General features: G+C 40.4%; 47 protein-coding genes and 1 pseudogene (1 of these 48 running past the window's edge). 18 read left to right on the forward strand and 30 right to left on the reverse strand.

Going from position 1 to position 57,671, the window contains the following annotated elements; all coding sequences use genetic code 11:
* Positions 1-244 precede the first annotated feature (244 nt).
* Positions 245-1,696, reverse strand: coding sequence for a cobyrinate a,c-diamide synthase (locus HWQ58_RS22550; RefSeq protein WP_292867364.1), 1,452 nt, complete (start codon positions 1,694-1,696; stop codon positions 245-247).
* Between the two features lie 181 nt (positions 1,697-1,877).
* Between HWQ58_RS22550 and HWQ58_RS22555 the strand changes: the two genes are divergently transcribed.
* From HWQ58_RS22555 to HWQ58_RS22575, 5 genes and pseudogenes are all read left to right on the forward strand, one after another.
* The gene (locus HWQ58_RS22555; RefSeq protein WP_292867367.1) at positions 1,878-2,567 is read left to right on the forward strand and encodes a glutathione S-transferase; all 690 of its coding nucleotides are present in this window, start codon (positions 1,878-1,880) and stop codon (positions 2,565-2,567) included.
* Between the two features lie 49 nt (positions 2,568-2,616).
* Positions 2,617-2,838, forward strand: a pseudogene (locus HWQ58_RS22560) (IS4 family transposase); the annotation flags it as partial.
* Positions 2,839-3,326: 488 nt separating this feature from the next.
* The gene (locus HWQ58_RS22565) at positions 3,327-4,076 is read left to right on the forward strand and encodes a sterol desaturase family protein (RefSeq protein ID WP_292867370.1); all 750 of its coding nucleotides are present in this window, start codon (positions 3,327-3,329) and stop codon (positions 4,074-4,076) included.
* Complete coding sequence (locus tag HWQ58_RS22570) at positions 4,076-4,684, forward strand: DapH/DapD/GlmU-related protein (protein ID WP_292867373.1); 609 nt, start codon at positions 4,076-4,078, stop codon at positions 4,682-4,684. The genes HWQ58_RS22565 and HWQ58_RS22570 overlap by 1 nt, the downstream gene beginning before the upstream one ends.
* Complete coding sequence (locus HWQ58_RS22575) at positions 4,684-6,198, forward strand: GH3 auxin-responsive promoter family protein (protein ID WP_292867376.1); 1,515 nt, start codon at positions 4,684-4,686, stop codon at positions 6,196-6,198. Before HWQ58_RS22570 ends, HWQ58_RS22575 begins: the two co-directional genes overlap by 1 nt.
* 300 nt (positions 6,199-6,498) lie before the next feature.
* Here HWQ58_RS22575 and HWQ58_RS22580 read toward each other — a convergent pair whose 3' ends face one another.
* The 3 genes from HWQ58_RS22580 to HWQ58_RS22590 all read right to left on the reverse strand — a co-directional run bounded on the left by HWQ58_RS22580 (position 6,499) and on the right by HWQ58_RS22590 (position 8,986).
* A complete protein-coding gene (locus tag HWQ58_RS22580) occupies positions 6,499-6,846 on the reverse strand; it encodes a hypothetical protein (protein WP_292867379.1) in 348 nt (115 codons plus the stop codon).
* Positions 6,847-6,925: 79 nt separating this feature from the next.
* A complete protein-coding gene (locus tag HWQ58_RS22585) occupies positions 6,926-8,413 on the reverse strand; it encodes a CIA30 family protein (protein WP_292867382.1) in 1,488 nt (495 codons plus the stop codon).
* Positions 8,414-8,575: 162 nt separating this feature from the next.
* A complete protein-coding gene (locus HWQ58_RS22590; protein WP_366838446.1) occupies positions 8,576-8,986 on the reverse strand; it encodes a GNAT family N-acetyltransferase in 411 nt (136 codons plus the stop codon).
* Positions 8,987-9,251: 265 nt separating this feature from the next.
* On the opposite strand from HWQ58_RS22590, the gene HWQ58_RS22595 reads away from it, so the two are divergent.
* Complete coding sequence (locus HWQ58_RS22595) at positions 9,252-10,052, forward strand: RMD1 family protein (protein WP_292867385.1); 801 nt, start codon at positions 9,252-9,254, stop codon at positions 10,050-10,052.
* Positions 10,053-10,316: 264 nt separating this feature from the next.
* Here the strand turns inward: HWQ58_RS22595 and HWQ58_RS22600 are convergent, their stop codons facing one another.
* Positions 10,317-11,939, reverse strand: coding sequence for a tetratricopeptide repeat protein (locus HWQ58_RS22600; RefSeq protein ID WP_292867388.1), 1,623 nt, complete (start codon positions 11,937-11,939; stop codon positions 10,317-10,319).
* Positions 11,940-12,267: 328 nt separating this feature from the next.
* Here HWQ58_RS22600 and HWQ58_RS22605 point away from each other — a divergent pair, with 328 nt between their 5' ends.
* Positions 12,268-12,726 carry an endonuclease domain-containing protein gene (locus HWQ58_RS22605; RefSeq protein WP_292867392.1) on the forward strand — a complete coding sequence of 153 codons (459 nt, stop codon included), beginning with the start codon at positions 12,268-12,270 and terminating at the stop codon, positions 12,724-12,726.
* Between the two features lie 144 nt (positions 12,727-12,870).
* Here HWQ58_RS22605 and HWQ58_RS22610 read toward each other — a convergent pair whose 3' ends face one another.
* The 3 genes from HWQ58_RS22610 to HWQ58_RS22620 all read right to left on the reverse strand — a co-directional run bounded on the left by HWQ58_RS22610 (position 12,871) and on the right by HWQ58_RS22620 (position 14,582).
* Positions 12,871-13,221 (reverse strand): hypothetical protein, encoded by a 351-nt coding sequence (locus HWQ58_RS22610; RefSeq protein ID WP_366838449.1) that lies wholly within the window; start codon positions 13,219-13,221, stop codon positions 12,871-12,873.
* Complete coding sequence (locus HWQ58_RS22615; RefSeq protein ID WP_292867398.1) at positions 13,175-13,960, reverse strand: DUF4058 family protein; 786 nt, start codon at positions 13,958-13,960, stop codon at positions 13,175-13,177. The genes HWQ58_RS22610 and HWQ58_RS22615 overlap by 47 nt, the downstream gene beginning before the upstream one ends.
* Before the next feature lie 82 nt (positions 13,961-14,042).
* Entirely contained in the window at positions 14,043-14,582 is a 540-nt protein-coding gene (locus tag HWQ58_RS22620; RefSeq protein ID WP_292867400.1) for an SH3 domain-containing protein, read from the reverse strand.
* A gap of 352 nt (positions 14,583-14,934) precedes the next feature.
* On the opposite strand from HWQ58_RS22620, the gene HWQ58_RS22625 reads away from it, so the two are divergent.
* Positions 14,935-15,753 carry a TauD/TfdA family dioxygenase gene (locus HWQ58_RS22625; RefSeq protein ID WP_292867402.1) on the forward strand — a complete coding sequence of 273 codons (819 nt, stop codon included), beginning with the start codon at positions 14,935-14,937 and terminating at the stop codon, positions 15,751-15,753.
* A gap of 205 nt (positions 15,754-15,958) precedes the next feature.
* On the opposite strand, the gene HWQ58_RS22630 is transcribed toward HWQ58_RS22625, so the two are convergent.
* From HWQ58_RS22630 to HWQ58_RS22645, 4 genes are all read right to left on the reverse strand, one after another.
* The gene (locus HWQ58_RS22630; protein ID WP_292867404.1) at positions 15,959-17,467 is read right to left on the reverse strand and encodes a UbiD family decarboxylase; all 1,509 of its coding nucleotides are present in this window, start codon (positions 17,465-17,467) and stop codon (positions 15,959-15,961) included.
* A gap of 314 nt (positions 17,468-17,781) precedes the next feature.
* The gene (locus tag HWQ58_RS22635; protein ID WP_292867406.1) at positions 17,782-18,078 is read right to left on the reverse strand and encodes a hypothetical protein; all 297 of its coding nucleotides are present in this window, start codon (positions 18,076-18,078) and stop codon (positions 17,782-17,784) included.
* 183 nt (positions 18,079-18,261) lie between these two features.
* Positions 18,262-18,840, reverse strand: coding sequence for a Uma2 family endonuclease (locus HWQ58_RS22640; protein ID WP_292867408.1), 579 nt, complete (start codon positions 18,838-18,840; stop codon positions 18,262-18,264).
* A gap of 35 nt (positions 18,841-18,875) precedes the next feature.
* A complete protein-coding gene (locus HWQ58_RS22645; RefSeq protein WP_292867410.1) occupies positions 18,876-19,343 on the reverse strand; it encodes a VOC family protein in 468 nt (155 codons plus the stop codon).
* Between the two features lie 75 nt (positions 19,344-19,418).
* Between HWQ58_RS22645 and HWQ58_RS22650 the strand changes: the two genes are divergently transcribed.
* Positions 19,419-19,892, forward strand: coding sequence for a DUF4385 domain-containing protein (locus tag HWQ58_RS22650; protein WP_292867412.1), 474 nt, complete (start codon positions 19,419-19,421; stop codon positions 19,890-19,892).
* A gap of 434 nt (positions 19,893-20,326) precedes the next feature.
* Here HWQ58_RS22650 and HWQ58_RS22655 read toward each other — a convergent pair whose 3' ends face one another.
* The 4 genes from HWQ58_RS22655 to HWQ58_RS22670 form a co-directional block, all read right to left on the reverse strand.
* On the reverse strand, positions 20,327-24,631 hold the full coding sequence (locus tag HWQ58_RS22655; RefSeq protein WP_292867414.1) for a tetratricopeptide repeat protein: 4,305 nt from the start codon (positions 24,629-24,631) through the stop codon (positions 20,327-20,329).
* A gap of 58 nt (positions 24,632-24,689) precedes the next feature.
* Positions 24,690-25,709: an aldo/keto reductase gene (locus HWQ58_RS22660; protein WP_292867416.1), complete on the reverse strand. Its 1,020-nt coding sequence runs from the start codon at positions 25,707-25,709 to the stop codon at positions 24,690-24,692.
* A 111-nt stretch (positions 25,710-25,820) separates the two neighbouring features.
* Positions 25,821-26,156: a cytochrome c6 PetJ gene (gene petJ / locus HWQ58_RS22665; RefSeq protein ID WP_292867418.1), complete on the reverse strand. Its 336-nt coding sequence runs from the start codon at positions 26,154-26,156 to the stop codon at positions 25,821-25,823.
* Positions 26,157-26,211: 55 nt separating this feature from the next.
* On the reverse strand, positions 26,212-26,436 hold the full coding sequence (locus tag HWQ58_RS22670) for a hypothetical protein (protein ID WP_292867420.1): 225 nt from the start codon (positions 26,434-26,436) through the stop codon (positions 26,212-26,214).
* Positions 26,437-26,627: 191 nt separating this feature from the next.
* On the opposite strand from HWQ58_RS22670, the gene HWQ58_RS22675 reads away from it, so the two are divergent.
* Positions 26,628-27,428 carry a histidine kinase gene (locus HWQ58_RS22675; RefSeq protein ID WP_292867422.1) on the forward strand — a complete coding sequence of 267 codons (801 nt, stop codon included), beginning with the start codon at positions 26,628-26,630 and terminating at the stop codon, positions 27,426-27,428.
* A 294-nt stretch (positions 27,429-27,722) separates the two neighbouring features.
* Here HWQ58_RS22675 and HWQ58_RS22680 read toward each other — a convergent pair whose 3' ends face one another.
* The 4 genes from HWQ58_RS22680 to HWQ58_RS22695 form a co-directional block, all read right to left on the reverse strand.
* Positions 27,723-27,911: a YqaE/Pmp3 family membrane protein gene (locus HWQ58_RS22680; protein WP_292867424.1), complete on the reverse strand. Its 189-nt coding sequence runs from the start codon at positions 27,909-27,911 to the stop codon at positions 27,723-27,725.
* Between the two features lie 125 nt (positions 27,912-28,036).
* Entirely contained in the window at positions 28,037-28,438 is a 402-nt protein-coding gene (locus tag HWQ58_RS22685) for a phage holin family protein (protein ID WP_292867426.1), read from the reverse strand.
* 344 nt (positions 28,439-28,782) lie between these two features.
* The gene (locus HWQ58_RS22690) at positions 28,783-29,124 is read right to left on the reverse strand and encodes a 2Fe-2S iron-sulfur cluster-binding protein (protein ID WP_292867428.1); all 342 of its coding nucleotides are present in this window, start codon (positions 29,122-29,124) and stop codon (positions 28,783-28,785) included.
* Positions 29,125-29,137: 13 nt separating this feature from the next.
* A complete protein-coding gene (locus HWQ58_RS22695) occupies positions 29,138-31,297 on the reverse strand; it encodes a Tex family protein (protein WP_292867430.1) in 2,160 nt (719 codons plus the stop codon).
* Positions 31,298-31,833: 536 nt separating this feature from the next.
* On the opposite strand from HWQ58_RS22695, the gene HWQ58_RS22700 reads away from it, so the two are divergent.
* The gene (locus HWQ58_RS22700; RefSeq protein ID WP_104907227.1) at positions 31,834-32,052 is read left to right on the forward strand and encodes a hypothetical protein; all 219 of its coding nucleotides are present in this window, start codon (positions 31,834-31,836) and stop codon (positions 32,050-32,052) included.
* Between the two features lie 1,335 nt (positions 32,053-33,387).
* Here HWQ58_RS22700 and HWQ58_RS22705 read toward each other — a convergent pair.
* Positions 33,388-33,726: a hypothetical protein gene (locus tag HWQ58_RS22705; RefSeq protein WP_292867434.1), complete on the reverse strand. Its 339-nt coding sequence runs from the start codon at positions 33,724-33,726 to the stop codon at positions 33,388-33,390.
* A gap of 156 nt (positions 33,727-33,882) precedes the next feature.
* On the opposite strand from HWQ58_RS22705, the gene HWQ58_RS22710 reads away from it, so the two are divergent.
* The 4 genes from HWQ58_RS22710 (at position 33,883) to HWQ58_RS22725 (ending at position 36,911) form a co-directional block, all read left to right on the forward strand.
* Positions 33,883-34,266 carry an EamA family transporter gene (locus HWQ58_RS22710; RefSeq protein WP_292867613.1) on the forward strand — a complete coding sequence of 128 codons (384 nt, stop codon included), beginning with the start codon at positions 33,883-33,885 and terminating at the stop codon, positions 34,264-34,266.
* Between the two features lie 22 nt (positions 34,267-34,288).
* Positions 34,289-34,645 carry an EamA family transporter gene (locus tag HWQ58_RS22715; protein ID WP_292784161.1) on the forward strand — a complete coding sequence of 119 codons (357 nt, stop codon included), beginning with the start codon at positions 34,289-34,291 and terminating at the stop codon, positions 34,643-34,645.
* Positions 34,646-34,736: 91 nt separating this feature from the next.
* Positions 34,737-36,041: an NAD(P)/FAD-dependent oxidoreductase gene (locus tag HWQ58_RS22720; RefSeq protein WP_292867436.1), complete on the forward strand. Its 1,305-nt coding sequence runs from the start codon at positions 34,737-34,739 to the stop codon at positions 36,039-36,041.
* 45 nt (positions 36,042-36,086) lie between these two features.
* Positions 36,087-36,911, forward strand: coding sequence for a glycosyltransferase family 2 protein (locus HWQ58_RS22725; protein ID WP_292867438.1), 825 nt, complete (start codon positions 36,087-36,089; stop codon positions 36,909-36,911).
* Between the two features lie 267 nt (positions 36,912-37,178).
* On the opposite strand, the gene HWQ58_RS22730 is transcribed toward HWQ58_RS22725, so the two are convergent.
* On the reverse strand, positions 37,179-37,415 hold the full coding sequence (locus HWQ58_RS22730) for a hypothetical protein (protein WP_292867441.1): 237 nt from the start codon (positions 37,413-37,415) through the stop codon (positions 37,179-37,181).
* Between the two features lie 302 nt (positions 37,416-37,717).
* On the opposite strand from HWQ58_RS22730, the gene HWQ58_RS22735 reads away from it, so the two are divergent.
* Together HWQ58_RS22735 and HWQ58_RS22740 are read left to right on the forward strand one after the other, a co-directional pair.
* Positions 37,718-39,190, forward strand: a complete 1,473-nt coding sequence (locus HWQ58_RS22735) for a TldD/PmbA family protein (RefSeq protein ID WP_292867444.1) — start codon at positions 37,718-37,720, stop codon at positions 39,188-39,190.
* A 188-nt stretch (positions 39,191-39,378) separates the two neighbouring features.
* A complete protein-coding gene (locus tag HWQ58_RS22740) occupies positions 39,379-40,719 on the forward strand; it encodes a TldD/PmbA family protein (protein WP_292867447.1) in 1,341 nt (446 codons plus the stop codon).
* A gap of 70 nt (positions 40,720-40,789) precedes the next feature.
* Here the strand turns inward: HWQ58_RS22740 and HWQ58_RS22745 are convergent, their stop codons facing one another.
* From HWQ58_RS22745 to HWQ58_RS22780, 8 genes are all read right to left on the reverse strand, one after another.
* Positions 40,790-41,230: a pentapeptide repeat-containing protein gene (locus HWQ58_RS22745; RefSeq protein ID WP_292867450.1), complete on the reverse strand. Its 441-nt coding sequence runs from the start codon at positions 41,228-41,230 to the stop codon at positions 40,790-40,792.
* A gap of 171 nt (positions 41,231-41,401) precedes the next feature.
* Complete coding sequence (locus HWQ58_RS22750) at positions 41,402-42,436, reverse strand: aspartate carbamoyltransferase catalytic subunit (RefSeq protein ID WP_292867453.1); 1,035 nt, start codon at positions 42,434-42,436, stop codon at positions 41,402-41,404.
* 79 nt (positions 42,437-42,515) lie between these two features.
* Entirely contained in the window at positions 42,516-43,868 is a 1,353-nt protein-coding gene (mgtE, locus tag HWQ58_RS22755; protein WP_292867456.1) for a magnesium transporter, read from the reverse strand.
* A gap of 432 nt (positions 43,869-44,300) precedes the next feature.
* The gene (locus tag HWQ58_RS22760) at positions 44,301-45,422 is read right to left on the reverse strand and encodes a glycosyltransferase (RefSeq protein ID WP_292867459.1); all 1,122 of its coding nucleotides are present in this window, start codon (positions 45,420-45,422) and stop codon (positions 44,301-44,303) included.
* A 1,161-nt stretch (positions 45,423-46,583) separates the two neighbouring features.
* Complete coding sequence (locus tag HWQ58_RS22765) at positions 46,584-48,056, reverse strand: hypothetical protein (RefSeq protein ID WP_292867462.1); 1,473 nt, start codon at positions 48,054-48,056, stop codon at positions 46,584-46,586.
* On the reverse strand, positions 47,993-51,238 hold the full coding sequence (locus HWQ58_RS22770) for a DEAD/DEAH box helicase (protein WP_292867465.1): 3,246 nt from the start codon (positions 51,236-51,238) through the stop codon (positions 47,993-47,995). The genes HWQ58_RS22765 and HWQ58_RS22770 overlap by 64 nt, the downstream gene beginning before the upstream one ends.
* A 20-nt stretch (positions 51,239-51,258) precedes the next feature.
* A complete protein-coding gene (locus tag HWQ58_RS22775) occupies positions 51,259-52,545 on the reverse strand; it encodes a hypothetical protein (protein WP_292867467.1) in 1,287 nt (428 codons plus the stop codon).
* Between the two features lie 26 nt (positions 52,546-52,571).
* Positions 52,572-54,260 carry a hypothetical protein gene (locus HWQ58_RS22780; protein ID WP_292867470.1) on the reverse strand — a complete coding sequence of 563 codons (1,689 nt, stop codon included), beginning with the start codon at positions 54,258-54,260 and terminating at the stop codon, positions 52,572-52,574.
* A 519-nt stretch (positions 54,261-54,779) separates the two neighbouring features.
* Between HWQ58_RS22780 and HWQ58_RS22785 the strand changes: the two genes are divergently transcribed.
* Positions 54,780-57,671, forward strand: the 5' portion of a protein-coding gene (locus HWQ58_RS22785) for a glycoside hydrolase family 15 protein (protein WP_292867473.1). Its footprint extends 315 nt past the window's final position; 2,892 of the gene's 3,207 nt are visible here — the first part of the coding sequence; it begins with the start codon at positions 54,780-54,782; its stop codon lies off the right edge, out of view.

Consider the following 57,671-nt stretch of genomic DNA (forward strand, 5'->3'; position numbering starts at 1 on the left):
AACAATGCAAGCCAACGCATTAACAATGCAAGCCAACGCATTAACAATGCAAGCCGACGCATTAACAATGCAAGCCGACGCATTAACAATGCAAGCCGACGCATTGGTATTGCAGGGTATTGCCAAATTTAATTCGCTACAAATTGATGAAATGCTGTACTAACAGAATCTCTACACAGCGGTTACGATTAATAGAGTCTAAAACTTTTTTATTCATCTTACTGGGTTTGGCGTTGGCTTAAATCTATGTTCCTAAAGATGCTACTTTTAGACATTCTTTAAGAAACTGCTGGGGAATTTCTCTACTTTCTCCCCAATGCAGATGAACATAAGAAGCATAAATATTTGCAGGTAAACCCCATCCTTCGCATCCCATATTTTCTTCACAATCATAGCGAGAAGTTTCAAATAGGGGCTGAGTGGGAGTTAAGGTTAAATGGGAACGATGAAACTCATGTCCGTAAACAGTTGTATTTGCCTTAACTAACAAATTATCTTGCAAAGCTACTGCACGACGATAGCCCAAAGTTAAACGCCCACCCATCACAGCAGATGTTGGTAGCACTCCCGCCATCGACCAAGATTTACCCTCAAAATCGATAATTTGCTCACACAAATACATTAATCCTCCGCATTCGGCAACCGTAGGCATTCCTTGAAGTACTGCCGTTTTCACTGCATCACGAACGCTAGAATTTTCTGCTAGTTGCTGGGCAAAAACTTCCGGGAAACCACCACCAAAATACATTCCCTGGATATCTTTTGGTATACCAGCATCTTCTAAGGGACTCCAGAAAACTAATTCTGCACCAAGCTGTTGCAGTAAATCGAGATTGTCTTGGTAGTAAAAATTAAAAGCGCGATCGCGGGCTACTGCAATCCTAACTGGGAATGACGGAGATAAGGAGGATGAAGTAGAAGAAGAAAAGGGTTCTGATTTTAACAAAGGTAATAAATGTTGCCAGTCGAAGCAAGTATCTCCTAAATCGGCGAGGCGATCGATTAAAGCGTTGAGTTCGGGAAGTTCGGCTGTGGGTACTAAACCCAAGTGGCGATCGGGAATTGTGATGTTATCTTGACGGCGCAGTACGCCAAGAATAGGTAATTGTAAGGGTTCTAGGGAATCTTTGAGCAGAGAAAGATGGCGATCGCTGCCGACGCGATTTAATATTACCCCAGCTATTTTAATTCGGGGATCAAAAGATCGATAGCCGTGAGCGATCGCAGCTACAGAACCAGATAAACGACTGCAATCAATCACCAACACCACAGGCAAATCTAACAGCCGTGAGATGTGTGCTGTACTTGCAAAATCAGTTATTTGTCCTTTGTCATTTGTCCTTTGTCCTTTGTCCTTTGCAAATGACATAGGCGCTTCGCCTTCTTGCAGGGTATCACTAATGACTAATGACGAAATTCCATCAAACAACCCCATTACCCCTTCCACTAGGGCATATTCACTCAGCTGATTATGATGGGCAAAACATTGCTGAACGTAGGCTTCGGAAGTCAATACGGGGTCTAAATTGCGACAAGCACGACCAGTTACGTGTTGATGAAACATCGGATCGATGTAGTCTGGCCCTACCTTAAAAGATTGCACCAGGCGATCGCGACGGCGTAAAGATGCTAAAAGGGTGAGCGTGACTGTTGTCTTACCCACCCCACTACGTTCCCCAGCAATGACTAAAGCCATAAATGAAACAAATTAGGTTTTTATGTAGCAACTATTTCGATTCTTGGCTGTGTGTCTATCGTCACTTTTTGCAAAAGCAGATGCACCAGTTTCTCCAACCGACTAACTCAAACTTATACCAATTAGAAACAACAAAACCAGCCAATTAGGGGAGTTAGACTGAAAAAGTCTAATAGTATAGTTGGAAATTAGCCAGGAGTCAGATAACAATAAGCTACCAGAAGAGGAACGTTTTATGATAATTGTGCATCATCTTAACAACTCGCGATCGCAGCGTGTGCTGTGGCTGCTTGAAGAATTAGGTATCGAATACGAGATCAAATTGTATGAACGCGATGCCAAGACGATGATGGCACCGGAATCGCTGCGCCAAGTCCATCCCCTCGGCAAGTCACCAGTAATCACAGATGCAGATTTGACGATCGCTGAGTCGGGTGCAATTATCGAATACATAGTTGATCGCTACGGTAATGGTCGGCTAGTGCCAGCCTCCGGTACGCCAGAGCATCTGCGCTACAAGTATTGGCTGCATTACGCCGAAGGTTCTGCAATGCCACCGCTGGTGATGCGGCTGATCTTGAACAATTTCGGGGCAGGGGACAGCAGCGTGGTTAGCGGATTCGTCGCGCCCCAGATCAAACTTCACTTTGACTACATAGAAGACGAACTCCGTAAAAATACGTGGTTTACGGGCAATGAATTTACCGCCGCCGATATCCAAATGAGCTTTCCCCTAGAAGTAGTCGCTACGCTTCCCCAAGAGGTCGAGAACCGACCAAAGCTCAAAGAATTTGTCGAGCGCATTCATGAGCGACCTGCTTACAAACGCGCCCTGGAGCGTGGAGGCAAATACGACCTATCCTTTCAATAGACTTCTTGCAAAAGTTCCTAACACCCGGTAGGCGTAGCCCGTCGTAGACATCGCACCAACAATAGATGGTAAAACTCAATTGCAACAAAATCCTTATCTTGCTCAAACTCTTTCTTGGGCTACTTGGATTATGCAAGGGCTTGGTAGTTGGTCTGGTTATAAGTCTGTGAAACCTCCGGGAATTACTACTTTGATTCGCGGACTATATCAGTTTGAATCTACATTTTTTGGCTGGAAACTCGCTCTCGGACTACTTGTGTGTACACCGTAGGCTTGCAGGGAGGGGAGACAAAGTGTAGCTTTGGCGGGGTGGGGTTCTTCGGGTTTAATAACTAATCAAGCGGACATGATGTAACAAGACTTACGCAAAATATGGAAAAACGTAGACGCGCCAGCGGTGAAGCAGCACGGTCTTCGGGGTTTCCTTCATGAGTGACTGCTGAACCCGGAGGGCTTCCCGCAGGGTACCGCAAAGGCGCAAAGGACGCAAAGGAATAAGAGTTTCAGAGAGTTATTGCGTAAGTCCTATATAATTCATAATTAATCAATAGACCTCTTGCAAAAATCCTTGAATTATCCCTCCCCAACCCTCCCCGATGTATTGGGGAGGGGGCAAGATTTCAAGTTTCCCCCCAATATATTGGGGAGCCACTGCGTTGCGGAGGTTCCCTCCGTTGTAGCAAGTGGCGTGGGATTAAGGGGGGTCTATTCGACTTATGCAAGAGGTTTAATATTCAATATCAGTGTGAGTAATCATAAGTGGAAATACAAAATTTTTCACAACTAATAATTTTTGGTTCTTTTATCGGATTAGTCGCTTGGACTATTACCAATCAGGTTGGACAAACTCAACTTAAAGTTAAAAGTCGTGAAGATTGGTTGCTTGATGGTACAGGATTAACGATTCAAGGAATTTTGATTCCCTTACTGCAAGCTAGTTTAGTTTATTGGCTTTATCAATATTTACTACCCACTCAACAAGGATATTTAAAAGTATCATTCATTCCAACTTTTATGATCAGTTTTGTTGTGGTTGATTATTTATATTATTGGAATCATCGTTTATTACATACTAAATTGCTGTGGAAGGTTCATCAAGTCCATCATACTGTTACTCAGATGGATGTATTAGGAACTTCCCGGAATACACTCTGGACAAGTTTGTTAATTATTTATTTATGGATACACACTTTATTTTTGTATTTGTTAGCCGATCCCACAGGTTATGTACTTGGAGTAAGTCTAACTTCTGCCTTGGATTTATGGCGACATAGCCACTTAATAATTCCTGTAAATACCAAGCTTTATCAATTTTTGTCTCCTTGGTTAATCTTACCACAGGATCATGCTTGGCATCATTACCGTGAAATCCACAATCATAACTATGGGGCTAATCTGAAAATTTGGGATAAGTTACATGGAACATATTATGAAAGCAAAAATATGCCATCTATAATCGGAATTCCTAGCTCATTAAACTTGTTCCAAAAACTTTTTTTCCCATTTTAATGACAGTTATAAGTAATATTATTTTATTCTTTCCCACCTTTATATTATTGCTAACTGGAGCAGCAATAGTCTACCTTGCCTATTCACCCAACATCTTCAGCATTTTGGCGGTGTTCCTTTGTATTTATGGGCTACCAGTGCTAGTTTACCGCTTGCATGAATGGGTTTATCCTGTGCGGGAGGGTATTAGTTATCTACAAGGTAAAGAATATAGTCCCTGGTGGGGTAGTCATCAAATCCAGGTAATTTATATTGCAATTCCGGTGTTAGAAGCAGTGCTGCGACTGATTCCGGGGGTATTTTCCTGTTGGTTGCGATTGTGGGGTGCTAAAGTAGGGCGAGATGTTTACTGGACACCAGGTTTAGAAATTGCCGATCGCGGTTTATTAGAAATTGGCGATCGCGTCGTTATCGGGCATCGTGTCGGTATCTATTCTCACATCATTAAACCCCGCAAGCAAAATCTAATGTTGTATGTCAAAAAAGTCAAGATTGGCAGCAATGTTTTTGTCGGAGCCGGATCTCATCTTGCTCCTGGTGTAGTCATTGGCGATGGTTCTTATTTACCAGCAGCCACCAACCTTTATCCTAATCAAAAGGTGCAATAATGCGTCCGATTATTCAGCTTTTTGGGCAAATACTCGCACCAACAGCGAGGCGATTTCATCAAGCTTTGGATTACCCAGAGTTGATGCAGACATCTGTACAGAAGGAAATTTGCGATCGCCTAATTAAGAGTGAGTATGGTAAAACTTTAGGGATTCATTCTGTAGATGATTGGCAGCGTGTGCCAATTGTAGATTATGATGCACTCGAAACCTGGTTAAATCAAAAACAGCAGCAAATTTACCTTACACCAGAACCCATTTTGTTCTATGAAAAAACCTCTGGTAGTAGTGGGGCGGTAAAATGGATTCCTTATACTCAATCTTTGCGGCGATCGTTTAATCAAATGTTCTGTGTCTGGGCGCATGATTTGATTGTACATGGCCCAAAATTTTCCACAGGCAAGATTTATGCTTGTATCTCACCGCAATTAAATGTAGTGGATAGCCAAGCTTTACAAGATGATTTAGATTACTTAGATGGCTGGTTGCGTTGGTTTTTACGTCCTTGGTTAGTGATGCCAAATAAACTTAATCGGCTGCATGACGCCAACTTATTTAAACACCAACTAGCTTTGGCATTATTGCAGGCTGAAAAACTAGAAATTATTTCTATTTGGAGTCCTAGTTTTCTGCAAGTACATTTAAAATATATTCAAGAAAATCAGGATTTATTGCGAGGAGAATTACACAATCGAATTTCACATAATCGGCTGCAACTCTTCAGTGAAAGTAATATTCCCTGGATGCAACTCTGGCCAAATTTGAAGCTGATTTCTTGCTGGGATAGTGCGAATGCAGCAGATCAAGCTCAGGGATTGCGATCGCGATTTCCAGGTGTATTAGTTCAAGGGAAAGGACTACTAGCGACCGAAGCCCCAATGACGATTCCGTTGATTGTCGCTGGGGGATATGTGCCGATTCTCGATGAAGTGTTTTTCGAGTTCGAGGATGAGGCTGGTTCTCTGTATGGTTTACATGAACTCAGCATTGACAAGGAATACACAATAATTTTATCGCAGAAAGGAGGTTTGTATCGTTATCGGATTGGCGATCGCATCCGGGTAACTCATTACTATCGCCACACTCCCTGTTTAGAATTTCTCGGACGACATCAAGCTATTAGCGATTTAGTGGGCGAAAAGTTGCAAGAAACCTTTGTCAATAATGCTCTGACTCTCTTGAACTTGCAAGAAACTAATTTTAAAAGCTTGATACCGATTGCCGATCCTCCACACTATATTCTATTATTAGATTCAGCAAAAGAAACCCCAGAAATTATCGCTCAACAGCTGGATCTGGCTCTATCAGAATCATATCATTACAAGAGAGCGCGAACCATCGGTCAACTCGCACCACCACAAGTTTTAATCTCTAGTGAAATTCCTGAAATATTAGTTTCCCATCGTATCCGCACTGGAAGTGTCTGGGGAGATATTAAACATCCAATTCTGGCAACATCACCCATTAGCACTGAATTTTTACAAAAATTAAAGTTGAAAATTGCCCAAAAATAGCTTACCAAGTACTAGTATAATACGGCGTAAATAAACCACCCCTTCGGGTTCGGCAGTTCCTCATGGGGGGAACCCCCAAGACTGGACTGCCTCACCATTCCAAATCAATGAAACGCTTATGTTGTATTCATTTTTAATTTTTAATTTTTAATTCTGCCTTGCGGTACTAGTACGCCACGGCGTAAATAGAGCAACCATTTAAAATCCCTAAAAAGACCATTCAATAATACTTTTGACTTTTGACTTTTGATTTTTGACTTCCGCCTTGCGGCACTAGCCTTTTGAAATTTAATTAAATATTTAGCGTGATTCTAATTTAGCAACTCGCTCCTCTAATTTATTAACTTGTTGCTTTAATTCAATCACCAAAGTTGCAAGCCGATCGAACATCGGATCTTGCTGTGATAAGTTCCTTCTGGAACCAGTTGACTGTCGTGGGGTAAGTGTTGTTCTTGAGGATGGGGACTGGCGGGTTTTACCTAGCTGAGACTCTAGCTGATTTAACCGCAACTCAACACGATTCAAGTCCGCTTCCAGATTGTTGATGCGGGATTCTACTTGCTGTGATGAGGCAGTTTTAGAAAAAAAACTGCCCCAGATAATTGTTACTAAAATCCCGGCGATTACTAGCACCTTGATTTTTTTCATACCAATAGCTGACTTGTTAGAACAGTCTATCTAAGCAGACTTGATTGAGATAGTTACAGACTAAAAATCTGGAGATATTTCATCTTTTATCCGGTTGTAGGTTAGAAAATAAACTCTGCCAATCGATATAGTCGACAGTATTTTCTGCCTGTTTAACCTCAAATGTGACGTTAGATGCTTTTCCTAGTTTTAGCGCTTGCACGCAAAGTTCTGCCACATCCTCACGGCTGATTTTGCCTCTAATATTGTCACCTTGCTCAAATATTAATTCCTTACCCCCTGCGTCTTCAGTTAAAGCACAAGGTCTAATAATCGTATAAGGAATTCCGCTTTCTCTTAAACTATCTTCTCCCTTCAACTTCCAAGTTAAAATTCCTCCCAATTGGTCATTTAATTTCACTGCTGGCGGTTCTTCATCTAAATTAATGCCAGGGCGGCCGGGACGAGTGACACCTGCTGAACTGACAAGGATAAATTGTGGTAAAGTTGTCCCCCCATAAGCTTTAATTGATTGCAACTGGAAAGTAAAACCACCTGGGGAAAACTTGGGATTTAAAGCGCCATCATGTTCAAATTTGCTCAACATCAGTTGGAATGAACAAATTCTACTTTGCTCAACTGGCGGCGCATCTTTGACAACTTTTGCCCGAAAGACGGGAATCAAATCTGCAAAGGGAATGTGAATATCTATCCAGGTATTAGCTACGGTATCGAAAGAATAGCTGTAGCCAACACCATCCCATGTTGTATCTGTTCGCAAAAATATTTTATAACGCTGACCATCACCTTTGACGCGCAATTTCACTCCTTCATAACCAGATAAGTTGAAGGGTGGATCAAAATTCTTCGTTCTGACAGAAGCAAATCCGCCAGAGTTAGCGGTGGAGACATTACCTGCAAATAAAGCTGTATTTTCTACTAATTGGATATTACTAGCACTCACGCCACCCATGACGACATCATCCAGCGCTCCCCAGTTATCCTTTAATTCTGCTGATGGCTTGGTGAAATCAAATATTAGTTTTTCCTTCGCTTGGGGCAAATATTTTGCTGCCGCTTCGACTAAGTTTTTGACTCCTTGATATTCTACATTTTCAGGAGTGTCACCAACAATTTCTGGTTGGTAAAATTTAACACCTTGATAATATTTGGCTCTATCTGCTGTATCTCCCTCAACTGGTTGTACGCGTACTGCTGTGCAACAAATTACAGCTTGGATATCAGCCATAATTAAAGGAGTTAAAGTTTCTGGTTGCGTGATATCCGCAACTACTAAATCTATATCATTACCAAGAATTGACCGTGCTTTGTCAATATCTCGAACTAGGGCGCGAACTTTATAACCTTGTTGGAGCGATCGCTGCACGACTCGTTTACCGACACCACCTGTTGCACCTGCTACTAATATTACACCCACATTTCTTCCTCCATTGGGTCTATATTGATTATCCTTAGGACGACCTTGGATTAACTGCTGTACCCAGTTAAGGAAAGGAATCACCTCAAAGTAAGTCAGGGTTTCGATAAACCTGCCTAAGTCCCATTGAGAACGATTTTTGTCAGTCATATTTGCGTCCTCATAACTCTCTTCACTCTAACAATTTTAGGGGAGTGGCGAGTAGTGTAGTTCAATTAATTGAAAAGCGCTGTCATTTTTTTAGAGCGCAAGAGTATGATCAGCAATATCTAAAGAAGCATGGACGCGCCTCTTACAGGATAGGCTAATCTTTCACTCGATTGAGGGAATATATAAGCGCTCACTTGGTATTTCATATTTCATAAATAGTACAAAAGCTTTTGTTAACCTCTTTCGTAATTGAGATAGTCCAAACTTGGACTTGAGGGATGGTGGTAAGTCTTGAAAATTAACGGATACAAAACCTCTTTGAATATAAAAATTCACCAATTGATGTTTTAAGCATTTTAAATAAAGCGGTTGATTAGCTTGAGTAATTAAATGCTGCACTAGAACACTTCCTAAACCACGGTTTCGCCAAGCTGGTGTAACAAATAAACTACCTAGCTCTTGTGCTAAGTGAAAGTTTCGGATCTGCCCGAAGGCCACTAAATGCCCATCAGATTTAATGACCCAAAATTGCTGCCATCTTAGTTGACTGGGGTCTAGCTTTGCTCTAAACACAAAATTAACCACATATCAAAAGGCTTGGCTTTACGAAGAACATATTCAGGTGGCAACGAGACATTAGACTGTATCATCTATCCAGCCATAATTTAGACAATCCCAATTTACCTTGACTGGTTGAATTTTTTTGACCAAAACAGGGTGTGGGCTGTAGGGTAAAGATGAAATGGTAAGCTGAAATTGTAGTTATCTCCGACAACAAGCATCAATTACTATCGTTACTAGAGCAGTAAAGCAGGCAGAATATAGCTTCCGGGCACTAATGCAAAAACTCCTTTTTAATGACAAAGATAGATTTAGAGCGCAGGCCCTATTCCTTGGTAAAGATATTAACTTACAGACACTGGATAATTACGTTTCCTTGGCGAGTATGCCACTAATGATTAGAGTCAGTGAAGAAGGCTACGCGGTATTGCTGGCCTATGGCGCAGTTGTCCTGTTTAACCTTGAGCCTGTAGAAAAGGTAGCCTTTTTGACCAAACTATCCTCTCAAATTAGCGGCCCTTTTGCTGACCCGGAAACAGAAGAGGTGGAAGTTCATCTCAATATTGCAGAGAGTGAACGAGCTAAGGAAGGAAAAATTTTACTGCATGAATTGAGTATAGAACGCTTGCAGATAGTGGCTGATATTCTCGCCAAGAGTGTTGTGTTGTCTCACTATGAAACCAGCCTAGCGGCTGTATTCGATCAAATTGAACCGTTTGCAGCTAGTCTCCAGCGTGAAAACAGGAGTAGACGCCAAAGCCGGGAATTACTACGTCAACTTGGGACTACCCTATTAGTTCAACATAAGATCGTGGGTCAAGTAGAGATTATCGATAAGCCGGAGTTGCTCTGGGAATCTCCACAGCTAGAAAACTTATATCTGCGCTTGGAGGATGAATACGAAATTCGTGAGCGTCACCATGCTCTGGAACGTAAACTAGAGCTAATTTCCCAAACCGCCCAAACGGTGCTGGAGTTCATGCAGCATAGCAGTAGTCAGCGAGTAGAGTGGTATGTGGTGATTCTGATTGTGGTAGAGATTCTGCTGTCACTTTATGACATCATTTTCAAAGGCTAATGCTAAATTTGGGGTTGTGATATTATGTCCGGTTAAAGACTTATCATTAAGACCCCAGAGAGGAGGGGTTTTTGGGCTTTCTGCATAGAGAAAGGGAATTATAACTAATTAGCCGGACATGATATGAGATGGCGAGGGAGCGATCGCAACTACTCAAAATTCAGATCGTAGAGACAATTCATTAGCAACAGCATCACCTAAATCAACTAAAATCAGCCAAATAGTAAACAAATTTTGGAGGCTACTTCATATAGCAATAATTATCTAGAAGTTTAAAATATCTAATGATTCTTCTATCTCTAAATCTAATATTATTTCTCGTGTATCTTTGAGTGCTTTTAGTTTACCTTCTTTACGATAGACGTCTGCCGCTTTTTGAAAATCTTCAATTGCTCCTTGTTTATCTATAATTTCTAAACGAATATTACCACGATTATAATAAGCATCAGCATAACTAGGATTAATCTGAATTGCCTGAGTATAATCTTCAATTGCACCCTCAAAATCTCCTAAATCTGAACGAGCATTACCACGGTTGTAATAGGCATCAGCATAACTAGGATTAATCTGGATTGCTTGAGTATAATCTTCAATTGCACCCTCAAAATCTCCTAAATCTGAACGAGCATTACCACGTTTTTTATAAGCTATGGCATCTTGAGGATTAATCTTGATTGCTTGAGGAAATCCTGGCTGAGAGCCTAATAAATAACGAGCAATTCCACGGTTTTTATAAGTATCAGCATAATGAGGATTAATTTTAATCGCTTGGGTATAATCCTCAATTGCTCCTTGGTTATCTCCAACATGAGAACGAGCTTCAGCCCGATTTTTATAGGTTATGGCAACATGAGGATTAATTCTAATAGCTTGAGTATAATCATTAATCGCTTCCTCTAATCGCCCCAATTGATAGAGAGCTAAACCTCGTTTATTGTAAGATTTAGCATCATGAAGATTCATCTGGATTGCCTGAGAATAATCTGCGATCGCCGCTTCATAATCTCCTACTTGATAGTGAGCTAAACCTCGTTTATAATATAAAAAATCAACATCACTCTGATGAAATTGGAAGGCTTGATTATAGTTAGTAATTGCATTTGTATATTCTCCTTTCTGAAAACATTCATCACCCAATTTTATATAAAATATATTTAACCCTTCATTATCATATTCAGGCTGAAAATAAGATTTGAGTACCCGATCGTTAGTTGGCTTAGATAGAATTTCCTGTTTTGGAAGATATTTATAAATAGGTGGTTGTTGCCGAGAAGAATTATTTATAGAAGATTGTAACTGTTCTAGATAGCACCATAAACCACCACCATATAGTAATTGTTCTATCCCAAAAGAAATTTTACCAGTCTTCAACTTAATCATTCGGGTTGGGAGAAAACCAGCCACAAAAAGGTGATACTCAGATTGTGCTTCACTGACATCTTCTTGAATCAAAATGCAAACTACAACTGCATTTTTTTCAACCTCTTCAGAACTAATTGACCATCTTACTCTGTCAATGCGACCATGACGAGATTTTACCTCAATACCAATAGATGGATCAGAAGTCAAGGTAAAATCTATATTGCCATCGCCGCCAAATCGCTTTTCATAATCGACTTCGGTAATAAAATCAGCTAAACGTTCTTTGACAACTTCCTCACCCAACTTTCCTTTGAGATAGCTAATAAAAACATCACGCACTGGTAAAACACGCTTATATTTTTCAGCCATCTGCCAGCAAAATTCTCGTAGTGCCTTTAACCTCTCTCCAGAAATTATAGTTAATTCACTATATTGACCTTCTGTTTCACAATGAAGCAGACAACCAGATGCTAACCTTTTAATAAAATCAGATTGTAGTGATCGCAGTAGTGTAATCCAGTCCATTTATTTATGTTTCTGCGAATCTTTTGATGAGATTATTCTATTAAAATATCCATTCGGCGTAAACCTTTTAATTAGCTTGGGTGATATTCCCAAAAATTGTTTACTATTTTGCAATAATTCTTAATTTAACTTACCACTTTTGAAAGTAGATTTCTATAGCTTCTTTCCATAGACTGTCATATTTATCGTTAGACATTGGCAGAATTTACATCAGTTTTGAAATTGCGTCTATGTCTTGATTATGCCAGCGTTTTGAGGAGTTAACAAAAGAGTGCGATCGCTGGGAATAATACATGAAATATTAATTAGCTAACCACCAAGATCGCAAATGTCCGAAAATCACAACCCCAATCCAAAGCCTCTCACCAACTCCAGTCCCCCCTCCTCGCAAGCGGGGAGGGGGTTAGGGGGTGTGGTTCCGGGATACTCTTGGCAAACCCCAGACGAACTTTGGAAAAAACTTAAACCATTGGCGCGACAGATGCGGTGTGAACCAACTCTAGCGGAAAAGCTACTTTGGGAGAAGTTGAGACACAAGCAAATTTTGGGTTTCAAGTTCCGCCGTCAGCAAACAATTGACCGTTTTATAGTTGATTTTTACTGTAATGAAGCGCGGTTAGTGGTGGAAGTAGATGGCGAAATTCACGACTACACTCAACAGGAAGATGCGATACGTCAAGAATTTTTGGAGAGTTTGGGGTTGCAGGTTGTGCGATTTAAAAATGAGGATGTTCTGGAGAGAATAGAGGGGGTGTTGCAGGATATTAGTGTTTGGTTGCAGAGATAGAACCCCACCCCCAACCCCCTCCCCGCAAGCGAGGAAGGGGCTAATTATGTGGTTTTTGGTGGTGTGTGCGATCGCAGTAGTGTAATCCAGTCTATTTATATTTCTGCGAATCTTTTGATGAGATTATTCTATTAAAATATTCATTCAAGGCATTTCCCACACTTTAACTGTTTTATCATAACCACCACTAACAATATTTTTACCATCTGGACTAAAAGCTACTGACTCTACATAAGATTCATGTCCAAAAAGAGTGATAATTGGTAGTCCAGTTTGCACATCCCATACTTTAATGGTTTTGTCGTCACTACCACTCACAAGATTTAGGCCATCAGGGCTAAAAGCCAAGGATGTCACTGCATTAGAGTGGCCTTTAAAAGTACGTATCTGCCTATTATTTTGCCAATCCCAAAGTATGATGTTATTGTCTTCACTCCTATTTTTTTCTTTAACGCAATTCATTCTCACGCAACAGTGCATCAGCCCAAGCTGCATCTGCTTCTGACAACGCTGGTACTGGCTGTTGACTGTAATCTATTACCAAATCATAACTTGCGCGGTCATAAATTCCAGCTAATAAACTGTGCAAATCTACCAATGGTTCACTATCACCAATTCGCAAAGGTAACGGAAATGTAGGAATTACATCTTCCAAATTAAAGGTATATAAATCAGATTGGGGACGGTTTTCTGCCCGACTAACCAAAATCCGATAATCATTTTGCGTACCATCCCCAAAAACTAACATTGGTTCCCCAACGCGTAATAAATCAATTTCCACCAAATGTGTTGAACTTCCCAATACTCGCTGTCGCTTAGTTTCGTATGCGTTCCGTCCTTCTCCTGTACGTTTATTTTTAGGTGATAAAATTTCAATTACAGTTACTACTTCTTTTGTTGCTACCTTTCGCACCTCTAAATATTTTTCCTTTACTATCTCAGGTATAGGAACTGTCACCGTTTTAGGTTGAACAGCAGGTGTAGCTACAGCTATATTCGGTATTTTAGGATTTATTGCTGTCTGTGAATTTTGTACTATTACATCAGGAATACCAACCAAGAGTTTATCATCGCCAGTAGTTTGATAAATTCGTTCTTCAATGGCGACAAAATATTTGGGACGTAGTTGAGGAGATAGATAATCTGCGATCGCAACTATTAGTCTGCCATGTACTCCTGGCCATAATTCAGGATCTTCTAAATACGGGTTCATTCCTGGAAATGGATAAGCCATAACAAATATCTCAAAACCAAAATTTAAAAATAATTCTCATAGCCCCCTCCTCGCAAGCGGGGAGGGGGTTGGGGGTGGGGTTCTAAGAACAACTAGTAAGCGCTGCACCACATTGATCTTCCCTTGTCAACCAACCTTTAACACCTTGATATTCCACCTGTGCCCAATCTCCTTGACAGCCTTGCAATTTGACAGGCGTATTAGCAGGAATTCTTCTCGCTTTTTGGCTTTCTTGATTTATGTCAGTATATAAATACACACCGTTAGTACCGTAGCCACGCGTTGTTAAGCCTAACTTTGGCACAAATACCCATCCAGTTCCTTGAAAACCATTGCTAGCATTAGTAATCTGCACCCAATTTCCAGCAGCACCAATAACCTGAACTGTTTCGTTGATGGGTATTTGTCCTATAATTACGTTATTTGTACTTGCACCACTCCGCACATTTAAACCTTGGGGATCTGTATCGATGACGTAGGCAAAAAGATCGCACTTTTGAGAATTACTTGATTTCGCTAAACTTATTTCATTAGCTATACCTATATTGAGTATCACACTAATACAACTGAATGCCAATCCGATCGCTAACTTTGATGCTGGATTTTTCACTTTTTTTGTCATAATTTCTTCAAGTTTCTGGCATCAGTACCCAAGGCTGGAGTCTTAGTTTATATCTTTGAATCTACCTAAACAAATTCTGGTTAACTTTGTAACGTAATTCTATCAAAGAGATTTTAGTACTGTACTAACACTTTTAATTTTACAAAATTTAGTCCTGCGATGTCTACGACGGGCTACGCCTACGCTGATGGATGCAACACAACGATATCATTGAGTATTAATGTGTCAGTATATGGTGTAGTTAACACCAACAGTAAGTTCACATTTCGACAAAGATTCATTAAGTTATATGAATAAAAAAATACATTCCATATCAGATAGCATAGTTCAAAAAATTAGTAATCTCGACAATGTGAGTATTTTAGAATTAGACAAAGAAGGAATTATTAGCTTATTTAAGGCTAATGGAATCTTACTTTTTAGAGGATTTGATGTTGATGTTGATATTTTTAAAGAATTTACCAATCTCTTGAGTATCGATTTTATCAATTATGCTGGTGGTGCATTCAGTAGAAGGGTAATTAATGAAGATGAGACTCTTTTAAGCGTCAATGATTTTAAATCTGAGATTAAGTTGCACGGCGAAATGTATTATCAGCAGAATATCCCACTTATGCTGTGGTTTTTCTGTGCTAATCCACCAGTAGAAGATGGTGAAACTACGGTATGTGATGGTAGACAATTTTTTAATGAAATTAGTAGTTCAACCAAAGAGTTATTCAGTAAAAAGAAGTTAAAATTTACTGTTCGGATATCTCAAGAGGACTGGCAGAAAAAATATCAAACAGATGATTTGAATCAGCTAGAAGAAATGTGTCAGAAGAATAATACGCATCTGACAGTAAATAACGATAAATCGATTCTGGTTGAATATATTTCTTCAGCCATTATCCCCAGCAGATGTGGAAAATATCAGGTATTTATTAATAGTCTATTGCCCACAAAGCAGTTAAGCCCAAAGATTCTTAATTTTGAAGATGATTCAGAAATTCCTGAAGAGGTTGTCTCTGAACTTAATGAAATTGCTGAAAAAATAACTACGGAAATTTCGTGGCAAAAAGGCGATATTTTAATGATTGATAATACAAGAATACTTCATGGCAGAAGGTCTTTTGCTGACGATAAAAGAGATATTTGTATTAGGCTGTGTTCTCCAGCTTTTTCATTTTGATATTTGATTACAGCAGTTATCATTTATTTAAATGATATCTGTCGTAAAGGTACAGCATTGCTGTGCTATTACTGCATTATCTATAACATAATACTTTTCAGTTAAGGGTTATTGGTGTAGATAATTGGTCTTTCAAGACGCGATAAATCGCGTCTCTACATCAGGATTTTGTTGCTCTATCTGAACTGTACTGATCTATAACGGGTTACTTCATATCATAGCCAAACAAATTCGGGTCTACTTCTCCTAACTGCAACTCTGCCAAACCATACTCTGCCCATCGTCTCTCTACCATCGCCGCCACATCTGGGTCAGATTCTAAAGGGGAACCCCATTCATGGTTTGTTTCCGGCGGAATCTTTGTAGTTGCATCAATTCCCATCCGTCCACCTAAGCCAATCTTTTCACTGGCAAAATCCAAGGTATCAAAAGGTGTATTTGGCAAAATAAAGACATCCCGCACTGGGTCAACTTTGGAACTAATCGCCCACACAACTTGACGCGGATCGCGAATATTTATGTCTTTATCCACAACAATTACAAATTTAGTGTAAGTAAATTGTGGTAAAGCACTCCAAAATGCTAAAGCCGCCCGTCGCGCTTGTCCTGGATACGCTTTATCAATGGAAATAATCGCCGCTTTGTAACTCAAAGCTTCCATTGGGAGGAAGAAATCGACAATTTCTGATACTTGTTGCCGCAGTATGGGAGTATAAATGCGATTTAGTGCGATCGCCATCATCGCTTCTTCTTTGGGTGGGCGACCGCTAAATGTTGTTAAGTAAATCGGATTTTTCCGGTGCGTCATACACTCGAAGCGGATTAACGGCGAATCTTCTACACCGCCGTAATAACCCATGTGATCGCCAAAGGGCCCATCTGGTAAAACTTCCCCTGGTGTAATTGTCCCTTCCAAGACAAATTCGGAATCGGCGGGAACTTCCAAATCTACAGTTTTACATTTCGCCAACTGCACGCCCGAACCGCCGTATAGTCCAGCAAACAGCCATTCTGATAAATCTACAGGGATGGGTGTGGCAGCTGCCATAATAATTAGAGGATCTACACCAAGTGCGATCGCAACTTCTAATTTTTTCCCACGTTCGGCTGCTTTTCGCAAATGCCTCGCCCCACCCCGCACTGATAACCAGTGAACCGTCATCGTATTCTGAGATTGTAGTTGTAAACGATATACTCCTACATTCGGAGTACCAGTTTCACAATCCTTGGTAATTACTAGTCCCAGCGTGACAATCTTGCCAGCATCACCAATATAAGGACGTATCAAAGGCAACTTATTTAAATCTAAATCATTACCTTGAAGCACAACTTGCTGACAAGCGGGGAAAAAGTCTCGTCCTGGTTTCGCCTTCACCACATCAAACAGGACTTTTCCAAAATCTATCGCCTGGGAAATCTTCTTAGGTGGTTTTGGCTGTTGTAGCATACTCAATTTTTTCCCCAGAGTTTCCAACTCCTCTGGATGCTGCATATTCATCGCCCAGCAAATCCTTTCCACAGTTCCCATCAAATTCACCGCCACCGGGAAGGAAGCGCCTTTGACGTTTTCAAACAACAATCCTGGACCACCTTTTTGCAGCATCCGGTTGGAAATCTCAGCAATTTCTAAATCTGGGTCAACTAAAGCTGAAATTCGCCGTAATTGTCCTCTTTCTTCCAAAATTTTCATGAATCCCCGCAAGTCTCTCGCCATTGTTCTAATAAAGCTGATTATTTAAGAAGTGTGAAGCGCTTTCTTATATTATGGGGCATTGGGGATTGGGGAGGCAGTGCGGTCTTCTCCCAAGGGGAGACGCCAAGGGCGATAGCGCAGCGTTAGCGAGTCTGCGAGCGTCTGGGGTTTCCCCAAGTGGAGCAACTGCCATCATTGGGAAGAGACAAAGAAGAAACTTGTTCAATCATTCTCCCTTGTCCTCCCCATTCGGGAAATTGTTGGTTTTAATTCAATACAGTTCAGAATGAGCAACAAAACCAGTACATCACAATAAAAATATGTACATTTTGGCATCAGTCTATTTTTTTGGGAATGAGACTGGCGCTTTTGGTTGCACTATCCCAAACAATCCAGCTAAGAGAATTATCTAAATCATCGGGGCTATTTGAAACTTTGAAATATAGTTTTTCTTCGCCTTTTCTTTCAATAGCAAAGTCGGCATTTTGAGCATAAACGACTATAAAACCTTTGTCTCGCAAACAATATATCGCCCAGGCTTTCAATGATTGCTTGTATGGTTCGTGTGGAATTGGCGGTTTTGCAATCGTGTCTTCAATTACTTTAAATATTTGCGTGAGTTTAGCGGTCATAGTAAATTAAGTAGTGTTTTTTAAGAGCCAAGGCAAAGGTCATTCACAGCTATATATAAGAAAAGATTGAGGTTTTAAAACTCACAAAGGTGGGTTCTGCTTGTGTGGATGCGGTTTCCAAGCGTCGATTTAACTGTGTATTTCTAACATCTGTTCTATCCATTAGAGCATTTTCAAATATTATTATCCCCAAATTTTTTTCAGATTTAGTACAAAACCAGGTAAAACACTTTCTCCAGAAATAGTTTGAGGTGATTTTAAAACTTCCACATTTTGTTCAGGGCGATAAATTTCTACTTCCTGTTTTTTTCGATTTATTAGCCAACCTAAACGACACCCATTTAACATATACTCATGCATTTTTTCTTGAACTTTTTTCAAAGTGTTAAATGGTGACATTATTTCAATCACAAAATCAGGACATAAAGGAATAAATTTTTCTCTTTGTTCTTTTGTCAAATTATCCCAACGAGATTTTTCCACCCAAGAAACATCAGGAGAACGGTCAGCACCACTTGGTAAAGTAAATCCAGTGGAAGAATCAAAAACTTCACCTAGTTGCTTTTGTTCATTCCATGATGCTAATTGCAGAATTAAATTAACGTTACTTCTTCCAGTTTCTCCTCCCGTCGGTGGCATTATGACTAGTTCTCCTTGGGCATTGCGTTCTAGTTGTAAATCGGGGTTTTCTTCACACAACTGATAAAACTGCTCTCTTGTCAGTTTAAGAATTGAATTTAGGTTTAATGTCAGTGCTGTCATAGAAGTATTTCCCTTTTTTACTGACAAATAATTATTTAATGGACTTCTGGATCGCAACGAATTTCAATCATAAAGCCATCTGGATCGTAAAAATACACTCCTCTACCAGTAGGACGAGTGACTGGGCCATGCGCGATCGCTATTTTATTTTCTCTGATCACTGCCACCGCGCGATCGAATAACTGCTGATCGATATCAAAGGCGAGATGGTACGCTCTGGTGAAGGTCTTTTCTGGATTGGAATCTGGTGGTGATAATTCTGGTTCCCCAAATAAATCTAGAATTGTACCATCGGGAGTGATGAAGTTGGCTACTTTCCCAGATGCGACTAGTTCCACTAGGGTTGCGGGTACTTCGTCGCCTGTGAGTTCGTGCAAACCCAGGATTGTGCCATAAAAGTAGCGCGAGGCTTGCATATCGTGGACGTTGAGGGCAATGTGATGTACTCTACGCAGACTTCCTGGCGCAAGCACACTGTTCAGGGATTGGGTGCTAGATAGCATAATCAACAAAATCTCAATACTTAGATAGAAGTTGAACTTTTTTTTAAAGTTTACTATTGCTAATAAAAATCTATCATGGCTTTTGATTATTCTTTAGACTTTAAAAATATTGATTTTCGCCAACATCCTGAACTCTATCGTGTTGGCAAGGGTGAGCAGGGTGTACTTTTGGTTGAACCATACAAATCAGAAATTCTTCCTTACTGGCGGTTCAAAAATCCTGAGATTGCTAGAGAGTCGAGTGAAAAAATCTACGAGATTTTTCTTGATTATTTAGAGAAAGATGATTTTGTTGGTGCAGATATGGCACGGAAGTTTATCCAAATGGGTTATACTCGCTCTCGTCGTTATGCTAATCATAAGAGTGGCAGGAAATATAAACAGAATTCGGAAGATTCAAGTTCCAAAAAAGAGATTCTTCCCTATGAAGTAGACCCAGTTAAAGCGGAATCAGCAGCAATATTTAAAGCTAAGTGGGTAGAAGCAAAGACAAATGAGAAATATCAAGAGCTTTTAGCCAAGCATAAGCAGATGTATGAAGTAGACTAGCTGTCTAGCAAGTTTCAAGTTATTTTTGTGAGAATTTCTGTGTTGCTCTTGAAGGCTTGTGAATGAGCCTTTGATCTCCTTTAATGAGTCTTTGAGCTTCATTAATAAGCCTTTGAACTCCTTTAATAAGTCTTTGAGCTTCATTAATGAGTCTTTGAACTCCTTTAATGAGCCTTTGAGCTTCATTAATGAGTCTTTGAACTCCTTTAATGAGTCTTTGAACTCCTTTAATGAGTCTTTGATACTCGTGAACGTGGTATTATCGCCAATTAATTTAAGAAAAACGCGATCGCATTTCCCCACTCAGCGATCCAATAATAATCATAAGTTGTCTATATCGCTAATATCGCATCTGGCAGTGTGATATTGAAGAATTGCATAAGCTGCTTATATTGTCGCCAATTAATTTAAGATTAACGCGATCGCACTTCCCTTTATCCCCCTATTGAAACTTGACTACGGTCAAACAACCATCCATCGCCGACAATCTTCTCTAGGCGTTGGTTGAGCCGACGGAGGAAATATTCTGGATCATTTAGCTTTTGCTGGGCAAGCCAAGTACCAAACGCTTCCTGTGTCTCAATTCCTTGGGCAACCGCCGCCCCTAATATTAGGTTGACACTATGCTCTTGGAGTTCCTTTAACTGGGGATGACCTTCACCCCGGCGGTTGCAAAAGAACATTGCAGTTGTCCCTAGCAAAGCTTCTAGTTCATCACCTTGAGGGACTGCATTACATAAACCACAGATTAACTGAATGGTCTGTGCTAAGGGGGCTTGAATTCTCAGCGTCAGCCAGATTGCTTGAGCTAGGTAAACCAAACCGTTGCTTTCATCTGCTAGACCTAAGTTACTCAGAACTGTTACCAAATCACCGTATGCACGAACCTGTACAAGTGCCAAAGCAGCTTGCAAATTTAGCTCTAACTGCCTAGCTTTATTTCCAGTTTTACCTGCCCAAGAAGCCATATTTGCCAAAGTAGCGCCTTTACCTTGGACATCGCCAATCTGCTCTTTTATTTCCAAGGATTGCTCGTAGAGTACAAGTGCTCTAGCTGTGTGCCCTTGGTCGGCGATTATCCGTGCCATGTTGTTGAGGGTAGTAGCTTTACCTTGGACATCACCAATCTGCTCATATATTTCTAAGGATTGCTCATAGAGTGCTATTGCTCCAGTTATGTCCCCTTGTTGGGCAATTATCTGTGCCATGTTGTTGAGAGTAGGGGCTTTACCTTGAATATCACCAATCTGCTCAGATATTTCCAAGGATTGCTCGTAGAGTACAAGTGCTCTAGCTATGTGCCCTTGTTGGGTGATTATCCATGCCATGTTGTTGACGATAGCGGCTTTACCTTGGACATCATCAATCTGCTCATTTATTTCCAAGGATTGCTCGTAGAGTGCTATTGCTCTAGTTATGTCCCCTTGTTGGGCGATTATCCATGCCATGTTGCTGAGGATAGCGGCTTTACCTTGGACATCGCCAATCTGCTCTTTTATTTCCAAGGATTGTTCGTAGAGTGCTATTGCTCTAGTTATGTCACCTTGTTGGGCGATTATCCATGCCATGTTGTTGAGGGTAGCGGCTTTACCTTGAATGTCGCCAATCTGCTCATATATTTCTAAGGATTGCTCCCAAAGTGCAAGTGCTTTAGCTATGTCCCCTTGTTGAGCGATTATCTTTGCCATGTTGTTGAGAGTAGTGGCTTTACCTTGAATATCGCCAATCTGCTCAGATATTTCTAAGGATTGCTCCCAAAGTGCAAGTGCTTTAGCTATGTCCCCTTGTTGGGCGATTACCCCTGCCATGTTGCTCAGGGTAGCGGCTTTACCTTGGACATCGCCAATCTGCTCAATTATTTCCAAGGATTGCTCATAGAGTGCAAGTGCTTTAGCTATGTCCCCTTGTTGGGCGATTATCTTTGCCATGTTGTTGAGGATATTGGCTTTTCTTTTAACATCGCCAATCTGCTCAATTATTTCCAAGGATTGCTCATAGAGTGCTATTGCTCTAGCTATGTCCCCTTGTTGGGCGATTATCCATGCCATGTTGTTGAGGGTAGCGGCTTTACCTTGGACATCGCCAATCTGTTCAATTATTTCCAAGGATTGCTCGTGGAGTGCAAGCGCTCTGGGGATGTCCCCTTGGTCGGCGATTACCAGTGCCATATTGTTGAGGATATCGGCTTTTCTTGTTAAATCATCTTCAGTGCAAAGGTCTAAAGCTTGCTGACAATGAACAACAGCCTCTTGCACAAAACCCAAAACCTTTTCAGCAGTAGCAATGATTTTTAAGATGCGGTAGTCTTGATAAACTACCAGAATTTGCTTACATAAATCAAAAGCTTCCACAAAGCGGGAATAGTTCACCCAATTAGCTGCAATCCAATACCCAATGCTGACAGCAATTTCTTGCTCTCTTGCCAGCAGTCCCAACCGAACAATTTCCAGTCCTTCTGCTTCCGTTTTTTGGTTAGACTCCTCCCACCAAGCTTGATGGATTTTCCTCACCGCTTGCTGTCGCGTTGCTTGCCATTCTTCCTGAATCAACACTGTTTCTAGCAACGATTCTAAAATTGTCGTCACTCGGTAATTTGCTGGTTGTGTGGGGTGAGTGGTAGCGGACTCGACTAGGCTGAGGCTGACAAGCTTTTGCAGAGGTGGGGAAGTGGGGGAAATAGCGTTGATAATTTCCTCAGTCACAGGTAAGTGAAACACACTCAACCGTGCGAGAAACTTTTTTTCTGCCACTTCCAAAGCATCCAGCAGAGTTTGTGCCAAGATATTTTCGCAGAATTTTTGCTCAGTCTCTTCTAGTCGAGTCAATAATTCATCCACCGCTATTCCTGGTTGCTGAATTACCTCCAACAGCCACTTCAACAAGCGGGGATTACCATCAGCAATGTGAATAATCCGCCGAGTTCTTAACTGTTGCCTAACTTCTTTATCTAAAGGAAAGCAGATTTTATCAATATCACTGCTGCTCATCCCTGCCAAAGATTCCAAATGCAGACGATGAGGTGGCAAAGTGTCTGCTTTCAAATAGCGACAGGTGACAATCAGCCGACTTTCGGCCCCGGTTTCTGCCAATGCTGCACAAATCGCCCCTAAAATTTCGTAAGCCTCTGCCGTCATCCGCAGTGAGCCATCTTCAATGTTAGCTATGGGGATGTTCTGCTCAAAGTCATCCAGCACCAACAGTAAGGGTTGGTTGTGTTCTTTTTCTATTGCTTCAAAAAAGTTTTGCAACCGTCCTTTAAGAGACACCTTTGGTTCGTTCAAAAGTGCAGGCACATCTGCAAACCGCTCAAACTTATTAGAAAGCTTATTCAGCAAACCTATTTCATCCAGAGGCCCAATCAACACGACTCGCGCAAAGTTAGAACGCTGCACTTCCACCCGTGTACATAACCGCGCCGCCAAGCTACTTTTACCCAGTCCCCCCATCCCCGCAATAAACACACCAATTTGATCGCTAGTTTCCTGCAATGCCTTGAGACACCGTTGCAAATGCCGCCTGCGTCCGACAAACTCAAATTGACTGGCAACTTTAACTAGATTATTCTCATCAAGAAATTCTTGCTCTGGCGCTGTCAACTTCAGCTTTTCACGATTTCTTGTTCTCAGCGCTGTCACCAGTTGGTTAATGGGGCGCGTATCCCGATACATCCGCAACAGATGCCAGTCGGTGCATTCTTTCTCAATCATCTCCTGCTGCGTCGCTTTGACTGCTTCTTCAACAGTTGCCCCCGTCGCCAAAGCTTGATAAAGTGCCTGTGCCGCTACAATACCCGTGCGGTCATACACCGGACGCGCCCAGCCTAAAACTATACCTGCCCCCGCCTTCACTAATGCCTGTGCCATCGAGGGTACTGTCCCCTTGTTAGGAACCTGTCCCGTATGACAACCAGAGAGAAAAGTTACACGCGGCCAACGTCCGCGAAAGGCTTTAGCTAAATCATTGACGGTAGTAAGTTGCATATTTCCCACCTCATCTTCAGTGATGAAGCAGGGGGTATTGTCTGGCAGTGTTGCACCTGTTGACAGCAAAGAGCCGTAATCTTTTTTGGTATAAATTATCCCGTGTCCCGTGAGGTGAAAGACATCAAAATAGTCTTCTGGGTAGGATTTCACCAAATTGGCTAACTCCGTAACCGAGCCACTTTCCTCGACAATCAACGCCAAAGGCTGCTCCTTAGTTGCTTGCAAAATGTTGGCTTCTTCCTGCTCAAACCCTAGTGGTGGAACTCTGGGATCTTCAGGAGAAGTCGCCATGAACAGCAACCGCAATGGGCGATTTTGCACGCCAATCACTGGGGTTTGACGCTGCTGCACAGAACGCACTGGTAAAACGGAAATATCTCGGCGTTCTATCAAAAACCCTGCACCATCATGTAGCAATTCCCAAGGTAGATGTGCCAATCCCAATGCTACCCGTTCTGTTTCCGGGTTCAACCCCTTTGCTTCGCTGGTTTTAATCAAATCTAGAAGAATCGTTTGCTCATCCGCCTCATCCAGCGCCCTTCTCAGCCATCCTTCTTTACCATCCAGCCATTGATAAAGTTGCCGTCCCAACTGGGTGAGATAGGGTAGATAATCTTTTTGTTGAGCATAATAATTTTGCTCGCACAAATCAATCAGCGCTGCCAACTCCGTTTTATCCAGGCGACGCGAGCCATAATCACAGCGCAGTTCAAAAGTTTGCTGTTGACTGAGGGCGAAGGTGAAGTTTAGGGGCATGGCTGACAGCAGTAGTTTCCACAGTAACCTTCACCGTATTATCACCTTTTTCCCGAAATTATCGCCGATATTCATCGCCGCAATCGCCGATTAGCTGGTACAAATCGCGTGATTGGCGAGATACTGCATTGATGCGATCGCGATCGTCAGCATCTAAACTAAAACTAAATACTTTGGCGTTATCTTCTATATGTTCAGATACCCCAAGTCTGGCACCAACTATCACACCGCCCACTGTTGGCCGATCTAAAATGTAACGCACTGCCACGTTAGAGATACTTACCTCATGCTTATTAGCAATTTCTTTTAAGATAGCCAGCAACTCTTGAAATAATTGCCAACCACCCCAAGCATCGATCATATTTTTATATTTCTTTAAACTAGCAGTAGATAGATCAAAACCTCGCGGTTCTGGTTTACCCACATAGTTTTCTGATAACAAACCGCCGCACAGTGTACCGTAAGTAAAAAGCTTTATGTCATGCTGTTGACAAAACTCCACCATATTAACTTCAGGGCGGCGGTCAATAAGGGAAAATTGCACTTGGTTAGAAACAATTTTGATACCTGCTTCAGTAATAATCTTTAAGTTTTCCGTGTCAAAATTAGTTAAACCTAGATGCTTAATTTTACCCTCAGTCTGAAGTTCTGCCATATATTTGAGAGCATCGAGGTAATTTTTATCCTGATATTCCCACCAGTGGAATTGCATCAAATCTAACGATTGCACATTCATCCTTCTCAAGGAAATATCAATATTTTCCTCAACTATTTTTTTCGTCATTTTGCCTGGATGAGGCACCCATTTTGTAAAGGCTTGCACCTGAGATAAAGCATCTTTTCCACGAGTATCAATTAGTTGACAGCGAAACTCACCAATAAAATCTTCTGCGGGGCCATAATGATCTGCTAAATCCCAAGTGGTAAAGCCTGCATCTACATATTTGAACATAGTCTCAATAGCGGCTTGGGGATTGATCTGTCCATGTCCGCCAGAGACTTGCCACATCCCATTTAATATGCGGCAGATGTTCAAATCGGGAGTAAATTGGAGACGACTAGCTGCGGGTAAGTTCATTTTCAATTTATGAGTGAAAAGTTAGGAATGGGAAGACTTAAGAATTACTAATAGATAAATCATAACTGATAATTCATAATTCCTAACTTCTAACTCCCAACTCCTAACTTTTTAACGCCAGCCTTTTTCAGCTTGTTCAAGAACGTAAGCAGCAACGTCTTGAATTTGCTGTTCGCTGAGGCGGTCTTTGTAGGCTGGCATATTATTTTTACCATTGGTAACTATAGATGTAACTGCCTCTATTGAATCCATGCCATACTTTTTCAGCGCTTGCTTTTTGAGATTTTTACCTCGCCTGATGATGTTGCTACCGTTGATATGACAACCAGCACAATGAACACTAAATATTTGTTCGCCGTTAACTGTGTCTGCTGCACTAGCAGGCAAAGTAAAAGTACTGATTAATAACAAAAATATTACTAATACTAATGTAAGTATTTTTTTCAATTAACTTCTCCAGATTTGGACATACTAGTTGCAGGCATAAATGTTAGAAGCAATACTAGAGGGATTCAAAGTCAGTTGTAAATCCGGCGAAAATTGCACAATCTTCTTGAAAAGCTTCGGCATCGCTAACATCCTCAATTTTATAAGACATAATGCGCGTACCATCTGGCATTTTTTTGGAACCAATCAATTCACCTTGATATTTCTCTGCGATCGCTTTAAATTCAGTACCATAAATCTTCCAGGCATCACCCGAACAAGTAATATTTACTTGCCACATATTTCACTTCCAATTACTACCACTAAATATTCATCATCTCACAAATGGGCAACATCTTACACATCACCTCTTGGGAACTGGAATTTTCTATCTAAAGGAAGTACCTAGCCATATCGGTCTACGCCATAATGTGGATGTAGGAACATTTCTAGAAAATTTTATCCCAATTAGTTAAATTCTACGAGTTGAAAATGCCTAACAATATCAAGCAACAAATTCAAGCTGACTTGCAACAAGCGAAAGAAACTGGACAATTAAGAACTGAGCGGATTCGAGAAATAGTAAAATCCGCAGTTTCTCAAGTAGCTTCTGAGTTTAAACAAGGTTCTAGCGAAGTTCGTAGCATTGTGAAAGATGCAGTTTCTGCTGTAATTGAAAACTTCCAAGAAAAAGGTAGCGAACTTAAAGATGAAGTGACAGCTTCCATTGAAGGAGCGCTGGAAGGAATTAATAGCAAAAGACACGAAAGTATTGCTCAAACTCAAACAGATATAAAAAGGCTACAAGCTCAACTTGATGGTGAAGAAGAACAACTCCAGCAAGAGGTTGATGTAATTTTGGCAGAGATTGAAGAGACAGGTAAGGAAAAACCTGCGAGTACCAAAACTGCCATTGATTCTGCTATCAATGCCCTTAAAGATAGTGAAGAAGCAGGATTGTTAAAGAAACGTTACGCGCAACTGCAAGCGCAGCTAGCCATTGTCCGAGCTAACATAGCTGCACGCTATGGCGGGCGGAATATGGAAGTTCAAGATTATCTAGACGAGGCTAAACACTGGTATGATAAAGCTCGTCCTCAAGCAGAGTCTGTAGCTGTACAGGTAGAACAGAAGCGATCGCAACTAGAAGAGCAATTAGGTGAAGCTGGCACATCTTTAGCAAGAAAAGAGCGCCAAATCAAACAAACGTTGAGGCAGTTACTCTTAACGGCTGCTGACTTGTTCAAAGATAAGCAACCTGCTGATAAAGAACGGGAGACTATTCATAAATAGACTGTTTTAACGTTTAATTGACTTACAAAAGTAGGGTGGGAAATTCTCACCCTATTTTGTTGAAACAGTAGTTTTCATTAGACTTTTTGTATGAATCAAAAGCCCTCACCCTAAATCTCTCTCCCCATCTGGGGAGAGGGACTTTGAAAACTTTGAAATTAGCTCCACTTCTCCCAATTTTGGCAGAAGGGATTGGAGGATGAGGGCTTTACTATTGCACTGTATTAGAAAAAATAGTAAATGGATAATTGTCGTGCAACAATTACCCATTTGTAACAATATTATTGCGTATTATTAAATACGTCCTTCTCGATTAACTTGCTCGTCATGCTTGGCGATAACCCAAATTGCATGAATACTACCAGGAAGCCAACCTAAAACTGTGAGCAAAATGTTAATAAACAGAGTGGGCCCAACTCCAACTGTCAAGAAAATGCCTAAAGGAGGAACTAACAAACCTAGAAGAAAACGAACTAGTTTCATGATTTTACAACTTTGTGATTTTGTTTAATTACATTCATTTGAGGATGCCGAATTAGGAAATCCACTTTCGGAGATTTTATGTAGGTGAGAAACGTGATGTAACTGGCGTTTCCACTGGTTCTAACTTATCTAGAAGAAGGTAATTCAGCTTGATTCTTTACATCACCACTGCTGGTTAAAAGGTTTCTTTCAACAAAGTAGTTATTAATAAAAGTGTTAGCAAAAGTTAAAATTACTGGCCCAAGCAGGAAACCAATAATTCCGCGAACTGCGAACCCAGGAACTAGGACTGCTGCTAACCAGAAACACAAACCGTTGACAACAAGCGAAAATGCTCCAAATGAGAGAAAGTTAAGTGGTAGGGAAAGAGCAGACAAAACTGGTTTAACTGAACCGTTAATTAGACCAATTACTAAAGCAGCAATCAAAGCTGCGGGGAAATTAGCAATATTAACGCCTGGAACAACGATATCAACAATCAACAGGCTCAAAGCTGTAGCTAGCGCGGTTAAAAATGGAGTCAACATTGTTTTTACCTAATAACTAGAGATTTTTTTTCCACTTCTTCTATCATCTTTAACTATCTGCTACGGTTTCACCTCCCTTGCAAGATAGAATTTCTTTCTACCATTAGGTCTATCATTAGATAAAACTATAGCGGTTCTAAATACATTTTACGGGCGCATAGCTGTATGCCTATACATTAGACATAGGAGTAGAGACATAGCACTGCTACGTCTCTACAAGGGTTCTGGATAACGCATATTAATTCCTGAAGATGTCTAACATATTGCAATGTTTTGAAGGGTGCGTTAAACAAACTTAACGCACCCTATAAATTTAAGATTAATTTAATGTTAAAAGGCAAAAATCACTCAGATTTTCCCGACTCAGGCTTATAATAAAGGGCTGATTTATATAAGACTTGTTCTTGATGGGTTTCTAAAGTGCAATCAGACAAAGGGTAAGTTACACAAGTAACAATATAACCAGCCTGTATTTCATTTGGACGCAGAAATTTTTGCTCGCTTTGATCGACTTCACCACTAATAAGTTTCGCAATACACGCAGAACATTCGCCTTGCTTACATCCAGATGGTAGGCGGATACCAGCTTCTTCCGCCATATCCAAAATATATTGCTCGTCTGGTACTGGAATGGTGCGATCTAATCTAAGTGTAGAATTGATAAATCGAACTTGATAAACTGCCATCTGCTGTTTCTAATTATTGTTTAACTGCTTTCATCGACAAACTAATCCGCTTGAGTTTCTCGTTGATTTCTACCACCTGCACTTTGACTACTTGTCCAACTTTGACTACTTTGTTGGGATCGTCTATAAATCTATCAGCAAGTTGGGATATATGCACTAAGCCATCTTGATGTACGCCGATATCGACAAATGCGCCGAAGTTGGCGACATTCGTCACAATTCCCTCTAGTTCCATTCCCACATTTAAGTCCCTGATTTCCTTAATTCCTTCTCTGAAGGTGGCATACTTAAACTCAGCACGAGGATCTCTACCTGGTTTTTCGAGTTCGCTGAGGATGTCGCGCAGTGTGGGTTCGCCGACGCTATCAGTAACGTATTTCTTCAGGTTGGTCTTTTTGAGTTTTTCAGCAATTTGTGTTACCTGATTTAATGGCACATTTAGATCGGATGCGATCGCTTCTACTACAGAATAACTCTCTGGATGCACTGCTGTATTATCCAAAGGGTTGTCACCGCCGCGAATCCGCAGAAAACCCGCTGCTTGTTCAAAAGCCTTTGGCCCCAGTTTCGGAACTTTCAAAAGTTGTCGGCGATTTTTAAAGGCTCCATGCTGGTTGCGATGGGCGACAATATTATTGGCTACTGTTGCCGTAATCCCAGAGACGGAAGTGAGAAGTTCTTTGGATGCGGTGTTTAAGTCTACGCCGACGTAGTTGACGCAGCTTTCTACAGTGTCATCCAATTTCTTTTTCAACAACTTCTGATCGACATCGTGCTGATATTGTCCCACACCAATGGATTTGGGATCGATTTTCACTAGTTCCGCTAAGGGGTCTTGCAAACGGCGGCCGATACTAATTGCGCCGCGCACGGTAATATCTAAATCGGGAAACTCTTCCAGCGCCACAATGCTTGCAGAATATATAGATGCGCCAGACTCATTCACCATCACCTTAACTGGTTTGCGTTCTATATTTTGCAATATTTGCGTGACAAATTCCTCTGTCTCGCGGGACGCTGTACCGTTACCAATGGCAATTAACTCAATTTTGTACTTTTCAATCAGATTTTTGACAGTTTGTGCAGCTTTGAGTCGTTGTTCAGCCGCTTGGTGAGGAAATACCGCCTGATATTCCAAAAATTGTCCAGTTTGGTCGAGGACTGCAACTTTACATCCAGTTCTAAATCCAGGGTCTATCGCCAGGGTTGGTTTCATTCCTGCTGGTGCAGACAGCAGCAACTCCCGCAGATTAGTTTCAAATGTTTTGATTGATTCTATGTCTGCATAAACTTTTTTCTCAGAAATTACCTCTCCCATGAGAGAGATTTTCATCAAGCGGTTGAATGCATCCTTCAGCATCGCCTGATAAAAATCCCGAATTGTCCGAACTTTGGTTTTAATTTCTTTCGACTCAAGATAGTAAAGTAGCGTATCCTCATCGAAAGCAATTTCAAAGCTTAATACTTTCTCAGTTTCACCCCGACACAACGCCAACATATTGTGGGGTGCAATATTTTTTACCCTAATTTGATAGTTACGGTACATCTCAAATTTGGTTGTACCTTCAGGATAATCATCTTTGATGCGGGAGACAAATACCCCTTCTTCTAAAAGATAGTCACGGATATATGCGCGTAACTCAGCTTTTTCAGCCACTTCTTCCGCTAAAATGTCAGCAGCACCTTTGAGCGCTTCTTCTGCTGTTTTTACTCCCTTCGTTTCCGAAATATACTTAGCCGCTTCTTCCTCTAGTGAAGCCGTTGCAGCATTTTTGACATTTAGCGAATTGATGAACTCTGCCAGTGGTTCGAGTCCTTTTTCTCTGGCGATAGTGGCGCGGGTGCGGCGCTTTGGTCGATAGGGTAAGTATAAATCCTCAAGTTCCGTTTTTTGTAAGCAGGATGAGATTTTGGCTTTGAGTTCATCTGTAAGTTTACCTTGTTGGGCGATCGCACTTAAAATCACCGATTTCCGTTCTTCCAGTTCTGTTAAATAAGTATATCGATCGGCCAGTTCGCGTAGTTGCACCTCATTCATTTCATCGGTGCGCTCTTTGCGGTAACGTGCAATAAACGGAATTGTTGCACCCTCCGCCAAAAGTTCCAGTGCGTTTTGCACCTGATGGGATTTGAGGTTTATTTCAGTTGCCAGTAGTTGAGGAATGTTCAGCATTAGGTGTCTAAAATGAAAATGCTACTTCTAAAGGTAATATGCTAGATCCTTATCCTGGCGCAAGGCCAAAGTTTTAAGCTAATTTACCAGATGATTGATCATAAGAGTGCAATTGGCGAAATAGACAAAACGCACCTAAGTAAGTTTTATAACCCTTTCAATTTGCGTAGATGAATGAGAATTTGTCTAGTATTAGCACCTTGGCTGAGTCGGGAGAACGGCAAAAGTAGCATCACCCACAGGAATTGTCTGTTCCTAAATACTACGCAACTTCGCATACCGCCTCATACGTACTTTTAAAGCTTGGCGCGTACACCATCGACCACAGAAAAAAGAGTTGTCAAGCTTTTAGGCGCTTCATGTGTCGCAATAATTATTCCAATTAGTGTAATATACGACGTTGTGTAATCTTGATTTTCTATAATATTTATTTCGCTCGACTGTTGTAGCCAAAACCTCATTGGATGTAAGATTAACCACACTTCCAAAAAATTTGTTTTAAAAACACTGCAACCTTTAGTTCAGAGGTTAATAAAATGCCTTTGTTTTTCTTGATACCACTATGTACTGCTTTAGCTACTGGTTATTTCTTTAAAAAGAGTACTGATGAGATAGCATATCTTGCAGGTGTATTCGCAGCGATTAGCTTGATCTTAAGTTTAGTATTAGCACCTTGGCAGATTCAGTTTGGATTATTAATCATTGTCTTCGTCATTACCAACAGACTTTTACAGGATAATGAGTCCAAACAATAGGAAAACAACCTAGAGAAACCTCTATCCAGCCAAGGGAACTTAGCGTTGTTTTTCTTGATACCACTATGTCCTGTTTGAACTACTGTCTGCTTGTTCAAAAAGAGTACTAATTAAAGTGCATACTTTGCAGCTATTAACTTGATTTTAAGCATAGTATTAGCACCTTGGCAGATTCAGTTTAGATTGTGAATCATTATTACCAACAGAATTTTGTGAGGATAATGAGTCCAAACAATAGAAAAACCTCTATCCAGCCAAGGAAAATTGGCGGACTACTAACTCTGTCTGAGATATGTGAATTTAGATGAAGACTTTTGGAAATAGATAAAAAACAATTCAAACTCTCGATTGTCATCTAAAAATTCAGGCTGTAATTTAGTATAACCTTGTGTGATATTATCAGCACAAGTACTGTTGTTCAAGTTTCAATTTTCCTTAGGTAAACTCTTAGCTTTGTATTATTGACTCTAATACTAACTCTTTACTTATACAAGTTTAATACCCAGAAATTACTTTATAAATAGTACAAATTTCCAAGGCAAAAATTCATAATAGAGGAGGATTTTTGTTTTATGAAGTTTTTGTTTAAGTGTATTTGCAAGTAGATAAATTTTTGATAAAGTATGACGATAAATTTGCAACATGCCTTTCTCGTGGTATTCTAGTAAGTAATTACATGTAACAATAAATTTGGAAAAAACAGCTTATTTAAAATTATCATGAAAAATCAAGCAACCCTAATACTAAATGGTGTAGAAATATCTCAAATTCAATGCAAGCAACTTCAACTTAAAGTTGATTAGCCAACGCTAGTTTGCATTAGTTGTTTTGTTAAAAAGGCTCTATTTAGACATTCAGTAAAATTACCCATAAACCTGTAAAGTGTATTACTGTAGATTGATTTATCTCTCTATAATTTACGCACCCAGTCAGACTTGTATTACTTATTGTGTTCCCATGCCCAAAAAGAGCATGTATACATACTCAATTTGAGTAAAAACCATTACTTTTATAAATCGGCTTAATTTCCAGCCGAGATTACAGATACGTCTGTAAGCCGGGAGAAATTTGATGATATGTCAATACATTAATCAACTTTCCTGAAGCAAATAGAGAATATTTATCAATCCAGCTAGGTTTTATAGTTTGAGAAGATCGATACTATCTTCAAAAGATTTCTACAACAGGATACAACTGATGAAAGTTAATGAATGGGTTAATCAAAAATTATAGCAATCCATTTTGATTTAGGTGCATCTGTTGAATATGTGGGTGGAATCAGAGTTCAGCATCAGCGATGTTTACGACGGGCTACATCTACGCACACTGCAAACTTTATATATGTGAGAGAATTTGTGACAAAGTTCTCAACCTTCCTATGTCTGCATCTACTACTAGATTATCGCGATCGCGCTCAAAATCGTCTTGGAGCAAACCTGGGTAGCACAGAAAATATCTGTAATTCACAGTTGGGCAAACTCTAAATTGATTGTCCCAATTGCCAAGCAAGAAACTGGTTTGCTTGGGAGTATAATCCAGTAAAACAATTAAGCGTGCTTTACTCCGAATCATATCGAACGCTTCCATGATAGAGCAATCATCCTGGAATATGACATAGTATTTAGTTTTTAACTCTAGGGCATGAGCTTCAACGATCGTTTTGATATCAGTCACTTCAACATAGTCTTCCTAATTTTGTTATCTATTTACTGAAGTGGAAGTCAAATTGTAGAGAAGGTTTTGCCGAGATATGAAACCTTCAAAACAACTGGTTTTTTACTGCCAAGTTCATACCTACTATCTTGATTAAGGCAAAGTACGATGAAATCTATGTCGCAAAAAAGTTCAAACTTTAAAATAATCCCTTATATTATTTTATTTGTAAGTATTTTACTTAGTATTTGTGGACAATTACTGATGAAAAATGCCATGGTTAATACAAATGAGGGAGTACTTACTTGGGAGTTTTTTCAGAAATTATCATTAGCTATTACTGTCTACTGTTTAGGAATAGTAAATTGGATATTGGCTCTGCGATCTGTAAAATTAAGTATTGCTTATCCCCTGACTAGTTTAAATTATGTCGGGATACTTTTCGGTTCATACTACTTTTTTAATGAGGTGATTACATTAACTCGAATAGTAGGAGTAATCACTATATTCTTGGGTGTTCTTTTAGTAGTTAATCCCCTAAAAAAGTTCAAATTTAGATAATTAATTACTTAAAAAATTAAAAATGAGTATTTTTACTTGGCTAAATTTAATGCTTGTCGTTTTGTTTGGAACAACAGCTCAACTTTCACTCAAGTATGGACTTTACATTTCTAACTCTAATAAAGGAGAAAGCGGATCTCTCAAAAATCTCTTATTATCTCGTTATTTTTTGATTTGGTTTATCTGCTATACATTTATGACTATATTGTGGCTTTATGTATTGCGGACAATTCCTTTAAGTCAAGCCTTTCCAGTTTTAGGATTAATGTATGCATTTGTACCAATTGCATCTCACTATCTTTTAAAAGAAGAAGTTATGTTTAGCCAGTGGTTAGGAATTTCCGTTATTATAACTGGCGTAATTTTGGTTGTACATTAATAGCTTAATAGGCAAATAATCAGATTATTTAGTATTAACAGCTTCTGAACATCATCCTCTAAAACATTTTCACAAAATCTAAATTTAATTTATGAATATAGGTATCGTTGGCGCAGGTATAACTGGGCTAGTATTAGCTCAACGTCTTTCACATCAAGGACATAAAGTCACTGTCTTTGATAGTAACAAGCAGCTTGGTGGACTTACTACTTATCATGATTACGGATTATTTACCTGGGATCGCTTTTATCACGTTATCTTACCTTCTGATACTCACTTAATAAATTTTATCAGAGATATTGGTCTGGGAGATAAACTGCGTTGGCATCGAAGTTTAACAGGCTTTTATGACAATAAAAAGTTTTATTCTATTAGTAACAGTATAGAATTCCTACGTTTTCCTTTATTTGGGCTTATCGGTAAAATCAGATTAGCTTTTACTCTCCTATATGGTTCCCGCCTTAATAACTGGCGGCGTTTAGAGAAGATTTTAGTTGAAGATTGGCTATTGAAACTCGGTGGTAAAAACACATACGAAAAGCTTTGGAAACCTTTGCTTTTATCCAAATTAGGAGAAAACTATAAGCGAATATCAGCAGTTTTTATCTGGGCTTATATCAAACGACTATTTTCAGCGCGCGATTCTTCATTAAATAAAGAACAACTTGGTTATGTCTCTGGCGGTTATAAAACTGTTTTTGACCATATAGAAAAATTAATTTGTGCGGCTGGAGGTCATATCCACAAAGGTGTTGCAGTTGAATATATCGCACCTCATCCAGAGGGTGGAATGTGGGTAGAATATCAGGGTAAAAAAGAGCATTTTGATAAAGTCATCTTTACTGGTCCAGTTAATATCTTGCAACAGGTTGCTGCCAAGGGGCTAGTGAAAGTTTCAGACACTGGTGAAACAGTAGAATACCTGGGTGTAATCTGCATGGTACTGATTACTCGTAAACCTTTAGTTCCTTATTACGTAGTAAATATCGCCGATAAAAATATTCCTTTTACCGGAGTTATTGGTATGAGTAATTTAGTTTCTTTACAAGAGACAGCAGGGTATCACATTACATTCTTACCAAAATATATACTTTCCACTGACCCGTTGTTAAAACAACCAGATGACAAATTACGCCCAATATTTTTCCAAGGTATACGTTTAATGTTCCCCGAACTCAAAGCAGATGACATTGTGGCAGCACATATTAATCGAGCGATTAAAGTACAGCCACTACAAATTTTAAATTATTCAAGCCTTGTTCCAAAAGTGAGTACTGAAAACGATGATTTTTTCGTCGTCAATACCTCACAGTTGGTCAATGATAGCGTCAATAACAACGCAGTAGTTCGACAAGTCGATGAATTTCTCAAAAAATCAGCATTACTTAATTCTTGAAATTTGAGTAATCACATTTTATTTTAAAAATCACACGAGGTCTTTATGAGTCTTTTTGTTCTTTTACCCGCATATAACGAGCAAGAATCAATTCGACCCTTGTTCAAAAAGTTTCAAAGATTGCAGCAAATCTTTAATATAGAGATAGAACTGATTCTTGTCGATGATGGCAGTAGTGATAAAACTGCTCAGACTGCTTTACAAGAATCCCAATCACTGGGTATATTACTGAAATTAGTCCAACATCCCAAAAATGCTGGTTTAGGTCAAGCAATTAAAACAGGTTTTACGACTTTCTTAGAAATTTCCAAAGAAGGTGATTTTTTAGCGGCGATGGATTGCGACAATACTCAGCCACCAGAACTATTAATAAAAATGTATGACACTATGATAGCTGGTAGCTATGATATTGCGATCGCATCTAGATATCGAAAAGGTTCTAAAGTCATAGGCTTATCAAAATTTAGAGAGCTGATGAGTTACGGAGCCAGCTGGCTTTTCAGAATTGCCGCCCGTGTACCAGGGGTAAAAGACTACACTTGTGGTTACAGACTGTATAACCGTACTTTCCTCAGTAAACTGGATATGTATTATGGGGACAATCTATTCACTGAAAGTGGATTTGCTTGCATGATAGATTTACTGCTGAAAGCCAAATTACTCAAACCAAAAATCGTAGAAATTCCAATGGTTTTAAGATACGATCAAAAACCGACTGCTAGCAAAATGAAAATTCTTAAAACTATTACTCGAACACTAAAGCTCTTGTTTAAGAATCTAGCATCAACAGAGCCAACTTCCAATTTAGGTCAGGCTTTCAAAGAGCAAGAGACAGTCAGAATTCCACTGAAAATGGCAAATCGTAAATAAACCTGAGAATAAATAGGTTTTCACTAAGAATTAACTGGATGGGAAAATACTAATTTATCAATGGTGGGATTATAGAGATGAGCAAGGCAGAAATCAAAAATAAGTTTGTTTAATGAAATTGTTGGTTGCTTTTACTAATATATCTGGGTGGATCTTCCTTTCTATAGTTTCAGAAATTATAAGACAGTCTAAGACTGTCTTATAATTATGTATGAAAAATATTACATCCAGTATTGCAACTGATTCTCTAAGCATTCTCTTCATTGATTACCAGGGCGCAACTATGCTATAGATAATTTGAATATTTTGCTTCATACCAAGGTCAGTAACAGCGACAAGATATTGTAACAAGGCATCAACATCCTTAATAGCTTTAGCGGTAAGCCGAACTTTTCCAGTTGGTGTTTGTGTCCAAGAAAATGCGGGAATTGGAAAACCATGAGCAAAACTGTGTCTGACTTGCAGAATATCGTTTAGCATCTGTTGAGTGGCGAGTGCATTCATGCTTCTTTTTGACCAAACCCAATCATTGATAGGGTCATAGCCAGTATATTGAAACCAAAGTTACGCGAATTATCTGCATTTGGTGTATTAAATTGTTTAAGCGATCGCTCCCTCAAGTGCATTACTTCTAAGATATTTCTTCTTCTTCTGACTTTTATCTAGGCGTAGAAGCTAAAGTCCAAGTGCAGTGAGGAAACCCCTACTGCATAACTGCCAACTGTGGCTTTCACTCATTTGTTAGACTGAACACACTAGGATTTTTCAGTCAAATCTCTGAACTACGCCAGCAGACGAGGCTACCCATGCTTACAAGTACGCTACTTCTCTCGAATCAACTTCCCACTCTCCAATATTCCTCCACACCAGAGCGTTTCGATGAAACCTGGGAAGCCCCCCTGGCTACCCTTCTGGGACTAGGACGCGCCGCTGGCGCTGACTTCATCGAATTATTTTTAGAGCGTCGCAACTATATTAGTTCTCTTGCAGAAGATGACGCTATCACAAGTATTTCACCCAGTCTGTCTACAGGCGCGGGAGTCAGGGTATTTCGTGGCAAAGCTGACTGCTACGTTAGCACTAATAACCTTTCGTTTTCCGGTTTGAAAGCAGCCTTAGAAAAAGGTCTTTCTATCTTGGGATTACAACTACCCACTGCTAAAGCTTTCATCCCAGAAATCAACCTGGAATTACTCAGAGATTACGCCACCAAAAGAGGTAAAGATGCATGGCTACCTGTGTGTAGCTCCATCCGAGAAATGGGAGAAATCCTTCTTGATGGTACTGCCCACCTGAAGCAAAAAGCTAGCCACGTCCAATCGCGCCGTGCTACCTATTTCCGGGATTGGCAAGAAGTTTTAATCGCCGCTAGTGACGGGACTTTTGCCCGTGATATTCGCCTTACGCAATCAGTAGGATTTAACCTATTGTGTGCTGATGGTGCTAATCGTACCTCAATTGGCGATCGCGCGGGTAATACTAGCGATGCCAACTTCTTGAGAACTTGGGATTCTCAACAAGCTGCCGAGAAAATAGCAGAATCGGCTGGAAAAATGCTCTACGCAGATTACGTGGAATCGGGTACTTATCCTATCATTATGGCCAATCACTTTGGCGGCGTAATCTTTCACGAAGCTTGCGGACACCTGCTAGAAACCACTCAAATTGAACGCAATACCACTCCCTTTGCTGACAAAAAAGGCGAAAAAATTGCCCATGAAAGTTTGACAGCCTGGGATGAAGGGCGCTCTGAAAATGCCTTCGGAACAATTGACATGGATGACGAAGGTATGCCTGCTCAAAGAACCCTCTTAATTGAAAAAGGCGTTCTGAAAAACTTCTTAGCAGATAGAACAGGTTCTGCACGCACCGGACACCCCAGAACTGGAAGTGGACGCCGCCAAAATTATACCTATGCCGCTGCTAGCCGGATGCGTAATACTTATATTGATTCTGGCGAATATAGCAATGATGAATTATTTGCCTCTGTTGATAAAGGTATTTACTGTAAAAAGATGGGTGGTGGTAGCGTTGGTGCTACAGGTCAATTTAACTTTAGTGTTGATGAAGCTTATTTAATTGAAAATGGCAAAATCACCAAACCACTAAAAGGAGCAATTTTAATCGGTGAAGCCAAGGAAATTATGAATAAAATTTCCATGTGTTCTCAAGATTTGGAAATTGCACCAGGTTTTTGTGGCTCAGTCAGTGGCAGTATTTACACCACAGTCGGACAACCCCACATCAAGGTTGATTCTATTACTGTAGGGGGACGATAAGAATTTTAGATTTTAGATTTTGGATTTTGGATTGTGAATGAGCAGGAGTTTCAGGCTAGAACAAAGCAGCTGACATTACGAGTTATTCGTCTAAAAATATAAGTCATAACATCCAAAATCCAAACTTTAATATCAAAAATGGAATCGTTTCCAATCCCAAATCTCAAATCCCAAATCTAAAATTAGCTATGCCGAATATCAAAGAGATTGCAAATTCTGCCAAGGATAATGCTGATAAGCTTGGCATTAAGAAATTCGACATTTATGGTTCAACAGTTGATGACACTAGCGTGCAAGTAGACCAAGGTGAGCCAAAACAGGTCAAAGCTTCAAACCGCTCTGGTGTTACTGTTCGTGTCTGGAATGAAGATAATACAATGGGTGTCACTAGCACCACAGATGTAGACCCCAAGGGACTAGAATTAGCTTTGAAAACTGCCTACGAAGCCAGTTTCTTTGGTGTTAAAGAAAATGTTCCAGATTTTAGTCCAGAGGCTACTACTCCGATTTCAAGTAAACCTCAGGCTAAAACATCCCAAGCACCTGTTGCTGAACTTATAGAAAAATTGTTGGTAGCTGAAAAAGAATTACTAGCGGCTCATCCAGCAATTAAAGGCGTACCTTATAATGGTTTGTCACAAAGAGATATTGACAGATTTTATCTCAATAGCGACGGCGCAGTGAGAACTGAATCTCACTCTTTGGCATCAGTTTATCTCTACAGCAAAACTGAGGAAGATGGCAAAAAGCCGCGCAGTGCAGGCGCTTTTAGAATCAACCAAAATTTAGATAATCTAGATATTAATGGTTGCATCAAAGAAACCGCCGATAAAACTATCAGTCACTTGAATTATGAAAAAATCAAAACTGGTAAATATCGAGTTGTTTTCTCTGCGGAAGCTTTCTTAAGTCTGTTGGGCGCTTTTTCTAACTTGTTCAATGCCCAAAGTATTTTAGACAATCAAAGTCTATCTACTCCTGATGATTTAGGTAAGCAAATTGCTTCTCCTCTGATTTCAGTTTTTGATGATGCACTGCACCCAGCTAACGTTGGTGCAGAAACTTTTGATGGCGAAGGAACTCCCACTCGTCAGATTTCGCTAATTGAAAATGGGGTTTTAACAAGCTTTCTCCACAGTGCAGGTACTGCTAAAAGGTTAAATACCCAACCAACCGGTAATGCTAGTATTGGCGCAAAAGTCAGCGTTAGTCCAAATTTTTATCACGTATTTTCAACAGCAACTCCTGAGCAGGAATTGAGCTTAGAAACTGCTGAAAATGTGATTTTTATCGATGATTTACAAGCTCTCCATGCTGGAGTTAAATCCTTGCAAGGTTCCTTTTCTTTGCCGTTTGATGGTTGGCTAGTTAATAAGGGAGTAAGGACGAGTATTGAGTCAGCAACTGTTGCTGGCGATTTCTTGGAACTTTTGAAGTCAATTATTTATGTAGAAAAAGAGCCAGAGTTAACGCCAGGGGGGGTTTGCCCGAAAATCTGGGTTAATGAACTATCGATTACCGGCGAATAAATAAAACTTAGTCAGTGCAGAGTTAAGAGTTTAACTCTTAACTCATCACTTGGAAAGACATGACTGATCATTAGTATTCACCACCAATGCTAATGGCAGTATTAAATACATCAGCACCGCTTAAATCAACACCAGCTAAAACAGCGCCATCTACGTCACTATTATATAAACGGGAATTACTCAAATTCACGTTGGTAAGATTGGCATTATTTAACATCGTATCGCTAACAAATGCTCGTGTGAGATTAGCAGACTTTAAATTAGCTCCAGTTAAATCTGCACCTTCTAAGTTAGCACCTTGGAGATTAGCTCCTTTTAAATTTGCATTTCTCAAGTCAACACCGATTAGATGAGCACCTTTAAGGTTAGCTCCTGCTAGATTGCATCCCGAACATTCTCTAGTTTCTAACAAGCGGCGGACAAAGGCGGAATTTTCTGCTTTGACGGGAATGGGAGCAGCTAAGGATAGCGTGCTGAGTAAGGCTGCTGCCGTCAAAAAAATTCGTTTCATAATTTACCTCGGACACTTCTAGAAGTCATTAAATTCTCAACTTCTACGATACCAGTGTGCCAAAATTACAGAATTCTGTCCTCATGCCATTGGAGGAATAATAAATTCGATGAGATTAGATATTGTTCCGTAATGTACTCCGATGGGAGTAAATTTCAAACTGAGATTATATTAAGCCTTGCCGCTACCTAATAGGTACAAGAGTGCCATCCGAACAGCGACACCGCTGGTAACTTGTGATTGAATTAGACTAAACTCTGGGTCATCCATCAATTCAGAACTAATTTCAACACCACGGTTGACTGGGCCTGGATGCAAAACTTTGACGCTAGGTTTACAAAGTTGCAGTTTTGTGCATGTAATGCCAAATAGCTGATGATATTCTCGCAAACTTGGCAGCAAATGAGCCGTCATCCGTTCCTTTTGCAGGCGCAAAGTCATGACAAAATCGGCATTCTGCAAAGCTGGTTCTAGCTGCCAATGAAGAAATAGTTGGGGATTGGGGGAATTACTCCTGACTTCTGACTCCTGACTCCTAACTCCTGACTCTTCAGAGATAAACTCAGTAAAGAATTTAGGTAAAAGGGTTGGTGGTGCTGCCAGATGCACTTCGGCACCACTGGCAATTAAACTCCAAATATTTGATCGCGCCACGCGAGAATGGAGAATATCCCCAACAATGGCAATCTTTTTCCCTTTTAAAAGTTCCAGTCGGGGATGATCTGGGTCAATTAGAGTAGTTATGGTAAATAGATCTAGCAGTGCTTGAGAAGGATGCTCATGTTGACCATCACCAGCATTGAGGACGCTAACTCGTACACCTAGACGATCCATTTCAGCTGCGATCGCATTCGGTACTCCTGCCTCTCGATGGCGGACTACCATAATATCAGTTCCCATAGCCAAATAGGTTTTCGCCGTGTCGAGAATTGTTTCTCCCTTAGTCATAGAAGATGTGGCGGCGGCGAAGTTCAGCGTATCCGCACTTAAGCGTTTGGCTGCAAGTTCAAAACTGCTGCGAGTGCGGGTAGACGATTCAAAAAATAAATTCGCCACTACTTGTCCCTGCAAGGTTGGTACTTTCTTTGTCCGCCGTGATAGCACCTCTTGAAAAGAGGCAGCAGTTTGCAAAACTGTATCGTATTCAGTAGTAGTGAAGTCAGCTAGGGAAAGAATGTGATGACGATTCCAGGTAGTAGTAGGCATAGAATTTTGGAAGTGGGGACAAGGGGGACAAGGAGGACAAGGGTAATAACCAATGCCCCATGCCCAATGCCCAATCCCTTCACGTTGGTAAATGGAAAACGTTTAAAGCTAGAGAAATTAGGCTGAGGAACGTTAAAAACCCAATTGTATCTAGCATTGTAGTCACTAACGGGCCACTAACCAAAGCAGGGTCAAGCTTCAGCCGTGTCAAACCCATTGGCAGTAAAGTACCGAGTGTGACAGCCACAATTGTATTAGTTGCCATTACCATTCCGGCAATTAAAGCCACCCATCGTTCTTGAGGTCGCGCCCAAATTAAAGAAAGCAGTATCATCGTTGTAGCTAAAGCTAGGGCTGTACCTAAGCCAGCTAAAAGTTCCTTGCGGAGAATCTTTAAGGTATCTTTGGGTGTTACCTCTCCCACTCCCAAGCCGCGGATTGTTACCGTTAATGATTGAATACCGACAGTACCACCAGTGTTAGAAAAAATTGGCATGATTACTGCTAGAACTGGTACTGCGGCAATTACAGATTGAAAAGGCGCGATCGCACTGGCTGCACCAATATATAGTGCCATGATACCCAACAGCCAAGGTAAGCGGTTGCGGATGGTTAACAAAGGAGAGGATAAAGCTGCTTCATCACCACTCACACCCGCCAGTTTTTGGATATCTTCTGTAGCTTCTTCTTCCAAAATATCCATGACATCATCAATGGTGACAATGCCCACCAATCGGTCTTCTCGATCGACGACGGGGATCGCGATTAAGTCGTAACGCTGCATAATTCGCGCCACTTCTTCTTGGGGAGTTTCAGTTCTAACTTTGATGACGCGATCGCTAGCAATATCTTTAATGAAAACATCGGGAAAGGTAAACAGCAATTGACGTAGTGAAACTACTCTCACTAGCGTCCGGTTGTCATCTGTAACGTATGCATAGTAAATCGATTCCTTGTCTTCGTCCTGACGGCGGATTTTGCTCAAAGCTTCGCCCACAGTCAATCCTTGTCGCAACCGAACATATTCGGTTGTCATCACCCGCCCAGCAGTGCCTTCTGCATAGCCGAGAATCGTTGCTGTTGCTTGCCTTTGTTCTGGACTCAGTTCTTGCAATAGCCGTTTGATTACCCCAGCAGGTAGTTCATCAAATAATTCTGCCCGTTCGTCAGGACTCATCTCTTCTACAAGTTGCACTACCTGGACATCATGTAGGGAATTAATTAGTTCTTCCTGCACCTCTGTCGGCAGATATTCAAATACATTAATTGCCTGACCTTTGTTGAGTAAACGGAATGCGATCGCGCGTTGTTGTTCAGGCAATTGTGTAATGTATTCTCCCACATCCACAGGTTGCAAGCGATTTAAATCCCATTTCAACTGGTTTAAATCGGTAGTATCAGTCAACAAATCACGAATATCTTCTGTGAGCATGATATATATCTCCTAAGTCTCCCCCGCGCTGGGAGACTTCCTCACCACAGCTCAGAGGAGGTTGATACTGCCATCTTGTGGACTATGGTCCATAAAATTTCAACAATTCAATATCGATATCTAGATCAAAGCATTGCTAGTCATCATCGTAACCCGGAATAGTACTCTCCGGTAGATACTGAGAAATTTTAAATTTTTAGTAGCTTTATGTACATTTTTTCGCTTAGTACCTGGATTTTTTGGGGAATTATTCTGCGCTCGTAGTAAGTTTTGCTACTTATATAATCTGTGATAACTGGCGATCGCGAATAAATAACCATACGGATGGCTAAAAAAAGGAGAGTTGTCTCCAAACCAGGGATTAGGATTCTGCGTATTAACAAATGCTTGAGGTTCAGTAATCTAAATTGAGATACTCTTACTTGAGCGTCGTTAACTAATTACTAAATCATAAATAGCTTCTAGCTTGGCAGTTTGCTTGCGAATATCAAAATTTTCGCAAATAAACTCTCGTCCTTTTTTACCCATACTTTTAGCTAAAGCCCTGTCAGACAAAAGAATATCTAATTTTTCTGCGAGAGCTTGATCGTCTTTTTCATCAACTAAAAAGCCAGTTTCTCCATCTAAAATAGCATCAGGGATAGCGCTATGCCAGGTAGAAGCTATTGGTAAACCAGAAGCAGCGGCTTCCAATATTGAAAGCGGTAAACCTTCGCTATCACCGTTCTTTGCTGTTTGACTGGGTAGAGAAAATATTTCTGCACCTCGCATCATTTTTTGAATCACTTCATAAGGTTTTGCTCCCATAAAATTTACTCTATTACTAATACCAAGCTCATCTGCTAGAGTTTTGAATTTTTCAGTCATTGTGCCATTTCCAATTTGGATAACTGACACATCTGGATGCTTACTGGCAATCTGAGAAAAGGCTTTTAATAGGGTATCAATTCCTTTTTTTTCAGTATGTCTGCCTACACATAAAATATATCTTTCATCTTTTGATTCACTGGCTGGGGCAAACTTCTCTAAATCTATACCACTATTTAGTTTAATAATTTTATCTTCAGGATAACCATATTTAATCATCTTTTTATACAAGAAACTAGAAAAAGCAATAAATTTAGATGCTTTTTGTTTTAATTCTTCTTCATGCAAAAGAAATTGATAAAATGCTGGATTACCTGACAGCCACATAGATAAACGTGAAACTGTAATATCAAAACCGTAAAATGTAACGATGAAAGGAATATTTAATTTTTCTGCCAATCGCATTGCGTAAATACCATCTGGGCCAAAATGTCCGTGAATTAATTTTATATTTTTTAGTTCAGCCTCTTTTCCAAACATATTTGGTGAGGCAGTAATTATATGAAATAATTGCTTAATTTTCCATTGATCATTATTACTAACAGCAATATTGTCAAAAGGAATTTCTTCTAAGAGTTTACAAGTAATAAATAACGGTTTGTATGTTTGTAAATTATGGGCTTGCTCTCCAATAAAAGTTTCTGATACTCTCGGATAAGCTCGACGATACATCCCAACTGTTTTCATTGTGTTACTCCTATTTAAGATTAATATTTATCTTTCCAAAAAATGAACGAGATATTGGGTAAAAAACTTTTAAGTTCGTGATACATTTTCGCCCTTGGTTCTATCTGCCTGCTACTATTTTGTATAAAATCATAAATACCTGATTGATTCAGAACAGCAATAACAATACCAATTTTTAGTTTTTTCAAGCCAAAAATAGTCTAAATCAAGGCTTTAATTCTTTAATTATTTATATTAGTAAGTGAAATAATAATTTCTCCTGAAACTATTATTTAGTAAATATCTTAGGGTGTAATAAAGCAAACTAGGATATTTCTTATGTAAACAAACTGATTAATTTTTTATGACTTACGCATTAACAGATAAGCCAAAATAGCAACTATGCTTTTCAAGGCTTCTAGCTAGATTCTTGCTAGCCCTAACAAAATATGGTTTGTAAAAGGCTGAACCAAGGTATTTATGTGGATGCACAAGAATCCATAAGCCCTATTTTTTATCAAACTTGATTGGTTGAGGATAGCCTCCTTTTGTTTACTGTAATTATTTGCTGAATGTTTAACACAAACACATCAATTTTAAAACATATCTACATTAAAATTATATTTATTTAATAAATATTTTTATAAAATGATTTATTTTATACCAGCATAAGCATAACCTCGGAGTAGTGATTTAGTTTAGACTAGCATAAGCTCATCCTTCGGAGTTAGGCACTCTTGATTTTTTGACATCATTCCACCATTGATATTATTTAGTTATAATTCCCGAATCTATGCACAAAGCCCAAAAAGCCCTCACCTCTTCGATCCTAATGATAAGTTTTTAACCGGACACAATATGATTTAGTACACCGAATCAATAGTGGATTCCCAAGACCACTCTTGAGAGTTCCTCTTTCTAAGACTCGACTTACTTGGAGGGATTTTCCCACCCACGCAGAGATCGATATTTCCAGAGGCGATTAATGTTTTCGTATATCATACGGTACGGAATGCTATCTCAATCTCCCATTCCCCATAGCCCAAGTGCAAGAAACCCACTCCTTTAAGGGGTTGAATTCTGCAAGTAGTTATGAATCAAATCATGAAAACATCTACCAAATTGCTAGCTAGCCCGGAGTATTACTACATCTATATAAGTAGTATTTGGTATCAAGCAACTTCATGCGTAGTCACCTGGACGACGAAGAATCAGAAATGGGTTAGCAGATTTCACCTCATAGTCGTGGTAATGTGTTTGAGCTTTGGCGCTCGCTTCTGATGCAATCCACTCAGGATGGTTATCTTGCCACAGAGGATGGCGTAAAATCAACATTGTCTGACGTTTTTGATTTTGGTGTACGTAGCCAGTGAGAGTTCCGAACTGAGTGGGTAAGCCGTAACCAAGGCGTTGAAGGGTAGCGGTAATTGGTGCATTCATCCCTTGATATAGTTCACTCCAAGGATTTGGAATACTGCCGTTGGGGGAATTGAGATCAATTACAGATGAGGCTGATAACACTAATTGGGCCATATCTAAAGCTAGTCGCCAGTCTAATAACCCGTGATAAGCAAGGTTTTGATAATCTCGCAAACATAAGTTGCATGATGTATCACAGGCGTTTCCATGTGGCTGATTTATCCACTTGCTGGCAATGCTATTAAGAATATTGGGATTCGCCAAATCCATCAATTTTTTAAATTCTTTTGGCTTTTCCAGAAACCGGCAATATCCTGCCCCATTTTCTAGATGATCGCATAAAAAAGCCTGCCCGATCACAGTTCCATTTTGCTCTAGCGATCGGAACCCAGCTTGCAACTCCATTGCATCCACATCTAATTGGGTGGCGGCCGCTACCCGCAACCAAAATGCAAAGGAATACCAAGCCGCACGTCCGATCACTGTGGTTGGATCTGCAAAAACACCAGTAGGCCATTCCTCAATATTTACCAACAAAATATCCGTCTTCCGGCGAGATAACAACGCCACCCGATAGGCAGAACCGGATGTAGTTACTGGGCTATTCTTATCTGAAGAAACAGCATAAGCTCCCGGTTTGGGCTTACCATAAATAAAGGCATTTTGAAAATCAAATCCGCCATTGCCGCCGTTGTCATTCACAGAAATTATGTGGTCATTGAATGCAGAAACGGAAGCGTTAAGGATACGCTGGATATTACCTACCTCAGCATTCACACTTAAAGATGGTCTGGTTGCGTTTGGTTGCCACTCAAATTGTCCATCAAAGTCTTCTGGTTGCAAGTTAGTAAAAAATCCCTTGAGTTCTCTAGCATCTAGACAACGTAAAGCATCCACCCCGCAGACTGGACAGGTATCTTTTGGCGGTTCCTGACCTCCTGGATGTGGTTTTTTTAACAATTTGTATGGGTAGATAACCGCTTGACAGTTAGCACAAAGTCCTAAAGATTTATTCTCTTGAGTGAAGGCTGGTACAAGTCCTGGTTTAGAATCTATATTCTTACCTTGGGGATATAATTCGACTACACCACAGGCTGTATGCACAGCTTTATCTTTCACCGTTTGGGAACGAGGGGCAAATTGGCTGAGGGCAATATCTAGATTGCGATCGACTACTCCCTCTGTTGGCGGCCATTGGTTGGTGCGTGTGGGAAAGCGGGTATAAAGCGATCGCACCCGCGTCGGAAGTACTTTTGGGCATAGCCTGGTAAGTTGTGATCTGTTCCAGGGTAAAAAAACTTAGAATACTGATGTCGGCGACGGATGCCTAATTGTCTGATTACTGCATCAGTAGCTTGAATTATTTTAGATGGTGTATTTTCTAGCGGTTGATAACTGACCCACCCTTGCCCGAAACCCTCCATTGTGCGTACCATGTGATCAAACAATGGATTCATCAGTTCAGCAGTGAGCATATCTTCCAGTCGGGTAGCATGGTCAGTCTGATTTTGTGTCGCTGGAAAAATTCTCGTCACCAAATTAGCATTCCAGTTGTAGCATTCAAACCAAGAATACCGTTGCTGACCCTGATTTTGTCCAACCCAGTAATTCAAGGCGCGAAAACTCGATCCGCCGGGACAAATACCACACTCTAATAAAGCATCTCTAACTTTTTGTCGTAATTCCAACAAAGGAATGCGTTCAGGGTAGCGTTTGAGTAAACCTAGCCATGCACTACTCGCCTGTTGATTATTGGCGGGTAAATCCATCAGCCAAAAAAGCGCCTCTGTAACTAAGGTAGGATTAGCATTAGCAAAGCGATCGCGCCGAGTCATATCATCTGCTGCTTGGGCTACAGCACTATAAAGATTAGCGTTTAAAGTCTGCAATTTTACTAGACTGGCTGGGCTATTAGCACTAGTAATTCGTAAAAAGGCGATCAGGTCATCCCAATATTGATAAAAAGACTGGATCAGTAATAGGCGCACCATATCGCGGTAATGGTCAAGTTCCATTCCCGCAGCCAGTTTAGCTGCATCTTGGCGACTATCAGAAAATATTACCAACTTCCGAGAACTACCTAATCCCTGTTGAGACGGTGCTGGCATTTCTCGTAACAGTCCACTAGCAATAACTTGACAAGCCTTTTGAAAGCCGGTGCGGTGGATACGTAAAGGAGTCGGGAATTTGTCTCGTCTACCGTAGTCAGCATCACATCGGGGACACTTTGTTGGTAGTGCTGGTTGATCTAAATCATCTCCCTTTATCTGATACAGCCACCCTGGAATCTCATCAGTTTTCGGCGATGTGGCATTCTGGATAAGTACGCCTGTTTGTTTGTCTAACTTTGCTTTCACCCACTGACGTTTTATTTTATCAACAGTCCATTCTAGAACTTGAGGTTGTGTAGTCCAGGCTGGTGTTTCTCCCGGTAATGGCCAAAATACCCGATAGTTGCTGTAACGTTGATTCATGACAACTAAATCGGGTATACCTTCTAAGTTCGGCTGATCTGGCGTCAGGATATCTACTGTCAGGTTACTTAGCTTGCGAGTACTTTTGTATCCTCCCAAAAAGACATCGCCACAGACTTCGCAGACAATTAAATCGAGAACGCGGGAACCACAACCGCAGCTGAGGCGATGGTTAGCATGGATAGCGCCAATGGTTGGTTGATCGCTTTGTCGCTGAACTTGATCGACTTGGATACAACTGGGGTTACAGCAAGCCCATAGGCTTTGCAAGTTGTGGAAAAATAAATGTCCGCGCACAGGTTGGGGCGATCGCCCATTACTCAATTTGGACATCCCCAATGCTAATAGTAGTCCCCGCATCGAGTCGGATACCAAACTACTATTCGCAGCGTTGGGGAAAAGTTCGTTATCTAAATCTGTTTGGTGTTTTTGTTTATTGGGATCTTTGACTTTCGCCGCCCGAACCGACGGCTGATTAGTTTGGCGAACAACGCGATCGACTTCCTGACAAGCATCGCGTAAAGCTTCACCAGCACCAACAATCGCTAAAGCTTCACCGAGTTGCTTTTCTTCACTGATTCCAGATTCGGAGTATCCTAACTTGCTAGCTAAGGTAGACATAGCCAGACTATTTGCCGTTGGATCTGGCTGTGTCATCGACTGTAATGGATCGGGCTGCACTGACTGGGCAAACTCTGCAAAGGCACTTTGATATTTAACTAGAGATTTTCTGGCGTTGGCTTTTGGCTGTTGTTGTTGTCCAGTAATGAAAGCAAACCGTTTGTCATCACGTCCAAAAAATTCGCGCAGGAATTTTCTTCCTTCTCGGTTATCATCCAAACTGGCTGTAGTTGTGACTATCCGCAGCTTGGGCGAATCTGGTGTTAAACCCAACCGCGAAAAAAGCAAGCGTAAAATATAGGCAACTTCCGTTCCCGGAGTGCCACGATAGGCGTGTAATTCGTCAATAATTAAGAAAAATTGCCGTTCTGGATGATTTGGTTCTGCCAGCCAGTCACGAGTTATATCAAAAATATCGTTTTCAATGCTCCGCATCATCATAATGTTGAGCATGGAGTAGTTAGTAATTAGAATATCTGGTGGAGTATCTTGCATATCCCAACGTGACCACATTTCGCCACCATCAAGTCGGGGAAAGTAGTAAGGTAAATCGGGATTTAAAGATAAATTCCCTTGAAGTAAATTTTGTTGCTGCTTGGCATACTCATCTAATTTGTTTCGCAGTCGTTTGATTTTATCAGGTGTTGGTTCACCCGGAATCGGGGTTTCTCCAGTGTAACGCCCAAAGGTGATGCGGTTTGTGCCGCGTTCTCTATCTAGCCAATCGTGGATTTCTGGCGCTGACAGGGCTTTTCTGAGTCGTCGCAATTGGTCTTCTACTAAGGCGTTGAGGGGATATAGTATCAAACCTCGCATCGCTTTGGGGCGGGTAACGTGTTTCCACTGAGAAACGCGATCGCCCTGAATATCCCACCAGCAATGATTACTTGGTGGAGGCGGACTTGCCTCCCAAGTGCTGGATTCCCATGCTAAATGGGCGAGTAGTGGCAATAAAAAGCACTCAGTTTTCCCGGAACCTGTACCAGTGGTAACAACTAAATCTTTTTGGTTGATTAAAACTGACTCTAAACTTTCCCATTGGTGTTGATAAAGTTCGATTCCCTCTTCAAACAGCATTTTTCCCAGTTGTGCCAAATCATGGTATTTTCCAGGCAGTTGTTTGGCAGCAGTTTGCAAGTCTCTCCCAGATGAGGGATAAATGGGAACTGGTTCAATTAAAGGTGGTTGGCTTAAAATACCTAGTTCTTGTAAAAGGCGATCGCGTTCTGCGGCTAAAGAGCGATAACGTAAAGGAAAAGCACTTTTAATATACAGCTGATAGATATGGTTAAGTCGTTGATACGCTCCAACTACGTCATGCACAAATTAAAGCCTCTTCGTATTTAACATTTAGCTTTTGACTCAATTGATGGGCAACTTCCCCACTCACGTTTTGATACAGTAGCCAGTATGCCCTGATATGTTGGTAGTTGTCCAGATGACAACACCAAAGCACGTTCATATAGTTCCGGCCAGCGTTGCTTTACTGGTATTGCCAAACACTTTGTAGCAACATTGTAATGAACTTGGCAAGATGCACCATGATAATACAAAGCTAAAAAGCGCAAACCATACCAATCACCTTGATGCCAAGTGTTAGTGTTTTGGTTGTAAAAAAGGGTGTAGCGGAGGTTTCGGTTTTCATCACACATCTGATACATCCCTGTTTCGTGAGGAATACCGCAGATTTCAAAATCATCACCGTCAAAGTGCTTCCATTCCCACCGACTCGGCACAATTGGCGGCATATTCCTGAGATTTTGCTGCCAAGTAGCGATATCAGGTAGAATTTGGGCAAGTTGTGTGGATACTTCACCCGTATTGATGATGGGAAAATTATTTGCGATCGCATCAGGGTTATTCACCGCCAATTGAATGCAAGGTGGTGCTGACCCTCTCGGCTGGGGAGTAATAGATGCTACAATACCATACTCTTCTAATTGTTTGAGTAAGCCAATACTGCGTTGACCACACAGTATAAATTCGGTATTATACGAGTCAATTTTTACAATAGCTGAAGGAGCCGCCGACCATCTGGAACCGTCTAGTGAAGACTCAAGATGTCCTAGTAAGCGTAACCGTCGTAATATGCGTTTAGGTTCCTCTAGTTGGAGTGCATTGCAGCTTTTTATAAAAGATTCCCAGCTACCATTGCCGAGGCTTGATAACCAGTATAGGAAGCGATCGCTATTTTGGGAAGGTTTCACCCAATCAGCATCAGAATGATTAATAGAGTGTAATTCTGTTAGTTCAAACGGGTTATCAGCACTGAGATTTTGTCTCGGTTGATAAGGAATCGGGCTGGTATAATCAAAAACATCATGAGCTACACCAACCATAGATTTTATCTGTTCATAAGTGAAGCCTCGACTATTTTTAATTGGACATTGGAAAAACGATAACTTCAGTAGACTTGCTTGCAATTCTGTAGGCAATTCACCGACTTGGTAACTTTCAATTGCTAGGAAGAAATAAAAAGGCTTTCGAGATTTTATACCCTTTTCTACTCGTAAAATCGGCACTAATTTAGTAAGATTATGACGCTGTACTTGTTCAGAAATTTGCTTGATGAGGTCTTGTGGATTTCCGCGATAAGAAAATCCTGTATACCATCTTTGTACTTGTGGCATGATACACCCTGATGACTCTAAATAATTTAACAACTTTGCTCAATTACACTGCCAAAAATATGATATACAGAATTAATTGGCATTACTTCTCGATGCACATATTTTTCTATCTCTAGATAATTCCAATCTACAATCTTGACTAAACGTTGACTCGACTCACCTGCAAAAATCGCCTCAATTAAGTAATCACCAGGATGAGCAAAATCAAGCGTTATAGAAGTATTTGTAGTTTGTGAACTCTCCAGAAGTGTCTGATTATCTGATAATCGAGTTACTTTTAATTCTGCGGTTGAATAGAAGCCAAAAATAGTAATTTGTGGGCTATGATTCAGAAGCCAAGCGCCAATTTTGGGTACGCGCAAGCCTCCAGACAAACTGATTGATAATTTTACACTTGGTTGCAAAGCATACTTAAGAGTTTGATTTTTGATGAAGACTCCATCCCAAGCTTGAGAAACAACCATGCACTGCTGAAGTTCTACCCATCCAGAATTATTAAATATCGGCTGAGGTGTACAACTCGACTTTAATAAATGCTCATCTTGCAAACGTTGAATATCACTGAGTAATTCTTGTTTGCACAGGAGAATAAACTGAGTACCTAATGATGGGGCTTCCCAAGATGCATAAGCTCCAGAATCAGGATTTTCCGGATCGGGAATTAGTATCCAAAAGTCACGAGCAGGTAAAATTAGGTAATTTAGATCATCTGGAAAAATAATCTGGTATTTAGCACCATTTTCTAATTCATTTGCATTAACTGAATACTCTAAAGGAAAATACCATCCAGGGCGTTCTTCTCTTAATGACTGAGTATTATCTCTCTGTTTAACTTCTACTGATTCTAGGCTGCGTCCCCGCTGCTGCTTGGGGTAAAGATAATAATCCACCTGTCCTAAAAATGGATCTTCAGCGCGATATAAACCACAGAAAAGATGACGACTCCAAGAGTAATAATTATTCTTGTCTGCCGTAGGACATCCTTGAGCTTTCCACTGTTCATAAACTTGATGCAAAGCTTCGACAATTGCCTCATGGCGTTGCTTATTTTCCGTCAATAAATCTTTTAAATGGATGCCAAATCCCCCTGCTTCTCGTCGAACATGAGCAAACAAAGTTTGGGCATCCCATTCTGCTTGCCATTGCTTCTCTTGGAATAGTTTTCGCAATTTATCTTTATCAGTGCGACGCAGTAAGGATTGAGAAATCGGATAATTAATATAGGTAGTTGAACCACCACGCCCCCGTTGTGCTGAAGGTAAAAATCTACGTTCCATTAGCCAACGATTCCACTCTCGCCAAAGGGGTTCTTCAGCTTCATTACCAAATTTCATCCCCAATGGACGAGCAAAACCAGGCAAGGCTAAAATCTCTTGTAAGCGTTTGAAATAATTAGTTTCTGATATTTTTTCTTCTTGAGCCATTTGGGAAGCGGCTAAAATTGTGGCACATAAAAAAGCAACTCCTTTGGGTAATCCTTGGGAATCACGCCCTTTTAAATGCTGCAAATTAACCTGTCCTTCAAAAATGACTTTTCTTCTCACTGCTGTGCAGAAGTCATCAACCCAAGTACCACTTGTAGGTAAATGCCCAAAATGATAACCAATACGTTCTATTACATCTTCATCAACGCTTAAATAAATTTTTGTACCGTGTGGTGTACCTTTGATAAAATAATCAATTAAAGCCTGATTCCAATCTGTATAATTCGCCATTCGGGTTTAGTGCAAGCGCTCGTTAAATCACCAATCATGGTGATAATTTTTATAGTGTAAGTAGGCACTTAAAAATTTAATTGGAAATGATGTTTCATAACATAGGCAATCATTGATGAGGGCTTGCTTTTTGGTTCGCCACTCAATCAAATATTTTATTTCCAACTTAAAAATTATTATAAAGCTATAATAGTTACCAATGCATACGTAATTTAACTGAAACTGCTACTCGTTTATCTAAGTTAAATTATCAACAAAAAGAATTCGTTATGCCTTAAAAAGTTGAAAATAAAAGTATAAAATATTACATAATTTAATGAAGATTTGAACAAATATCATATTTTCGTTTGCGATCGCTAAAATTCAATACCCAGAGGCGTATTAACAAGAGATAATAATAAACTCACACTACCCTTAGCTGTTGTCCCATCAACCATTACAGAACTTATTCTGGCTTGGTTTAGGTAATTCACTTGACAGTCACAGGGTGAAATTTTGCAAGTTGTTCTGAACCAAGCCATGAAAACATCTACTAAATTGCTATCTCGCCTAGACTATTACTACCAGCAAATCAAAACGATCGTACTGACTCGCCAGAATCCGATTACTGGTTTACTACCTGCGAGTACAGCGATTACAGCCCACGGCGATTATACAGATGCCTGGGTGCGAGACAACGTTTACAGCATTTTGGCAGTTTGGGGTTTAGGACTTGCATACCGCAAGATTGACGACGATGAAGGACGCACTTATGAACTAGAACACAGTGTGATTAAACTGATGCGCGGGTTGCTCTTTGCGATGATGCGACAGGCTTATAAAGTAGAGACATTTAAACATACTCAGTCGCTACTAGATGGACTGCACGCCAAATATAATACCGCGACTGGTGACATTGTTGTTGGTGATAATGAATGGGGACATTTGCAACTTGATGCCACATCTATATTTTTGCTGATATTGGCGCAAATGACGGCAGCCGGATTGCAAATAATTTATACGATTGATGAAGTGAATTTCGTCCAAAATTTAGTTTACTATATTGGACGAGCTTACCGCACACCAGATTACGGCATTTGGGAACGTGGGAATAAAATTAATCGTGGTAGTGCGGAGTTAAATGCCAGTTCTGTAGGCATGGCAAAAGCTGCTTTAGAAGCTATCAATGGACTGGATTTGTTTGGTGTGCGTGGTAGTCAAGCATCGGTGATTCATGTGCTACCAGATGAAATCGCCCGCGCCCGGATTACCTTAGAATCCTTATTACCGAGAGAATCTGGTTCCAAAGAAATTGATGCGGCGCTGTTAAGTATTATTAGTTATCCTGCCTTTGCGGTAGAAGATTTGGAGTTACGCGATCGCACTTTAAACGATATTATCAATAAACTCGCTGGTAAATACGGCTGCAAACGTTTTCTGCGCGATGGACACCAAACCGTTTTAGAAGATCATCATCGCTTACACTACGAACCGTGGGAACTCAAGCAATTTGAGCATATTGAATGCGAATGGCCGTTATTTTTCACTTATTTAGTTCTAGATGGATTATTTCGTGGCGAACAAGAACAAGTTAAAAAATACCAAGAGCTTTTAGAATCATTACTCATAGAACAAGATAGTTTGCGTTTATTACCAGAACTTTATTATGTTCCCGCAGAAAATATAGAGGCAGAAAAGTTAGCACCTCAAACGCAACCACGTTTGCCCAATGAAAATATTCCTTTGGTGTGGGCGCAAAGTTTATATTTTCTCAGTCAAATGTTGAGTGAAGGTTTACTAGCGGTTGGTGATATCGACCCATTGGGAAGACATTTGTGTGTGGGTAAACAGCGCGAAGCATTGGTACAAATTGCTTTATTAGCAGAAGATGAAGATTTACAAACGAAACTAGAAGTTCACGGAATTGAAGCACAAACACCCGCCCAAGTAGAACCGATTCAAGTGAGAAAAGCTGGAGAATTCTCAGCTATTTATACTCAAATTGGACGTAACAATAAACTTGGTTTAACTGGGCGGCCAGTGCGGCGGTTGCGGAGTTTGACAACATCTAGAATCTTTCGGATTAGCGGTGAAACAATTGTATTTTTGCCTTCATTTTCAGACTCTCAACAGTTTTACTTAACCCTTGATTACCATTTTCTGCTGGATCAAATTAGGAGCGAACTAGCTTACATTCAAAAATATTGGAGCGATTTAGGTCGTCCTACCTTAACTTTAATGTTGACGCACACCATGTTAGAAGCCGGTTCGGAAGCATTACTGGAACTGATGCAAGAACTGAAAGATGGTATTTGTAACGGTGTACGGGTTAAATTAGGGCGGCTAAATCAGCTAATGCTAACAGCCAGAATCCAAAGAATTGATTTTCTCCCCAACGCAGAATTCTCGCGATCGCCAGTAAAAAATGCTAGCCCACGTTGCTATTATTTAGCTTATCATCCTGAGAAAAACTGGCGCTTAGGGCATACCCAAGAATTTCAAATGGAGTGTGAAACCAACTTTGGGTTATTACTTTCTCATTTGCGCTCATCAGAGAATATCTACGAACAAATTGAGTTACTGCAAACTTTAACTCGCTTACAGGGAATGAAATTTGATACAGGATATGGCGGGCCAGGATATCCTGTCACAGTAGGCGATTTGCTCGATGAAGTTTATACCAAAGCTGGAGATTTAGGCATTTGGGCAGTAGTGCGTCGGGCTGCGGGGTTACGCCAAATGGTTGATATCAGCCTATCAGATGCAGTGACGAGTATTTTGGTAAGGGGTAAGCAAATTGCTGTGGGTAAAGCTTACAGTGAAGCGTCCTTAATTACCGTACCCATGTCCCACGATGAAATTGCCGATAAAATTAATCATTTTTGTCGTGAAGATATACGCGATCGCGTCCTCACTCAAGAGATTTTAATCTATCTTGGCATTTTAATTCGCTCAGAACCCAAACTATTTCAGGGACTACTAACGCTGAGAGTCGGCTATCTCATCCTGTTGATAACCAGCGAACTAGCGCGGGAATTGCATGTCACTCAAGATGAAGCTTACGATTACTTAATGCAACTTTCACCCTTTGAAGTGAAAATGCGCTTGCGTCAGGTATTAACTGGATATACTGGCATGAGTAACCTGTTGCGCCAGCAAGAATCACTGCATGTCAAACAAAAAGAAAGTGATATTGCTTGGGTGGTGTTACCAGGAATCGCCGAAGGAATAGAAGTTCCGCCGGGTGGTTGGCGGTGGTTTCGCCAAGCCGAGGGTGCGACGGGGCGCGTACCAAAAGAATTTTTTAAGCAAGTTTGGCTATTAATGCAACATTGCAAGGGTTTAGTGATTGGCGATAAATTAGAGCGCCGCAATCGTTTAGATAGTGAGATAATGCTATCGGAAATGACAGCCGGGGAAAGAAATTTTGCC

The organism is Nostoc sp. LPT (genome assembly GCF_017115165.1).
In the GTDB taxonomy this organism is placed as follows: Bacteria; Cyanobacteriota; Cyanobacteriia; order Cyanobacteriales; family Nostocaceae; genus Nostoc.

Excerpts from the sequence above, each read along its gene's own strand:
- mgtE (WP_292867456.1), bottom strand. The coding sequence starts at position 43,868 with ATGCTCACAGAAGATATTCGTGATTTGTTGACTGATACTACCGATTTA.
- HWQ58_RS22635 (WP_292867406.1), bottom strand. The coding sequence starts at position 18,078 with ATGACCGCTAAACTCACGCAAATATTTAAAGTAATTGAAGACACGATT.
- HWQ58_RS22675 (WP_292867422.1), top strand. The coding sequence starts at position 26,628 with ATGCCTAACAATATCAAGCAACAAATTCAAGCTGACTTGCAACAAGCG.
- HWQ58_RS22660 (WP_292867416.1), bottom strand. The coding sequence starts at position 25,709 with ATGAACTTACCCGCAGCTAGTCGTCTCCAATTTACTCCCGATTTGAAC.
- HWQ58_RS22750 (WP_292867453.1), bottom strand. The coding sequence starts at position 42,436 with ATGCCTACTACTACCTGGAATCGTCATCACATTCTTTCCCTAGCTGAC.
- HWQ58_RS22620 (WP_292867400.1), bottom strand. The coding sequence starts at position 14,582 with ATGACAAAAAAAGTGAAAAATCCAGCATCAAAGTTAGCGATCGGATTG.
- HWQ58_RS22585 (WP_292867382.1), bottom strand. The coding sequence starts at position 8,413 with ATGACTGACAAAAATCGTTCTCAATGGGACTTAGGCAGGTTTATCGAA.
- HWQ58_RS22760 (WP_292867459.1), bottom strand. The coding sequence starts at position 45,422 with ATGAAAACAGTTGGGATGTATCGTCGAGCTTATCCGAGAGTATCAGAA.
- HWQ58_RS22695 (WP_292867430.1), bottom strand. The coding sequence starts at position 31,297 with ATGCTGAACATTCCTCAACTACTGGCAACTGAAATAAACCTCAAATCC.
- HWQ58_RS22780 (WP_292867470.1), bottom strand. The coding sequence starts at position 54,260 with ATGGCGAATTATACAGATTGGAATCAGGCTTTAATTGATTATTTTATC.
- HWQ58_RS22670 (WP_292867420.1), bottom strand. The coding sequence starts at position 26,436 with ATGTGGCAAGTAAATATTACTTGTTCGGGTGATGCCTGGAAGATTTAT.
- HWQ58_RS22570 (WP_292867373.1), top strand. The coding sequence starts at position 4,076 with ATGACAGTTATAAGTAATATTATTTTATTCTTTCCCACCTTTATATTA.
- HWQ58_RS22720 (WP_292867436.1), top strand. The coding sequence starts at position 34,737 with ATGAATATAGGTATCGTTGGCGCAGGTATAACTGGGCTAGTATTAGCT.
- HWQ58_RS22615 (WP_292867398.1), bottom strand. The coding sequence starts at position 13,960 with ATGGCTTATCCATTTCCAGGAATGAACCCGTATTTAGAAGATCCTGAA.
- HWQ58_RS22775 (WP_292867467.1), bottom strand. The coding sequence starts at position 52,545 with ATGCCACAAGTACAAAGATGGTATACAGGATTTTCTTATCGCGGAAAT.
- HWQ58_RS22600 (WP_292867388.1), bottom strand. The coding sequence starts at position 11,939 with ATGGACTGGATTACACTACTGCGATCACTACAATCTGATTTTATTAAA.
- HWQ58_RS22740 (WP_292867447.1), top strand. The coding sequence starts at position 39,379 with ATGCCGAATATCAAAGAGATTGCAAATTCTGCCAAGGATAATGCTGAT.
- HWQ58_RS22710 (WP_292867613.1), top strand. The coding sequence starts at position 33,883 with ATGTCGCAAAAAAGTTCAAACTTTAAAATAATCCCTTATATTATTTTA.
- HWQ58_RS22655 (WP_292867414.1), bottom strand. The coding sequence starts at position 24,631 with ATGCCCCTAAACTTCACCTTCGCCCTCAGTCAACAGCAAACTTTTGAA.
- HWQ58_RS22645 (WP_292867410.1), bottom strand. The coding sequence starts at position 19,343 with ATGCTATCTAGCACCCAATCCCTGAACAGTGTGCTTGCGCCAGGAAGT.
- HWQ58_RS22640 (WP_292867408.1), bottom strand. The coding sequence starts at position 18,840 with ATGACAGCACTGACATTAAACCTAAATTCAATTCTTAAACTGACAAGA.
- HWQ58_RS22690 (WP_292867428.1), bottom strand. The coding sequence starts at position 29,124 with ATGGCAGTTTATCAAGTTCGATTTATCAATTCTACACTTAGATTAGAT.
- HWQ58_RS22745 (WP_292867450.1), bottom strand. The coding sequence starts at position 41,230 with ATGAAACGAATTTTTTTGACGGCAGCAGCCTTACTCAGCACGCTATCC.
- HWQ58_RS22605 (WP_292867392.1), top strand. The coding sequence starts at position 12,268 with ATGTCCGAAAATCACAACCCCAATCCAAAGCCTCTCACCAACTCCAGT.
- HWQ58_RS22725 (WP_292867438.1), top strand. The coding sequence starts at position 36,087 with ATGAGTCTTTTTGTTCTTTTACCCGCATATAACGAGCAAGAATCAATT.
- HWQ58_RS22580 (WP_292867379.1), bottom strand. The coding sequence starts at position 6,846 with ATGAAAAAAATCAAGGTGCTAGTAATCGCCGGGATTTTAGTAACAATT.
- HWQ58_RS22680 (WP_292867424.1), bottom strand. The coding sequence starts at position 27,911 with ATGAAACTAGTTCGTTTTCTTCTAGGTTTGTTAGTTCCTCCTTTAGGC.
- HWQ58_RS22730 (WP_292867441.1), bottom strand. The coding sequence starts at position 37,415 with ATGAATGCACTCGCCACTCAACAGATGCTAAACGATATTCTGCAAGTC.
- HWQ58_RS22630 (WP_292867404.1), bottom strand. The coding sequence starts at position 17,467 with ATGGCGAGAGACTTGCGGGGATTCATGAAAATTTTGGAAGAAAGAGGA.
- HWQ58_RS22595 (WP_292867385.1), top strand. The coding sequence starts at position 9,252 with ATGCAAAAACTCCTTTTTAATGACAAAGATAGATTTAGAGCGCAGGCC.
- HWQ58_RS22685 (WP_292867426.1), bottom strand. The coding sequence starts at position 28,438 with ATGTTGACTCCATTTTTAACCGCGCTAGCTACAGCTTTGAGCCTGTTG.
- HWQ58_RS22550 (WP_292867364.1), bottom strand. The coding sequence starts at position 1,696 with ATGGCTTTAGTCATTGCTGGGGAACGTAGTGGGGTGGGTAAGACAACA.
- HWQ58_RS22610 (WP_366838449.1), bottom strand. The coding sequence starts at position 13,221 with ATGCAGCTTGGGCTGATGCACTGTTGCGTGAGAATGAATTGCGTTAAA.
- HWQ58_RS22715 (WP_292784161.1), top strand. The coding sequence starts at position 34,289 with ATGAGTATTTTTACTTGGCTAAATTTAATGCTTGTCGTTTTGTTTGGA.
- HWQ58_RS22575 (WP_292867376.1), top strand. The coding sequence starts at position 4,684 with ATGCGTCCGATTATTCAGCTTTTTGGGCAAATACTCGCACCAACAGCG.
- HWQ58_RS22650 (WP_292867412.1), top strand. The coding sequence starts at position 19,419 with ATGGCTTTTGATTATTCTTTAGACTTTAAAAATATTGATTTTCGCCAA.
- HWQ58_RS22735 (WP_292867444.1), top strand. The coding sequence starts at position 37,718 with ATGCTTACAAGTACGCTACTTCTCTCGAATCAACTTCCCACTCTCCAA.
- HWQ58_RS22700 (WP_104907227.1), top strand. The coding sequence starts at position 31,834 with ATGCCTTTGTTTTTCTTGATACCACTATGTACTGCTTTAGCTACTGGT.